Raw genomic sequence first — 57,250 nt, 5'->3', positions numbered from 1 at the left:
GATGGCCGGGGCCGCCGTCGCGGTCGGCGCGCTCACCCACCCGGACCCCGAGTGCGCCGACGCCTGCGTCCTGTGGTGCTCCGGCATCCGCACCGCCGTGCTGCACGGGACCTTCGACGGGGTGCGCGAGGGACTCGGACTCCTCCCGGCGGGACGGCGGGACGTGTGGGCGAAGCGGCTGGACGAGGCCGAGGCCGAGCCGCCCCGGCACTTCGCCGCCAACGGCTGGGTCGTCGGGGCGCTGCAGGCGGCCTGGTCGGCGATCACCCGTACCGCCGTCCCCGAACTCGACCCCGCCCGGGGCCGCTTCCCCGCCGGGCACCTGCGGCTCGCGCTGGAGGCGGCGGTGCGGGCCGGACACGACACCGACACGGTCGCCGCGATCGCCGGCGCCCTCCTCGGCGCGCGCTGGGGCTGCTCCGCCGTCCCGCAGGACTGGCAGCGTGCCGTGCACGGCTGGCCGGGGCTGACCGGGCCGGACCTGGTACGGCTGGCGGTCCGCACCGCGCGGAAGGGGGCCGTGGACGACGGTGACGGCCGGCCCCCGGCACCGCCCACACCGGCTCCGCCCGGCTTCCCGGCCGGCCGCACGGTTCCGCATCCGCACGACCCCGGTGTGCTCCTGGGCGGTCCCGGCCCGGGCACCGTCCCCGTCCCGGTCGACGCCGTGGTGTCACTCGGCCGCCCGGGAACCCTGCCGGTGCCGTCGGGTGGCGACGTGGAGCACCTACGGGTGTGGCTCTCCGGCGACCCTGCGGACGACGGCAACCTCGCCTATGTGCTGGACCAGGCCGCCCGGCTGGTGCTGCGGCTGCGCGGGGACGGCAGGAGGGTGCTGCTCCACTCGGCGGCCGCGTGGCCCCCGCTCTCCGCCGTCGCCGCGGTCTACGGCCATCTCACCGGCGGCGGGACGGACGGGTGGTGGCCCCCCGCGCCGGCCCACCCCGGACTGCGCGACGCCGTACGGGCCCTGACCGCGGCGCCGGCCCCGGCCGACGCGTACGGCACGGATGCCGCCGCAACTCCCGTGGCCGCAAGGAACGTCCCCGCCCCGGAGGCGGAGGACGGGACCGCCGACGACGGCGACACCGACCCGGAGCCGGAGTCCGGGAGGGAGCGTCCGCGACTACGGGAGGACGCGTTGCCCCGGGTGCGCGGGCTGCTGCTCGGCCTGGCCCTCGGCGAGACGCTGGGCGCCGCCCGCGGGACGCTCCCGGACCGCGGCCCGCTGCGGGCGGAGGCCGGCACCCGCCTGGCCCGTGCCACCGTCGAGAACTTCGTGCGCGCCCCCGGTGACCTCCCGTCGGCCGTACGGCTCGCCCACGGAGAAGGGGCAGCCCCGCACGGCGAGGAGCCGGGCCTGCTCGCCGCCGTGCTCCCGGTCGCCGTGATCGCGGCCGCCCACGGTGCGGCCCCGGCGGCCGCCGCGGCCGCCCACGGTGCGGCCCCGGCGGCCGCCGGGGAATCCGCCACCCATCCCGCGGGGGCGCACGCGACCGTCCTGCTCCACCACTGCCTGACCGGCACCGCGGAACTCCAGGAACCCCTGTTCGCCGAGCAGTCGCAGCTGCACATCGCCCTGCGGGCCGGGCTGGACGCCCTCGGCGACGCCGACGGGACCGGCCACCTCCGCACCGCGTACCGGCAGGCCGCCGGCGATCCGGCCGACCCACGACGGCTCGCGGCACTCGCCCCCGACGCCACCGCCCCCTCGGCGCTGCGCGGCGCGCTGTACTGCGCCGCCTCCTTCCCCCACCGTCACCAGGTCCGCGAGGCACTGCACTTCGCCGCCGCGGCACCGGACGGCGCCTCCGTCGCGTGCGTCACCGGCGCCTTCCTCGGCGCCGCGCACGGGGCCGGGGCCCTGCCCGCCGAGCTGCTCGGCCGCCACGAACTCGCCCCGGCCCTGGCCGCCCTCGCGCACGACCTCGTCGCGCCGTACCGCCGCCTCCACGAACCGGAGATCTCGTCGCCCGCGGCGAACGGCCGGCGAAGAGAACCGGCGACGTGAGATCCGAGGCGGCCTCACTCCCACCGAGGTGCGGAGCAAGCACAGGCAGGGCGGCGGCTGAGCTGCAGATACTGTGAAGCGGCACGCAGAGCTGCACCAGTAGCGTCCTCGTCGTGAACCTTCACCTCTTCGATGACGTGCCCGCCGGGCTGACGCTGAGAGCTCGGTCGTATCTCAGCGCCCACGGCGTCAAGGTCGACACCAGCCGGGTCGAACAGCACAGGCAATCGTGGCTAGACCAGGAAGTCCCTGCTGCGGGCGGCGCGACGGGCCCCCACCGCGAGATGCGGTGAGGGCCCGCGTGGCGCTCGGGCGGTCGTGCCGGGTCAGAGCTCCTTGACGCGGATGTCGCGGTAGGAGATCACGTCCGTCGTGCTGTGGACCTGGAGGCCGATGTAGCCGGTGGCGTAGCGCCGGCCGTCGGTGCCCGGGTCGCCGGCGCGCGGCGGGGCGAAGACCTGGCCGCCGACGTTGTCGAACTCGTTGATGACGACGCCGTTGCGCAGGATGGTGAAGTGCTGGCCCTCGGCGCGGATCTCGTAGTCGTTCCAGGTGCCCTTGGGGGTGACGCCGGCGCCGCCGAGGCCCACGCGGTCGAAGCCGTAGACGGAGCCGGTCTTGTACATGTCGCCGTCGGGGCGGTCGAGGATCTGGATCTCGTGCCCGTAGTTGATGGCGACCCACTCGGGGCGGGACTCCTCGGGGTGGTCGTGGACGTCCGGGAAGCGGATGAAGACCCCGCCGTTGGCGTTGCCCGTGCCGGGGGCGTCGTCGCGGAACTGGAGCTTGAGCGAGAAGTCGCCGTACTTGCGCTCCGGGAACCACAGCATGCCCATGCCGGGGACGGTCGTGCTGCTGGTGATGGCGCCGTCGCCGGAGAGGGTGAAGCGGCCGCCGCCGACCTGCTCCCACTGCGCGAGGGAGGCCTCGGTGCCGTCGAACAGGTCGCGGTAGCCCTTCGTCTGGCCGGGCCTGCCGATCTTCGACTGCTTGGCCGCCTTGGTGATCCTGTTGAACTCGCGCTGGTCGATGACGTTGTCGGCGAGCAGCCGGTCGAGCACGCCGTCGACGTGCTTGAGGAACAGGGCGTGCGAGGACCAGTCCTTCTCGTCCTCGATCAGCTCGTTGATGGTGCAGCGGTCGCGGGTGAGCCGGTTCGGCACGCCCGAGTCCACGGTGCCGACGATGACGGTCAGCCGCTCGTCGTACTCCGGGCAGTTGGGCGGCGGGACGCCGCCGCCCTGCGCGACGGTGAACGTCACCTCCCGGGCCGCCGCGGTGTTGCCCGCCTTGTCCGTGGCGCGGTAGGCGAGCGTGTGGGAGCCGATCCGGTCGACGATGACGGGGGCGGAGTACGCGAGGTACGGGCCGCCGTCGAGGGAGTACTCGACGCGGTCCACCCCGGAGCCCGCGTCGGTCGCGGTGACGGTGACCTTGGCGCTGGTGATGTACGCGCCGCCCGAGTTCTTGGTGCCGGTCACGGTCGCCGAGGTCTCCGGCGCGGTGGTGTCCTGGGCGGGCGGTGCCACGACGGTGAAGGCGACGGACTTCTCGGCGGCCGCGTTGCCCGCCTTGTCGGTGGCGCGGTAGCGGACGGTGTGGGAGCCGACCTGGTGCACCATCACCGGCGCGGTGTACGGCTGCCAGGCGCCGGCGGCCCCGATCGCGTACTCGATGGTGTTGACGCCGGACCCGGTGTCCGACGCGGTGACGGTGACCGTGGCCATCGTCAGGTAGTTGCCGTCGGCGTCCTTCTCCCCGCTGACGGTCGCGGAGGTCTCCGGCGCGGTGGTGTCGTCGGTGGGCGGCGCGACCACGTCGAAGGCGACGGACTTCTCGGCCGCGACGTTGCCCGCCTGGTCGGCGGCACGGTAGCGGACGGTGTGGGAGCCGACCTGGTCCACGACGACGGGCGTGGTGTAGGGCTGCCACGGGCCGTCCTCGCCGACCGCGTACTCCACCGTCTGCACGCCGGACGCGTCGTCGGTCGCGGTGACGGTGACCGTGGCGGAGCCCACGTAGGCGCCGTCAGCGTTCTTCTGGCCCGTGACCTCGGCCGCCGTGGCCGGCGCGGTGGTGTCCTCACCGCCGGCCTCGGTCACCGTCAGGATGCCCTGCATCTGGCCGTGGCCGGGGATGCTGCAGAAGAAGCGGTAGCGGCCGGGGGTGAGGACGACCTCGGCGGTGTGCCTGCCGCCGGTGTCGTCGTTCGGGTTGGCCAGGATGTTGAGCGGGACGTCGTGGTTGTACTCGGGGTCCGACACGTCGAAGGTGAGCGTGTGCGGCATGCCGATGTCGTTGCCGGTCGCCGCGCTGTTCTCGAAGACGAGCGTCGCCGGGCCTGCCACCGCCGTCGTGGGGAAGCTCGCGTACCGGTCGGTGCGCGAACTGGCCGTCCAGGTGAGCACCTGCGCGGCGGCCGTGGTCCCGCCGGCCGCACGGTCGTCGGTGCGCCCGTACGCGACGGTCGAGGTGAGCCCCAGCACCAACAGCAGCGCGCCCAGCAGGGCCACGAGTGGGCGTAGAGGTCGCTGTCTCACTGTGCCGCCTTCCTGACCAGGTCCTTCGCGGCGGGAGTGGCCGCGCCGCCCTTGTAGATCACGCGCCAGAGCGCGGACTGGGAGTCGGAGGTGAAGAAGCCGCGCCCGTAGTCGAGGACGTAGAGCGAGCCGTCCGGCGCGAACTTCCAGTCCATGAGGTTGCGGATGCCGCCCTGGCCGACCGGGATGATCTTCTTCAGCGACCCGGCGGTGACGGGCAGCCCGCCCTTGCCGACGGTCTTGGGGTCGGTCAGCACGGCGTGGCGCGGGTTGTCGGCGTCGTAGAAGTCGCCGACGAACCACTTGCCGTCCCAGTACCGCGGCCACGCGCCGTCGCCCGCGGTCGCTGCGTCGTAGCGGTAGACCGGGCCGTCCATGGTGGCCTGGCCGCCGCCCTTGAGCCACGGCAGGAGGTAGGTGGCCTCCTCGTTCTTGTAGCTGGGGACCCCGGCGGCGTTCCGGGGGAAGTCGGGGGCGCCGCCCTGCGGGGAGTACCAGATGGTGTTGCCGGTGACGGGCGGCAGGTTCACCAGGCCGTCGTTGTTCGGCGACTCGTTCTTGGGGGCGTCGCAGTCGTACCAGCCGAGCGGCTTGCTCGGGTCGGGCAGGTTGCGGTCGCGGTAGGGCTGCTTGTTGCCCATGCAGAACGGCCAGCCGTGGTTCCCGGCCTTGGTGATGGCGGCGAACGTGTCGTACTTCGCCGGTCCCCAGGTCGTGCTCGGCGCGCCCGCGTCGGGGCCGACCCAGCCCGCGTAGAGGATGTCGGTGGCCTTGTCGACGGAGATCCGCGCCGGGTTGCGCACACCCATCACGTAGATCTCGCCGCGAGTCTTGCCGCCGCCCTCGTCCTGCTCCTTGCCGGTGAAGAGGTTGCCCTCGGGCAGGGTGTAGGTGCCGTCCGGCTCCGGGTGGATGCGCAGGATCTTGCCGTTGAGGTTGTTGGTGTTGCCCGCGGTGCGGCGGGCGTCGGCGAAGGACAGGCCCTTGAAGTTGGGCTGCGGGTTGTTGCCGGAGTATCCGTCGCTGAATCCGGACGAGTTGTTGTCGCCGGTCGCGACGTACAGGTTGCCCTTGGAGTCCCAGGCCATGCCGCCGCCCGCGTGGCAGCAGCTGTGGACCTGGACGGGCCACTTGAGCAGGACCTTCTCGGAGGCGAGGTCGAGCTTGTTGCTCGCGAGGTCCAGCGTGAAGCGGGAGACGCGCCGCTCCGCGACGTGCTTGTCGCGGTCGAGGCCGGAGTGCGGGGTGTAGTGGAGGTACACCCAGCCGTTGGTCTCGAAGGCCGGGTCGAGTTCGATGCCGAGCAGCCCTTCCTCGACCTTGGTGAGTTCGTCGCCGCCGCCCTTGTTGCCGAAGACGGTCAGGGCGCCCGCGAGGGTCACCTTCTTCGTCGCCGGGTCGTAGACGTGGACCTGGCCGAGGCCCTTGCCCATGGCGGGGTCGTTCCAGTCGGTCACGACCGGGGAGCCGTTGGCACCGCCGCCGCGGCCGATGTACAGCACCCGCCCGTCGGGGGCGACGACCATGCCGTGCGGCTCGCCGATCTGGTCCTGCTGCCCTGGCTGGTTGGGCTGGGTGACCTTCACCGCGCTGTAGTTGGCGTCGATGGTCGCCTTGCAGTCGGCGCGGGAGAGCCGGGTGGTCCACTGCAGGGCGCCGCGCAGGTGGTCGCGGAAGTCGGTCTCGGCGAACGACTCCGCCGTACCGCCCATCCCGGTGTAGAAGGACCGGCCGCCGTCGTAGTCACGGCACCAGGAGACCGGGTGGTCGACGCCGTTGGCGCCGGTGCCCGGCTTGTAACTGCTCTCCCTGACCTTGGCGACGGTGTGCACCGTGCCGGTCGGGTTGCTCGCCCAGTTGAGCCACTTGTCGGGCCGCTTCCACTCCAGCGGCAGGTCCTTCGTGGCCGGATTGACGCGGTCCGGTGTCTCGACGACGGCGCGCTGGACGGCGGCCGGGCTGGTGGCGGCGGGCCGGGCGCCGATCAGGCCGGCGAACCAGTCGGAGTACGGCTCGGTCCGCGCCGCGTCGTGGATGCCGAGGAAGCCGCCGCCGGCCTCCATGTAGGCCTCCAGGCCGGCTTCCTGCTCGGGGTCGAGGACGTCGCCGCCCCCGGTCAGGAAGACGACCGCGTTGAAGGTGCCCAGGCGCTTGGCGTTGGTGAAGACCGAGGCGTCGTCCGTCGCCACGGTCTTGAAGCGCTGCGCGACCGGCCCGGACAAGCCGATCGCCTCGATCGCCTCGATGCCCGCGTCGACGGTCGGGGACTCCTCGGTGGCCGAGGCGTGGAACAGCAGGACCTTGACGTTCGCGCCGCCCGGTGGGGACGGCAGGGATAACGTTGTCGGCTGAGGCTCCGGATACGGTCTGGCCGTTGCCGCGGTGCCGCCCAGCAGCGACGCCGCCAGGGTCCCCGCCACCAGGACCGCGGCCGTGCCGCGCCGGGATCTCGACCGGTGATGTGGTGCGGTGTGCATGGTTCACCCACCCTCCGTGGTCACAGCAACAGCGCCTGAAGCTAGACGGCTTTTGACGGTCCGCCAACAGCTATGGACGGAATCTCACCAACTTTGTCCCGGGTGTGGATAAACGGAGATCACTGGTCTACCGTGTGGCCGTCCCCGGGGACCCTCGCGCCCCGACCGTCTCCTCACGGCACTGGAGAGACCGGTATGGCTTTGGACAGAAGGAGCTTCAACCGGCGGCTGCTGGCCGGTGGCGTCGTCGCCGCCACCGGGACGGGCACGCTGGCGGTGGCCTCCGCCCCCACGGCTTCCTCCGCGGAGCCCGCACCGCCCACCGCACCGGCCGGCGGCCAGGTGCGCCACCTCAAGCTCTACGCCGAGACGCTGCCGAACGGGCAGATGGGGTACGGCCTGGAGAAGGGCAAGGCCACCGTGCCGGGTCCGCTGATCGAACTGGTCGAGGGCGACACCCTGCACATCGAGTTCGAGAACGCCTCCGACGTGGACGCCAGCCTCCACGTGCACGGCATGGACTACGACATCTCCAGCGACGGCACGCGGATGACCCGCAGTCACGTGGAGCCGGGCGGCACACGGACGTACACCTGGCGCACCCACGCCCCGGGCCGGCGCAAGGACGGCACCTGGCGGCCGGGCAGCGCGGGCTACTGGCACTACCACGACCACGTCGTGGGCACCGACCACGGAACGGGCGGGATCCGCAAGGGCCTGTACGGGCCGGTGGTCGTGCGGCGTAAGGGCGACATCCTGCCGGACAAGCAGTTCACGATCGTCTTCAACGACATGACCATCAACAACAGGACCGGTGCCGACACCCCGGACTTCGAGGCCACGGTGGGCGACCGCGTCGAGATCATCATGATCACGCACGGCGAGTACTACCACACGTTCCACATGCACGGTCACCGCTGGGCCGACAACAGGACGGGCCTGCTGACCGGCCCGGACGACCCCAGCCGGGTGATCGACAACAAGATCACCGGGCCGGCGGACTCCTTCGGCTTCCAGGTCATCGCCGGTGAACACGTGGGCGCAGGCGCCTGGATGTACCACTGCCACGTCCAGAGCCACTCCGACATGGGGATGGCCGGGCTGTTCCTGGTCGCCAAGCCCGACGGCACGATCCCCGGCTACGAACCGCACCACCCGGACCACGCCGCGGGCGCGGCGAAGTCCGGGAAGAGTGGCGCGAAGACGCCCTCCGGCGGGGAGCACGAGCACCACCACACGGGGTGACGCGCGTCCCGCGGCAGGGTGGTCGGTCCTCCGGTCCGGTCGGCGGTGGGCATCCGCCAATGTGCGGCAGCACACTGGCGGCCGACGGTCCGAAACGGGCAGGCACGTCGGCCGCCGCGTGGTGTCGGTGACCGCCGAGGACGGTACACCGGCAGGGACACCACGATCGCCGGATCAGCTTCCACCCCCCGCAGAGTGGCTGCGGCGGCCAACTCGACCGAGCCCTCCGACAGGCAGACCGCGTCAACGAACGGGCGTCCGGGGGCACCGCGCACGAGGTGCCTGAAGGCCCCGCCACCAGCCAGAACGCTGGATGCGGGGTCTTCGCGCGCGTGCGGACGTAAGTGACGCCCTACAACGACATTCCCGACGTCCGGCCTGCCGGCCGTCCGATCACGAACGGGCCCTGGCGCAGGGACTGTTGCCTACCGTCGATGAAGCCGTACCACATCAGGGCGGACCGGCCCGGGGTGGCCTCCGGCCCGGATCGCCGTCCGGGTCACCGATCCGGTCGGCCAGGGAATGCAACGCCGCGGAAGACGGTGAGCCGGGTGGGGCCGTACAGATGTACAGCCACTGGTCAGGGTCACCGGGAAATACGAGGGTCTCGTAGTCGAGCACGACTTCCCCGAGCAGCGGGTGCCGGTAACGCCTAGTGCCGTGCGAGAACTCCTCCACATCGTGTGCGGACCACCATCGGTCGAAGTCCGCGTCCGTAGCCGACAGGTGGCCGATCAGCTCGTTCAGACGCGGATCATCCGGATTCCGACCCGCGTACAGGTGCAACCCCGCGACGACCATGCGGGCAGCCATTTCCCAGTCGATGAACAACTCACGCGCCGCAGGGTCGAGAAATACAAACATTGCCAAATTGCGTTCGCGGACCGGAATGGCTTCGAAATCGACGAACATGGCCCGTGCCATCCGGTTGAGGGCAAGGACGTCCATGCGGCCGTCAAGGATCATGGCGGGGGTGTCCGCGAGAACCTCGAGCAGAGCGTGTGCACCCGGACGCACTCTCCGCGGAACCTCCGGCCGGCTGGCTCTGACGACGGACCCCGGCCTGGCCAGGTGGAACAGATGCGCGCGCTCCGTGTCGTCCAGGCGCAGAGCCCGGGCCACGGCCTCCAGTACCGCTTCCGAGGCGTTGCCGACCCGCCCGCGTTCCAGGCGAATGTAGTAGTCCACGCTCAACCCGGCCGAGAAGGCGACCTCCTCACGCCGAAGTCCCGGGACACGGCGGCTCGCCCCAGGTACGACCCCGGCCTGCTCGGGAGCCACCCGGGCACGCCGGGACCGCAGAAAATCGCTCAGCTCCTTGTTGTCGCTCGAACTGGACGCTTCCTTGCCCATGTTTCAAGGCTAACGCCCTACCGCCAGCCGGCGAAAGGAAAGCCATCGAAGGAAGTCCCCGAAAGAGCCTCCATTCAACCGGAACCAGCACCCCGGACATTCCCGCCGGCGCCGGCGACAGGGCGGCCACCGCCCGAAGGTCGATCCGCTTGATCCCCGGACATCCCTCGGGGATCTGTCGGCGCGGGACAGGGGGCCTGCCAGTACCCGGACCGGCAGGCCATGTCCGAGCGGGGCCTGCTTGACCCTCCTCGGACACCCCTCCGGCTGGTTCGCTGGAATCGCACGAAGACCGGCTATTCCCCGCGTCGCACGCCTGAAGGGATAAACCGCGATGATAACCACTGAAAAGGCCGAACTCATTGAGCCCCCGAAGCCCCGGGAGATATCCGACTCCGCAATAGCGATGATCGACAGGCGAGGGGCGGTGGTCGCGTGGACGCAAGCGGCTGAGCGGCTTGTCGGCCACCGGGCTGAAGACGTGCTGGGCCAGTCCGCCGCATTCGTGCTGCCGTCCTTCGAGGAGGTCCTGGGAGACTCGGCGTTCGCCGAGCAGTGCCGTGCTCGGGGCGGCTGGTCCGGTACCGCAACGGTCCGCCACCGAGACGGCCACACCCTCAACCTGAGCCTGCGCATCTCCCTGCTCCGGGGGCAGGGCGCCACCCTGCGATGGCTGGTGTCCCTGACCGACATAGACGCACTCTCCTCGGGGACGATCAACGGATCAGTACGACAGTCGCTCCTCATCCGCGCACCCATCGGCATCGTCGTTCACAGCCCGCAACTCCTGTGCACCTGGGTGAACGACGTCATGGAACGTCACGACGGCATTCCCCGCGACCGCCGGTTCGGACGTCGGCTCACCGAATCGATGCCCGGCTTCGACGCCGAACGGCTCGAAGCCGTCATGCGGCAGGTACTGGAGAGCGGCAGCACCGCGGTCCACGAGTACCAGGCGTGGCCGGCGGGCGGTCCGCGCCGCGAGCACGCGTTCTCGGCGTCCTTCTTCTGCCTTCAGGACGCGAAGGGCCGGCCACAGGGAGTCTGCGCGGTGATCGTCGACGTCACCGGAAGCCAGGGCGTCTGTGAGCGCCGTGCGGTTCTCAACGAGGCCAGCACGCGCATCGGCAACTCGCTGGACGTCGTGCAGACCGGGCAGGAACTGGCCGACGTCGCGGTGCCGCTGCTGGCCGACTACGCGATCGTCGACCTCGCGGATTCGGTTCCGTTCGGCGAGGAGCCCTCGGCGCGTTCCGACACCACGAGCGGTCTCCCCCGCGCCTGCCGCCGTGTCGGCCTGGCCTCGATCCACCCGGGAGTCCCGGAGTCGTGGTGGGCGCGCGGCGAGCCCGTTCCGGTTTCACCGGCCTCGCCGTTCGCCGGGGTCCTGCTCACAGGGCGGTCTCACCTTGAAGCCGTGCTGGACACCTCTGCCGGAACATGGATCGACCGTGATCCGTGCCGGGCGGAGAAGATCCGTGAGAACGGGGTGCACTCCCTCATGGTCGTGCCCATTCGCGCGCGACGCTCCATGCTGGGCATGGCCGTCTTCGCACGCACGGAGAACCCGGTGCCGTTCCGGGAGGACGACCTGCTGCTGGCCGAGGAGTTGGTCAGCCGGGCAGCCCTCTCTTTGGACAACGCCCGCCAGTACGCGCGTGAACGCAGCGCGGCCCTGGCGCTCCAACGCAACCTGCTCCCCCGCCGCTTGAGGGGCGGCGCAGCGGTGGAGGCGGCCTCGCGTTACCTCCCAGCCGACATCGATGCCGGCGTCGGGGGTGACTGGTTCGACGTGATCCCGCTCTCCGGCGCCCGAGTGGCCCTCGTCGTCGGCGACGTGGTCGGCCACGGCATCAACGCCGCGGCAACCATGGGCCGGCTCCGTACCGCCGTACACACCCTGGCCGACCTGGAGCTGCCCCCGGACGAGCTGCTGGCCCACCTCGACGACACCGTCCGACGGCTGACCGAGGAGGACGCCGACGCCTCCGACCAGCCTCCCGCGGTCGTCGGCGCCACCTGTCTGTACGCCGTCTACGACCCGGTCACCCGTAAGTGCACCATGGCACGGGCCGGGCACCTGCCGCCCGCGATCATCGACCCGCGGGGCCGGGTCGCCTTCCCCGACCTGCCCACCGGCGCCCCGCTCGGCCTCGGCCTCGGCCTGGTTCCCTTCGGCTCCGTGGAAGTGGAGCTCCCCGAGGGAAGTCTGCTCGCGTTCTACACCGACGGCCTGGTCGAGTCCCGGGACGACGACATCGAGGCGGGAATGCGCCGCCTGGGCTCCGTCCTCTCGCGGTCCGGTCAGTCCCTGGAGGACCTGTGCTCCTCGGTGATCGAGACCTTGCCGACCCAGGCGCCGTCGGACGACGTCACCTTGCTCCTCGTCCGGACCCGCACGCTCAACGCCGCCCAGATCGCCTCCTGGGACCTCCCGGCTGACCCGACGGTCGTCCGGACGGCACGGCACAAGGCCGCCCGGCAACTCAGGGACTGGGGGCTGGACCACCTCGTGCCCAACACGGAACTCATCGTCAGTGAACTGGTCACCAACGCCATCCGCCACGGCGCCGGCCCCATCCGTCTCAGGCTCATCCAGCACGAAGTCCTGACCTGTGAAGTCTTCGACAGCGGCAGTTGCCACCCCCGCCTGCGCCACGCTCGCTTCGTCGACGAGAGCGGCCGTGGCCTGTTCATGATCGCTCAGCTGTCCCACAGGTGGGGCTTTCGGTCCGCGACGGGCGGCAAGCTCGTCTGGGTCGATCAAGACCTGCCCTGCGCGCCCTCGCACGCAGATGATCTGCGTCCACCCCAGGCCGCCGGCGATCACCGAGGTTGCGTCGTGCACGCGGATCACCGACCGCCGGTCGCCCAACCGCGTTAGGACAGCGCTTCGCGCCCCCGTCGCCGTCGCCTCCTACCGACGGCAACGGGGTGTCCCACGGTGCGGTGCCGCTATACGCGCCTGATGACGAGGACGGCCACATCGTCGAGGTGGTCCACCGCGACCGCGGCGTCGAGGATCTGGTCGGCGATCGCATCGGCGTTCAATCCGTCGTGGAGGGCGTGGGCAGCCAGCATCCCGGCCTGCTCCAGGCCGGCGTCCAGCGTCAGGCCCGGCCCTTCGACCACTCCGTCGGTGACCATGACCAGTGCGGTGCCCTCGTCGAGCATGAAGGTCTCCTCGCGGTAGTCCGTTCCCGGCAGGACTCCCAGCACCGGACCGCCCGGCAGCTCGCGGATGGTGCTGCTGCCGTCGTCGCGTACGCACAGCAAGGGCACATGGCCTGCGCTGGCGCCGGTGACCTGCCCTTCTCCTGGACCGATGTACAGCATGGTGCAGCTGGCGAATCGTGCCGCGTTCATGGTGACCAGCAGTTCGTTGGTGCGCGTCAGCACGGTCGCCGGGTCCGGTTCGTGTGAGGCGATCGCGCGGATGGAAGTGCGCACCTGCCCCATGAAGGCGGCGGCATCGACGTCATGCCCTTGGCTGTCGCCGATTTCCAGGGCCACCGCACCGTCGGGCGTCACGAAGGCGTCGTACCAGTCCCCGCCGATGTCGAGCCCGTCCCGGCTCGGCTGGTACCGAGCGGCGACCTCCAAGCCCGGGAGACACTCGGGCAGGGTGGGCAGCATGCTCTGCTGGAGAGCCGCGGCCAACTCGACGCGGGCCTGCTGCAATCGGATGCGTCTGAGTGCCTGCCCCGCCAGGTCCGCCAGAGTGCTCATGAGGGCACGCTCGTCGGGGGGTGAGTGGTGCTCCCTGTCGTAGATCACCGCCCAGGCCCCGAGCGGTTGGTCGCCGACCGGACTGAGGGGAGCGATCGATATCCCGACGAAGGAGTCCAGCCACGGGATGGTGGCGCTCTGCGGCCAGTCGCGAATGAGCTCTTCATGGTTGGGGATGAAATACGGCACGCCGGTTCGGATCGCACAGGTCAGCGGTTGCGGTTGCTCGAGGGACATGCCGTCCATGGCCTCCATCTGCTGCGGATCGACCCTGGCGTCGGAGGAGGCGTGAAGAAGCCCTGTCTCCTGGTCCAGGAGCGTGAGCACGGCTCCCGTGCCCCCGAAGGTGGCGGCGACCCGCGTCAGGACGACCTGCTGCAGTTCCTGCTCGGTGGCTGCGGTGATCAGAGCGGCGGAGAACGCGGCGATCTCGTCGGCACGCTGACGCTCCGCGGACAGCGTGGCCGCCGCTCTCTGCCGACCGGCCTCCAACTTGGTGTCGTCCCGGATCACTCCGAAGATCTGTTCGGGGCCGCCGTAGCCCAACTGGATCCGCCGGATCTGGCAGGCCAGATGCTGCCATCCGTCGCTCCCGGAACGGAACTGCAGGCTGATCCAGGGAGACTGGGTGGCAGTCGACCGTACGAGCCGTCTCAGGACCTCCCGGTCGTCCGGGTGGCACCCCCTGACCACCCTGGACAAGGACGCCTTGGCTTGCGGGAACAGCAGGGCCAGCGCGGGTGCGCCACCCAACCACTCGAGCTCGTTCTCCCGCGGTGAGTACATCCACAGGCCGAGGTCCGCAGCCGCGGCCGCCAGCCTGAACGGGATCAGCAGGCCGCCCGGGTCGTTTCGCGCGTCCACCGAGTGCAACCAGACCAGCCGCTCAGGACCCGCGGGATCGGTCACTGGGCGGGCTTCGATAAGGCTCACCACGGATGCTCTCTCCGGCGCGGAGAACTCCAGCACACGCATCGCGACTGTCTTCGTCGTGGCCCCGATCGTCAGCAGGTTCTCAGCAGACGCCCTCTGGCTCTCGGGCAGCAGATCGGAGAAGTCCCGGCCCACGCACTGCTCGACGGGCGTGCCCAGCGTCGCGGCCATCGGTGCGTTGAGGGAGCGGATGGTGCCGTCCACGGCCAGAAGAGCCGACGGGGTAGCCCATCGAAGGAGGTCGTCCGAGGCGTCCATCAGCGCTCCCTGTCAATCATCGAGCGATGACCCCAATGATCACGATCCATTCTATTCCGCACTTTCATGCCCCATCCGGCGGTACGCCCGTCATGCGCACGGCCGGATCGCCTACGCCTCCCAGGCCTTCGACCGCGTGGCGCAGCGTGTCCCAACCGGCACACAGGGGAGTGAAGCTGCGCCCCGCGGCGCGATCGGCCACCGGACGCGATGCCGTACTGATGGAACGCCGGAAATCACAGGTCACAGCGCCCGCAGTCAGGGAGGCGCAGAGTGATGCGGGCACCGGTGCTCATCGGTGTGCGGGTCCGTCGAGGAGACCTCCCGCTCCGGCAAGGGCCCGACTGCACGAACACCAGGTCAGACGCTGAGCCTCCTGCCACCGCCGGGGCACCCTCGGATGGTCGCCCACGCCGAGAACGCGCCCACCACCGGGAGCCGGGCGCGAACCACACCTGCACCGCGACGGGAATCCCGGACGTCACTTTGTCGATATATGCTCCGCGCGGCCCCACCCGCCAGGGGTCGTGTTCCGGCCCGCGGGCGACGTGCACCAGAGAAGAGAGCCAGGCCTCACATGAACGCAGTGGTCCCCCCGGCGGTCGCGGAGCGGTCCGAGGCCGAGGCGTTGTACCGGTTCGAGACGGAGGTGCCCGGCTCCGTCCGGGCGGCGCTCGGGATGAACGCCGCGCGGATCGGCGGCGGCGTCGTGCTGTCGATGCGCAACGACCCCACCCAGTACTGGAGCAAGGCGCTGGGGTTCGGTGTCTCCGCACCGGTCACGGCCGAGGTGATCCACGAGGTGTGCGACTTCTACCGCGCCGAGGGGACGGCTCAGGCCGTCCTCCAGATCGCGCCCGCCTTCCTCCCGGAGGACTGGGACGACATCTGCGCCCGCGAGGGCATCACGGCGGGCTCGTCCTGGGTGAAGCTGGTCTGCCCCGTCGAGGAGGCCGTGGCCCGCGCGCAGGCGCTGGAGCCGCCCGCCGGGATCCGGGTCGCCCCGGTGGAGGCGGACCGGGCCCAGGAGTGGGGCGCGGTGGTGACCCGTGCGTTCGGCATGCCCGAGGAGCACTACGCCCAGATGACCGCCGCCTCGGCGGGACGGCTCGGGTGGCATCCGTTCGCGGCCCTGCTGGACGGGGAGATCGTCGGCACGGGCACGATGCACGCCAGTGGTGACGCGGCCCAGTTCTTCGCCGGCGCGGTGCTGCCGCACGCCCGCAAGCGCGGCGGGCAGACCGCCCTGCTGGCCGCCCGGGCCCTGAAGGCCCGGGACCTCGGCTGCCGTGTGCTGGTCGCAGAGACCGGAGCCGAGGCACCCGGCACCCACAACTCCTCGCTGCACAACATGCTCCGGCTCGGCTTCCAGGTGGCCTACGAGCGCCGCAACTGGGTCTGGCGGTCATCGACCGGGGCGTGACACGGCGCGGACGGTCGCGACGCGTCCGCCGTCCCTGCGGCGCAGCGGTCCCCCGGGCACGACGATGGGAGGACCGGGTCCGTCGAGGGGACGGATCCGGCCTCTCCACGGAAGGCCCCCCATGCCTCATGCCCAGGCAGACCGCACCCCCGCCGCACTGATCACCGGCGCGTCCTCGGGGATCGGGCGCTGCTACGCCGAGCAGCTGGCCCGGCGCGGCTACGCGCCGGTCCTGGTCGCCCGCCGCGCCGACCGGCTGGCCGCGCTCGCCGCGTCCGTCCACCGGGAGACCGGCCTCGAGGCGACCGTCCTCGCCGCCGACCTCGCCGACCCGGACGGCCTCGCGCGGGTGGAGCGGGCGGTCCTCGACCACGAGCACCTCGCCGTCGTCGTCAACGCGGCCGGCCTCGGGGCCCTCGGGCCGCTGCGCGAGGCGGCGCCCGCGGACCTGGACCGGCTCGTGGCGGTGAACGTGCTCGCGCTGACCCGGCTGTCCCGGGCGGCGCTGCTCTCCTTCGGCCGGCACGGCTCGGGAACGTTGATCAACCTGTCGTCGATCGGCGCGTTCCACGCGCCGCCCGGGGGCACCGCTTACGCCGCGAGCAAGGCCTACGACCTGCATTTCTCGCGGGCCCTGCAAAGAGAGGTGGAGGGCAGCGGCATCCGTGTGCAGGTCGTCCTGCCGGGTCCGGTGCGCACCGAGTTCTTCGAGGCCTCCGGCGTGGACTCCGCGATGTTCCCGCAGGAGTCGTTCGTCGACGCCGACGACTTCGTCCGCGCCGCGCTGGTGGGCCTGGACATGGGCGAACTCGTCTGCATCCCCACCCTGCCCGACATGACCCCCTGGGAGGACGAGGCGGCGCGCGGGCAGGCCCTGCGGAACGCCGCCGGCCTGCGCGGCGTGATCAGCGACCGTTACACCCGGCCCTGACCCGCGGGCCCGCCCGCCCGGACGTCACGGGGCGCCGGACGCCGCGTCCAGCCGGGCGCGCAGGGCCTCGGCGATCTCTCCCGCGGCGGCCGTCTGCTCCGGCGTGAGGGCGTCGACAAACATCTCCCGGACGGCGCCGAGGTGCGGCAGCGTGGCGTGCCGGAAGGCCCGGGCGCCGTCGTCGGTGCGGACGGCCTCGGCGCCGCGGTTGTCCGTGGTGCACTCCACCCGCCGGATCAGCCCGCGGCGTTCCATGCGGCCGAGGTGGTGCGACAGGCGGCTGCGTTCCCAGCCGATCGCCGCCGCCAGCTCGGAGGAGCGCAGGCGGTGCCCCTCGGCCTCGTGCAGCGCGAGCAGGACCGCGTAGTCCCCGGGGGACAGCGCGGAGTCGGCCTGCAGGCGCGACGCCAGGTGGGCGCGGAGCCGTTCGGTGGTCTCGATGAAGTCGCGCCAGATCCGGAGTTCTTCGGTGGTGGGCAAAGGCCCGTGTCCGCGTCCCATGAGCACCCCTCTGTTTGACATGTCAATCATATCGATGCATGCTTGACGTGTCAATCACTTGGCCGCCGGACGCGGAACCGTTCCGGAGGCGGGAGGAGGGGACCATGCAGCCCACTGCCTTCGAACTGGGTCTGAACTCGTTCGGAGAGATCGCGACCGACGACGGCCGCGTCCTGAGCGACGCCGAGACCGTCCGGCTGCTCGTCGAGGAGGCCGCGCTCGCCGACGCCGCGGGGGTCGACGTCTTCAGCGTCGGCGAGCACTACCGGCCCGGACACATGGACACCGCCACCCCCGTCCTCCTGTCGGCGATGGCCACCGCCACCGAGCGCATCAGGCTCGGCACCTCGGTCACCGTGCTCAGCACCAACGACCCCGTGCGGCTGTACCACGCGTTCTCCACCCTGGACGCCGTGTCGGGCGGCCGCGCCCAGCTCGTCCTCGGACGGGCCTCGGTCACCGAGTCGTTCGCCCTGTTCGGCCACGACGTCTCCGACTACGACCGGCTCTTCGACGAGAAGCTCGAACTGTTCATGCGCCTGCAGCGGGAGGAGGAGGTCACCTGGTCCGGGACCGTCCGGACCCCGCTGGCCGGCCAGCTCCTGCGGCCGCGCATGCGCGAGGGCGGCATCCCCACCTGGATCGGCGTCGGCGGCAGCCCCAACTCCACCCTCCGCGCGGCCCGTTACGGCCTGCCGCTGATGCTGGCGATCATCGGCGGCCGCCCGCAGCGGTTCGCCGGACACGTGGACCTCTTCCACCGCGGCCTCCAGCAGGCCGGGCACCCCGCCCAGCCCGTCGGCCAGCACTCCCTGGGCCTCGTCGCGGACACCGACGAGGAGGCCGTCGAGACCTGGTGGCGGTACTGGCAGCCGGTCATGACCGCGCTCTCCGAGGAACGCGGCTTCTACGCGCCCACGTACGAGCGCTACCTGGCGGAGGTCGCCGACGGCGCGCTCTTCGTCGGCTCCCCCGCCACCGTGGCGCACAAGATCGCCCGGGTCGCCCGCGACCTCCACCTGAACCGCTTCGACCTGAAGTACGACATCATGCACCTGCCCCGCCAGGCCCGCGCCCGCACGATCGAACTGCTGGGCCGGGAAGTGGCGCCGATGGTGCGCGAACTGCTCACGAAGGAACCCGCTGATGTCTGACCTCGTCTTCGGCCTCGACACGTTCGGCGACGTACCGGTGGACGACACCGGCGCCCCCGTCTCCCACGCGGCCGCCATCCGGCAGGTACTCGACGAGGCCGTGTTGGCCGACCGGATCGGCGTCGACGCCATCGCGCTCGGCGAGCACCACCGCCCCGAGTACTCGGTGTCGACCCCGGAGACCGTGCTCGCCGGGATCGCCACCCGCACCGAGCGGATCAAGCTCGGCTCCGGGGTGACCGTCCTCAGCTCCGACGACCCCGTCCGCGTCTTCCAGCGCTTCTCGACCGTCGACGCCCTCTCCAACGGGCGGGCCGAGGTGATCCTGGGCCGCGGCTCCTTCACCGAGTCCTTCCCGCTGTTCGGTTACGACCTCAGCGACTACGACGTGCTCTTCGAGGAGAAGATCGAGCTCTTCGCGAAGCTCCTCGACGAGGAGCCGGTGACCTGGAGCGGCACCACACGGGCGCCGCTGAAGGACGCCGACGTCTTCCCGAAGACCGAGTCGGGCCGACTCACGACCTGGGTCGGCGTGGGCGGCTCGCCGCAGTCGGTCGTCCGCACCGCGCGCTACGGCTTCCCGCTGATGCTCGCCATCATCGGCGGCGCCCCCACGCGCTTCGCGCCGTACATCGACCTGTACCGGCGGGCGGCGGAGCAGTTCGGCACGACCGCCCACCCGGTGGGCATGCACTCCCCCGGCTTCGTCGCGGACACCGACGAGGAGGCCCGGGAGGGGTTCTGGCCCGGCTACAAGGTGATGCGCGACCGCATCGGCAAGCTGCGCGGCTGGCCGCCGGTCCGCCGCGAGGAGTTCGACGCCGAGATCGAGCACGGCTCCATGTACGTCGGGTCGCCCGAGACCGTGGCCCGCAAGATCGCGGCGGCCGTCGGGGACCTCGGGGTCGGCCGGTTCGACCTGATCTACACCGTGGGCCCCCAGCCGGTCGGACCCCGCATGCGCGCCGTGGAGCTCTACGGCACGAAGGTCATCCCCATGGTCCGCGACATCCTCGCGGGCTGACCCCGACGCCCACACCCACGCAGGAACGGAACGGAGACGACATGGACACCGAGGGCGTGCGCACGATCGGCATCCTGGGCGCGGGCAAGGTCGGGACCGTGCTGGCCCGGCTGGCCCTGGCCGCGGGCCACCGCGTGCTGGTCGCGGGCTCGGGCGACCCCGCGGCCATCGCGCTCACGGTGGAGGTCCTCACCCCGGGCGCGGTCGCGGTGACCGCCGCCGAGGCCGCGGAACGGGCGGACATCGCGGTCCTCGCCCTCCCCCTGGGCAAGTACCGCGGCATCCCGGCCGAGCCGCTGCGCGGCAAGCTCGTGATCGACGCGATGAACTACTGGTGGGAGGTCGACGGCATACGCGACGACCTCACCGACCCGCGCACGTCGTCGAGCGAGACCGTGCAGGCCTTCCTGCCGGGGTCGCGCGTGGTGAAGGCCTTCAACCACATGGGCTACCACGACCTGGAGGACGGCGCCCGGCCCGCCGGGACGCCCGGGCGCAAGGCGATCGCCATCGCCGGCGACGATCCCGGCGACCTCGCCGAGGTGGCCCGCCTCGTGGACGCGCTCGGCTTCGACCCCGTCGTCGCCGGCCCCCTCGCCGAGGGCGTCCGTCTGGAACCGGGCACCGAGCCCTTCGGCGCCAACGTCGACGGCACCGAACTGCGTGCCATGCTCGACCGCTTCCCGCAGACCGATCGCGGACGGACCGTGGCCGAGGCGCGCGTGTAGCGGCCGGGGACGGGCGGGCCCGGGCAGGAGGTCGTGTTCCCCCGCCTGGGCCCGCCGTTGTCGGACCCGCGTGACAGGATCCCGGCCATGGACCACGACACCGTCTTCGCCGGCCTGGACCGGATCGCCTGGCCGGAGCTGCACCACGCCTTCGGCCCCGCCGAAGACGTCCCCGGCCTGCTGCGGGCGTTGACGTCCGCGGACCAGGAGACCGCGGACGAGGCCGCGGAGGAGCTGTGGGACAGCCTCGTGCACCAGGGCACGGTGTACCGGGCGACGGTGCCGGCCGTGCCCTTCCTGGTGCGTCTCGCCGTGGCGGGTGTGCGGCGCGCGGAGTTGCTGTGCATGGTGGGCGCGGTGGCCGAGAGCGCGGACGAGTACGATCCGGAACGGCCCGGCGCCGCGCATGCCGCCGTCGTCGAGCAACTTCCTCTGCTGCTCCCCCTGTTGTCGGACGACGACGCCGAGAGCCGGCGGTGGGCGGCGTGGGTGGTCGCCCGGTGCGGGCCGGAGGCCGCGGCGCATCGTGGGAGCGGGCGTCCAGGTCGACATGATCCGTGACGACGAGGAGTTCCGCGCCGCCGCCCGCGCCCCCCTGGCGGTTCTGACGGCCTGACGCCGGGGTTCACAGGAACAACGACATCGGCAGGAGCAGCAGGAGGGCGACGACCGACGCGACGGAGACGCCGAGCGTGCAGTTCTTGAGCGTGCCGCGGGTGGTCTGGCCCATCAGGGACTGGAGCAGCCAGAAGGTGTTGCTCGTGACGTGCACCGCTAACAGCGACCCCGCGCCGATGGCCAGCGCGACCAGCACCGGTTCGATGCCGAGGCCGTGGGCGACGGGGGCGAGGACGCCGGCCGTGGTGATGGCGGAGATGGTCACCGAGCCGACGGCGAGGTGGAGCGCGGCGGCGACGGCCCAGACCAGCAGCAGCGGTGCGATGTGACCGCCGGTGGTGAAGGAGCCGCGCAGGATGCCGCCGAGGCCGGACGCGGCCACGACGGCGGCGAGCGAGCCGCCCACCGCGGTCAGGACGAGGATCTGGCCGCTGTCCTTGAAGCCGCGGACGAGGGCGCGTTCCACGCGTTCGCGGCCGACGGTGAACCGTGCGACGAGCAGCGTTCCGGCGAGCCCGGTGAGCAGCGCCACCACCGGGCTGGAGACGAAGGTCAGCACCGGGCTGCGGGTGTGGGTGGCCTGGGCGACCGCGCCGCCGCCGATCAGCAGCAGGGCGGTCACGAGCGGGGCGAACCGTACGAGCAGGCTCGACTCCCTCCCTGCGCCGGCCGGGGGCGGGCCGGCCACGGGTGCCGTCCGCGGCCCCGGGGCGGGACGGTGCCTCAGGAGGCGGCCGGTCCCGGGGCGCGCTCGTGCTGGGGCGGGGGCACCGGCCACGGCGACGACCGGGACGGGGCGGACCCGCGCCGCTTCAGCCGGACGCGCCGTCCCCGGCTCCGGCTCGGACTCCGGCTCCGGCTCGTTCGCCGGCCGCGCGGTCTCCGTCCCGGCACCCGTCCCCGTACCGGCGCCGACGGCGGCGTCCTCGTCGGTGGCGCTGTTCCAGAGCCCCCGCCGGAACAGGAAGGACATGATCGTCACCGACACGAGGACGGTGGGGACGATCAGCACCAGCCCCCACAGCAGCATCGTGCCCAGGGGTACGTGCAGCAGCGCCGCCAGGGCCAGCGCGCCGACACCGGGCACCATGAGGACGATGCCGCTCTCGAGGCCGATCGCCAGGGCGGCTCCCATGCGGGCGGAACCGAGCGGACCGAGCCTGCGGGAGGCGGTACGGGCCAGCGGCGCGCAGATGACCAGGAGCACGTCCAGGTAGATGGCCTGCAGCAGGGTGCCGATGGTGAGCGCCATGGAGTGCGGGAAGCGCCGTGGGCCGAAGACGCGCAGAAGGCGGTCGACGAGCTGCTCGACGGCGCCCATCTCCTGGAGGACCGCGCCCATGAGGACGCCGAAGGCGATCAGCAGACCGACCTCCGCCATGATGTCGCCGAAGCCGGTGGTGATGGTCCTGATCGTCCGGGTCACCCCGAGGCCGGTCGCGAGGCCGAGGTAGAGCGACCCCACCACCAGGGAGATCACCGGGTTCACACGGAAGCGGACGATCAGCGCGACGATGCCGACGATCGCCACGGCGGTGTTGGCCAGTACGGGGACTTCGGACATCCGCGCTCCCTTGCACACACGGCGCCGGGAGGCGAGTACGGGCAGGCGCCCCATCGCGGTGCGGAAGCGGGCTCGTCCAGGACCGGCTCTGAGTGAGACGGCAACTCATCATGAGGGTACTCCGCCGCTCCGGCACCTGCACACGCATGCGACACCCGCACTCACCACGCGGGTAAAAGAGCACGTCTCACCTATCGAGAGGAACATATAGGACTTATTGACGCAGTCCCGCTTGCCCCACATCATGGAATGAGACATCACGATATGGGTCAGCGAGGTGATGGCAGATGCCCGAACCCTTCGCGCCGGACAGCCGAGCGCCGTCCGGTCCTCTCACCGGGTTGCGAGTCCTGGAGCTGGGCAATTTCATCGCCGCTCCCTCCGCCGGCCGCCTCATGGCGGACTTCGGCGCCGACGTCGTCAAGGTCGAACGGCCGCGCGTCGGGGACGAACTGCGCCGCTGGCGGCTGCACGGGGGCGACACCTCCCTGCTCTTCCGCGCGATGAACCGCAACAAGCGCTCCCTCACGCTGGACCTGCGGCGCCCGGAGGGCCGGGACCTGGCCCTGGCCTTGATCCGGCGCACCGACGTGGTGCTGGAGAACTTCCGGCCGGGCACCCTGGAGCGCTGGGGCCTCGGCCCGGAACGCATGCGCGAGGTCAACCCCTCGGTGGTCCTCGTGCGGATCTCCGGCTACGGGCAGACCGGGCCCTACCGCGACCGGCCGGGCTTCGGCGGCGTGGCCGAGGCCGTCGGCGGACTGCGCCACCTCACCGGCGACCCCGACCGTCCCCCCACCCGGGTGGGCATCAGCCTCGCCGACTCGGTGGCCGGCCTGTACGCCGTGATCGGCGCCCTCGCCGCGCTCCACCGCCGCGCCGCGACCGGGCGCGGGGAGGTCGTCGACGTGGCCCTGTATGAGGCGGTGTACTCCCTGATGGAGTCCCTGACCCCCGACCACGACGCCTTCGGCGTCGAACGCGAACGCGCCGGCGGCGCCCTGCCCGGCGCCGCGCCGTCCAACACCTACGCGTGCCGGGACGGGGTGTCCGTGGTGATCAGCGGCAACGGCGACGCCGTCTTCAAGCGCCTGGCGGCCGTCATCGGCCGTCCGGAACTGGCCGACGACCCGCGGCTGGCCGACAACGCGGGCCGGGTGCGGCACGCCGCCGAACTGGACGACGCGATAGCGGCGTGGACCAGCGGGCTGCCGTACGAGGAGGTCGTGAAGCTGCTGGAGGAGGGCGAGATCCCGGCCGGCCCGATCTACACCGCGGCCGAGATCGCCGATGACCCGCACTTCGCGGCACGCGGCATGCTCGAACGGCACCGCGTGGCCATCGCCCCGGGGTGGGACCAGGACGTGGCCTTCCCCGGCGTCGTCCCCAAGCTGGCCGAGGCGCCCGGCGGCACGCGCTGGCTCGGCCCGGACCTGGGCGAGCACACCGACGCCGTCCTCGCCGAACTGGGCATCGGGGCGGACCGCCGCGCCGGCCTGCGGGCCCGGGGGGTGGTGTGACGTGACCGCCCTGCCCGACCAGGTGGTGATCACCGACGTCATGCTCCGCGACGGGCTGCAGAACGAGGCCGCCGTGCTGCCCCTCGCGGACAAGCTGCGGCTGGCCTACGGGCTACTGGAAGCGGGGCTGACCTCGCTGGAGATCGGCTCCTTCGTCCACCCGGGGAAGGTCCCGCAACTGGCCGACACCGACCGGCTGGTGGCGCGGCTGCGACCCGGGGAGTCCGCGCTGCTGCACACGCTGGTCTTCAACGAGCGCGGCGCACGCCGGGCGATCGCGGCCGGGGCACGCGACGTACGGCTCACCGTCTCCGCGAGCGACGGCCACAGCCGCGCCAACGCCGGGGTGCCGCGAGACGAGGCACTGGAGCGCCTGCGGCCCGCCGTGGACGTGCTGAAGGCACACCGGGTACGGCTGGAGGCCACCGTCGCGACAGCCTTCGTCTGCCCCTTCGACGGCGAGACGGACCCGGGCACCGTGGTGGAACTCGCCCGGCAGCTCGACGCGTTCGGCATCCGCGTGCTGCACCTCGCCGACACCATCGGCGCCGCCGGCCCCTGCCACGTCCGGCGGACCGTCACCGCCGTCCGCGACGCGCTGCCGGAACTCCCCCTCGGCCTGCACCTGCACAACACCTACGGGATGGCGTCCGCCGACGTCTGGGAGGCGCTGCGACTGGGCGTGCGGCGCTTCGACGCGGCACTCGGCGGGATCGGGGGGTGCCCGTTCGCGCCCGGCGCCGCGGGGAACCTGGGGACGGACGACCTGGTCAACCTCTGCCACCACGCCGGCGTCGCGACCGGCGTCGACGTCCGCCGCCTCACCGCGGTGCGCGAGGAGTTGCGGGTGCTGCTCGGGCACCGGCTGGACTCCGCCCTGTCCGCGGTGCCGGCCGCGCCGGTGCCGCTGCGCACCGCCCTCGCGCCGGCTGACGTACGGTGAGTCCTCGTACGGGACGCCCCCGGCCGGGGATGGGAAGGACGCGGTGGTGCGCATGGGCGAGAAGGCGGGGACCGCGCCGCTGCTGGTGCTGCAGAAGATCCGCCAGATCCTGGAGTGCTTCACCATCGAGCGCCCGGAGCTGAACCTCCAGGAGATCACCCGGGCCACCGGGCTGCCCGCGAGCACCTGCCAGCGCCTGGTGCACAACCTGCTGCGGGAGGGCTTCCTCGACCGCGACGGGGACGTGTACCGCATCGGGCTGCACTTCGTGCAGTGGGCGGCGCCGGGCACCTTCGGCCTGGACATGGTCAGGCTCACCCGTCCCGCACTGCGGCGGCTGCGCGACCGGACCGGGGAGACCGCCTGCCTGTACGTGCGCGACGGCGCCCACCGCACGGTGGTGTCACTGGCGGAGGCCCACCACGTGGTGATGCGGATGTTCGCGGTGGGCATGGTGATGTCCCTGCACGCGGGCTCGGCCGGGAAGGTCTTCATGGCCTTCGACCCCATCGCCCGCCGCGACGCGGTGGGCCACGGCCTGACCCGGCACACCCCGCGGACCGTGGTGGACATCGACCTGCTGGACGACCAGTTGGAGGAGATCCGCCGCAACGGCTACTCCGCCTCCTTCGAGGAACGCGACATCGGCGCGGCCTCCGTCAGCGCCCCCGTGTTCGGCAGCACGGGCGAGCTGGCGGCCGCCATCGGCATCGGCGCGCCGACGCAGCGGCTCACCCCCGCCGAGGTGGGCCGGCTCGCCCCCCTCGTCGTCGAGGCCGCCGAGGACGCGTCCCGCTCCCTCGGCTACCGCCCGGGCATCCGCGCGGACGACACCGCGCACTGACCGCCCGCGGGGGGCAGCTCCGGCGGCGGGCACGGGCGTCACGTGCCCCCCGATGTCGTCGTGGCGGGACACGAAGCGTGCCCGCCCGTCCTCGACCCGGCATCGCCGCGCCGACGCAGCAGCTCACCCCCGCCCCGCACCCGCGCGGACGGCACCGCGCACTGACCGCCCGCCGGGGGGCAGCTCCGGCGGCGGGCACGGGCGTCACGTGCCCCCCGATGTCGTCGTGGCGGGACACGAAGCGTGCCCGCCCGTCCTCGACCCGGCATCGGCGCGCCGACGCAGCTGCTCGCCCCTGCCCCGGCATCCGCGCGGACAGCACCGCGCACTGACCGCCCGCCGGGGGACGGCTCCGAACAACAGGCACGGGCGTCACATGCCCGTGCCGATGTCGTCGTGGCGGGACACGAAGCGCGCCCGCCCGTCCTCGACGTGGAAGAGGAACCATCCGCCGTCCTGGCCGGTCTCCAGGAACTGGGACTGGCTCTCGTAGCTGTACCGGCGGGTGATGCCCTGCCAGGGGGCGCGCAGGAGTTCCGCACGCAGGGACTCGCGGCCCGCGCCGCCGAGCGCGGCGAGGCCGTGCGCGGCGAAGCGTACGGCGTCGTAGGCCTCGGCGGCCCAGGGCCCGGGGGCGGTGCGGTGGCGGGCGGTGTACGCGGTGGCGAACGCCCGGGTCCGGGGGTCGGCGGCGGCGTCGGTGCGGGCGGTGCTGATCCACCAGCCCTCGGCCTCGCGGAGGAAGCCCGCGGACAGCACGTTCTCGTCGGAGGCCCGGACACCGCGGTGACCGGCGGTGCGCAGGGCCTCCGCGCAGGCGGCGGCGCGGGCCGGGGTGACGCCGGCGAAGAGGACGGCGTCGTCGGGGCGGGAGGCGATGGCGTGCGCGGCGGCGTCGAAGTCCTCGTCGGCGGCGACCTCCAGCACGTCGACCTTCCCGTCCAGTTTGCCGTGGACGGTGACGATCTCGACAGTGGGCCGGCCCTCCTCCTCGTCGGCGAGGTCGTGGACGACGACCGTGCGCCGGGGCCGGACGACGCGGTTGAGGTAGCGGTCGACGGCTCCGGGCCCCGCGGTGCGGGTGGGGCGCAGCACGAGTGCCGTCGTCGCGTTGACGGCGTTGAGCCGCTCGGTGTCCGCGCGGGTCACCAGCAGGCAGACGCCGGCCTCGGTGCAGACCGGCACGGCGGCGGGCACGGCCCGGTTGTCGCCCGCCGCGATGACGGCGTGCACGTCGGGGTCGGCGGCCAGCCGGCGGGCGGCCGCCGCGGAGCCCTCCGCGGTGCCGCCGTCGTCGGCGGTGCGCAGCGCGAGGTCGAAGGCCCGGTCGGGACGGGCGTTGTGCTCGGCCACCGCGAGGCCCGCCCCGCGTTCCTGGGCCAGGACGGCCGCGGCCGAGCGGTCGCCGAGGAGGCCGATGACGCGGGTCGGCAGCGACCGCCCGGTGCCGCCCGTCCCGCGGGACCGTCCCCACCGCCACCACGCGGTGCCGCCGCCGACCGCGGCGACGCCGAGCGCGGCGGACGCGGCGAGCAGCCGCCGCCGGGAGACCGGGGGTCCGGTGGGCACAGCGGGCACGGCGGACGGCAGGGGCAGGCCGGCGGCCGACAGCTCGGTCGGTTCGGGCACCGGCAGGTCCAGGACGCGGCCGGCACGGTCGGCGACCACCGCCGGCAGCCCGCCGGGCAGCCACGACCCGGGGTCGAACACACCGAAGAGGCCGCGCAGTTCGGTCACCGTGGGGCGTCCGCCGGCGTCCTTGGCGAGGCAGGCCCGCAGGGGCGCCTCGAGTTCGTGGGGCAGGCCGGTCAGGTCGGGTTCCTCGTGCACGGTCCTGAACAGGACCGCGGCGGCTCCCCCGGTGCCGAACGGGGCCCTGCCGGTGGCGGTGTGGGCGAGCACGCAGCCCAGCGAGAAGACGTCGCTCGCGGTCCCGACGGCCGTGCCGCGGGCCTGCTCCGGGGACAGGTAGCCGGGCGAGCCGATGACGGTGCCGTCCGTGGTGAGCGCGGTCGCGCCGACGGCGCGGGCGATGCCGAAGTCGATCAGCCGCGGCCCGTCGGCGGCGAGCAGCACGTTGGCGGGCTTGACGTCGCGGTGGACGAGGCCGGCGCCGTGCACGTCCTCCAGGGCCGCGGCCAGCGCGGCGGCCAGGGTGCGGACCTGCGCCGGCGGCCACGGCCCGTGCAGGGCGAGGGCCTCGTTGAGGGGCAGCCCGGGGACGTAGGCGGTGGCCAGCCAGGGCGAGCGCGCGTCCGCGTCGGCCGTCAGCACAGGCACGGTCCAGCGGCTCGACAGACGGGTCGCCAGCTCCGTCTCGCGGCGGAACCGGGCCAGGAAGCCCGCGTCCTCGGCGAATTCGGCGCGGATCACCTTCAGCGCGACCCAGGCGCCGTGCGGGGAGCGCGCCAGGTAGACGACGCCCATCCCGCCGGCCCCGAGCCGCGCCACGAGCCGGTGCCCGCCGATCCACGACGGGTCGGCGGGCAGCAACCGGTCCATGGCCCTACTGGTCCCCCTGCTTCGGCACGATCGGCCCGAGCTGCCGGAAGCGTCCGTCGTGCACCTGGTGCACATACGTCTCGCCGCCCAGGGTCTCGTTCGTGATCGCGTACTGGTGGTAGGCGTTGAAAGTGTAGGTGCGCGCGACGCCGTGGTACGTCGCCTTGGCCAGCCGCTGGGCGAGCGCGGGCCGGGCGGGGCGCCCGCCTCCGGAGGGCAGCGTGCGGGCGAACTCCTGCAGCAGCATGCGCGTGCTGTCGTAGGCCTCGGTGGCGTACGGCTCGGGGGTGCCGCCGTACTCCTTCCGCCAGGCGGCGGTGAGGCGGCCGGCCTCCTCGGTCGTGAGCTGGGCCGGGTCGACGGCGGGCGTCACGGCGTACCAGCCCTCGCCCGCCGCGCCGGCCAGGCGCGGGAAGTCCGAGCCGTACAGCAGGTGGGACATCCAGCGCCGCCCCGTGAAGCCCGCCCGGGCCAGCTGCCGGGCCGCCGCGACGGTCGCCTCCAGGGGACCGAGGTACACGAAGGCGTCGAGGTCGCGGGAGAGCAGTTCGCGGACCGCGCCGACGGCGTCGCCGGTGCCCTCCGCGACGACACGGGGCACCACCTCGCCCCCGAGGGTGTCGCGCCACTGGGTCACCAGGACGCCGCCCTGGTCGTGCATGGCGGATCCACCGGAACGGTCGATGACGATGCCGGCACGGCCCAGCCGGCCCGTCACGAGCGCGCTGAAGGCGATGGCGGTGCCCTCGGCCTGGTGGGGTGCGCCGGTCTGGAAGGTGACGTCCGGGGACCACACGAAGTAGTCGTTCTGCCCGGTGGTGCTGGAGACGTGCGTCAGCTTCGCGGCGGCGTAGACGCGCGCGGCGGCCCGCAGGGTCACCTCGCCGGTGGGGCCGAGGACGGCGAACACCTCGCGGTCGGCGGCGAATTCGTGGGCGACCGCGGTGGCCCGGTCGACGGTGCCTCGGTCGTCGAGGACGCGTACCCGGACGGAGAACGCGCGCTTCGGGTCCGCGTTGTGCTGGGCCGCGGCCAGCCGCGCGGCCCGCTCGCAGGCGCCGGCCAGAGCCGCGTCCGGCCCGCCGCGGGTGACCTGCACGCCGAGCACGTACGTGGGCGTGCCGGGCGTGCCGGGCTCGTCCTCCGCGTCGTCGCGTCCCGCGGCCCACAGGGCCGCCCCCGAACCGGCGCCCGCCAGCAGCAGGGCCCCTCCGACGGCCAGCAGCCGGCGCCGGGACGTCGACGGCCGGTGCGGCGCCGGCGGGATGTCACCGGGCTCGTCCACCACAGTGGGTTCGACGGCCGGCAGCGCGAGGCTCTCCGCGGCGCGCGCGGCCACCGTACGGGCCACCGGGTCCGGCAGCCAGGCCGGGGGCGACGCGGCCGCGCCCTCGGGGACGGCGTCCTCGGTGTCGTCCCCGGACAGCCGCCGCAGCTCCTCCGGGGCGGGCCGGTCCTGCGGGTCCTTGGCGAGGCATGTGTCGAGGACCTCGCGCAGCTCACCGGTGACGCCGTCGAGGCCGGGCTCGTCGTGGACGGTCCGGTAGAGCAGGGCGTCGGGGGTGCCGGTGCCGAACGGCGGGCGGCCGGTGGCCGCGTACGCGAGGACGCAGCCGAGGGCGAAGACGTCGCCGGCGGGGCCGGCCTGTTCGCCGCGGGCCTGTTCGGGCGAGAGGAAGCCGGGCGTGCCGATCACCAGGCCCGAGGCGGTGAGCGCGGTGTCGTCCGCGGCGCGGGCGATGCCGAAGTCGATCAGCCGGGGGCCGTTCACGGCCAGCAGGACGTTGCCGGGCTTGACGTCGCGGTGCACCAGCCCGGCCCCGTGCACGGCGCCCAGTGCCTCGGCCAGCAGGGCCCCGAGGACCCGCACGGCCGCCGGCGGCAGAGGACCGTGCTCGGCCACCGCCTCGCCGAGGGAGGGGCCGGGGACGAACGCGGTCGCCAGCCACGGCTCGTGCGCGGTGGCGTCCGCACCGAGCACGGGCACCACCCAGGGGCTCTCCACGCGCGCCGCGAGCTGTGCCTCCCGCGCGAACCGGGCCCGGAACCCGTCGTCCGTGGCGCTCTCGGCCCGGATCACCTTCACGGCGGCCAGCGCGCCCGCCTCGGAACGCCCCAGGTACACCACGCCCATGCCGCCGGCGCCGAGCCGCCGCAGCAGCCGGAAGCCGCCGACGGACGCCGGGTCGGTGGGACGCATCGGCTCACTCATCGCCCGCACCCTCCGTCCCGTCGCCGGACACCCCGGCCTCCTTGGCCTCGACGGCACCGAGCCGGTCGATGTCGGCGGTGATGTTGGTGACCCCCTCCAGCGCGTCCTGCGTGACCTTCGTCTTCTCCGCCTCACTCGCGCCGGCGGCGTGCCGCACGGTCGCGGCCACCGTGACCGGGCCGAGCCGGTGCTTGAACCAGTCGAAGCGGCGCGGCTTCCCGTCGCCTTCCACCACGTACTCGCCGAACTCGGCGAGGTCGTCGTCGGACGTGGCGGTCCGCTGCTCGTCGTACGGGTCTCCCCGCGAGGTCATGCCCTGGACCCACTCGGTCGCGGTCAGCTGCTGCTTCGGACACCGCAGGGGTTCCTCCAGCGACACCGCCATGTCCCGGCGCGCGCCCACCACCGAGGTGTGCACGGTGACCGTCAGGGACACGTACACCGGGCCCTTGCCGTCGGTGTCCGGCCGGACGAAGGAGCGGGTGAGGCTGGCCAGGACGGAGCCGGCGAGCGGATCGCGGCGCCACACGCAGTCCTCGCCCAGCACGGTCCAGGTGGCCGGCCCGGTCTCGTACGGATCGCGCTTGCGGTACCCGGAGCCGAAGTAGTCCGGCCGCACGGTCAGCCCCCGGACGAAGGCGGCCGCCTGGGCCCGGGTCTTGGGCGCCGCGCTCTCGGCCAGGGTGAACGGGTCGTTCACCGCCGACGCCGACGCCGACGGGGCCGGATCCGCGCTGCCGCGCCCGCTCGGGCTCGCGCCCGACGGCGTCGCCGCGCCCTCGCCCGGCGACCCCTCGCTGGTGCACCCCACCAGCAGCAGCGCCCCCGCCGCCGCGAGCAGGACCGGTCTGCGTGCGCTCACTCCCACCCACCCCATTCGTCGCACCGTCTCGTCGAACACCGCCCGCCGCTTGCCGCGTGCACATGCCATGGTGCGCCAACGGGCTTGTCCAGACCATGAGTTGAGTCGAACCGTAACCGGTCGGCCACTGCTCGGTGACACTTGGGAAAGCCCGGTGACCGCTGCTCCGCCGACCGTCGCCGCGCCGCCGCGCCGCCCTACGGGAGCGTGGCGGCCGACTCCCGCAGCGGCCCGTCGGCCCAGCGGGCAGCCTCGGCCCGGCTCCGGATGCGCACGACCGTCAGTTCCGGCCGGTCGTGCAGCAGCCGCCGCACCCGCGCCGCCGACTCGCCGTGGGTGTTCCAGGCCCAGCGCACGATGTGCTCGCGGTCGGTGAACACCGTCCACAGCGGCGGCTCGATGTTGCCGTTCCACAGGGCCTGCCGGCGCAGACGGCGCAGCAGGGTGCGCCGTACGACCTGGCGCATGACGCGATGCCGGGGCAGGTCCAGCCAGAGCAGCAGGTCGGCGCGGGCGGCGAGGTGGGCGCGGACCGAGCCGTACTGCCACTCCGTCACCCAGCCGGGTTCCGCGCTGAAGCGGTGGACGTCGGCCTCGAAGGAGGGACGCCTGGTCCAGCCCGGGCCGTGGAAGAGCGCGTCGATCTCGACGTGCGGCACCCGCAGCGCGGCGGAGACACGCGCGGCGAGCGTCGTCTTGCCCGCCCCGGAGGTGCCTGCGACCAGCACCCGCCGCGGTCGGTGGGGCAGCGGGTCGGCGGATCCCAGAAGCGGCACGCGGCCACGGTAGCAACGCCGTCGGTGCCGACGGCGGCACAGGTCCTCGACCACACGCCGGCCGGGCGACGACCCGCGGGCGTTCGGGCCCTCGGTCGGGCCGCCGCAGCACGGCCGGAGCAGTACGGTGAACTGTGGCCGCGACTGCCGGCCTTGCGGTCGGGCGTCGCCGCGCAGTCGACGTGCGGCAGGACCTCGGTCCCGGCCGCCGGCGGCGGTGCCGCAGGTCCCGACGGAGTCGCGCGCCGGGTTCCGCATCGAGCAGCCGGGGCCGGCGCCGCGACGATGCCGCGGCTGAACGCGTGGCGACCAGGGTGCTTCGCGATCGGGAATCACGGGTGAACCGCCTTTCCAGGATGCCAGGTCAAGGCACATCGCCGACCCGTCCGACATGTGGTGGACACCCTCCCTTCCCGGCGGCGACACCCGTCCGGACGCATGCCTGCTGCACGATCTTCGGACGTGACTACCAGCCCTGCCCTTCGCACCCTCGACCGCCGCCGGTTCCTCGCCCTCGCGGGCGGCGCCTTCGGCGTCCTGGCAGCGGGCCAGTTGACCCAGGCGCTCTCCGCACGCGCCGCGGAACTGGACCCCGCGCCCTTCTCACTCGGCGTCGCCTCCGGTGACCCGGACCACCACAGCGTCGTGCTGTGGACCCGCCTGGTGCCCGACCCGCTCGACGCGGAGACCGGCGGCATGCCCGCGACGCCCGTCGAGGTGCGGTGGGAGGTGGCGAAGGACGAGTCGTTCCGGAAGGTCGTCGCGAGCGGCGCGGTGACGGCGCTGCCGGAGTCCGCGCACACCGTGCACGTCGTCGTGGACGACCTGGCGCCAGACCGCTGGTACTGGTACCGCTTCCAGTACGGCGAGGTCCGCAGCCGCACCGGCCGCACCCGGACCATGCCGCCGCCCGGCGCGAAGGCCGACCGGATGCGGTTCGCGTTCGTGTCGTGTCAATCGTGGACGGGCGGCGCCTACCCGGCCTACCGCGACCTGGCGGAACAGGACCTCGACTTCGTCCTGCACCTCGGCGACTACATCTACGAGACCACGGGCGGCAGCCTCACCGAGTTCCGCCGGCTGCACGCCCTGTACAAGACCTCGCCCGAACTGCGGGCGGCGCACGCCCGGTTCCCCTTCTTCGTCACCTGGGACGACCACGAGGTCCAGAACAACTACGCGGCCGACGTGCCCGGCGGCTCAGGCGACGGCCGGCCCTTCCTGGAGCGCCGAGCCAACGGCTACCAGGCGTACTACGAGCACCTGCCGCTACGCCCCGAGCAGCGTCCCACCGGCCCGGATGCCCTGATGTACCGTCAGGTGCGGTTCGGGAAGCTCGCCGAGTTCAGCGTGCTCGACACCCGCCAGTACCGCACCGACCAGGCGTACGGGGACGGACGCAAGGAGCCGGGACCCGAGGTCTGGAACCCGGAGCGTACGATGACCGGTCCGGAGCAGGAGAAGTGGCTGCTCGGCAATCTGGACCACTCCAAGGCGCGGTGGAACGTCATCGCCCAGCAGACCATCATGGCCGCCTTCGACTACGACCTCGGCCCGGGGAAGATCGTCAATCTCGACCAGTGGGACGGTTACGCCGGTGCCCGTGCCCGCATCCTCGACTTCCTCGCCGGTCACGACGTCGCCAACCCGGTGGTCCTGAGCGGCGACTGGCACACGCACTGGGTCAACGACCTCAAGACCGACTTCGACGACCCCCACTCCCCCGTCGTCGCAACCGAGTTCGTCGGCACGTCGATCTCCTCCGGCGCCGGCTGGGACGCCGACGTCCGTGCGGGTCTCGTCGCCAACCCGCACGTGAAGTTCTACAACGGCACCTACCGCGGCTACGTGATGTGCGACGTGACGCCCGACCGCTGGCGTGCCGACCTGCGCATCGTCCTCAAGGGCGACGACGCGGCCTCCCCCGCCTTCACCATCGCCGCCTTCGAGGTGCGCGACGGGCTCCCCGGGGCCCGGCGGATCGACGCCGGCGACGGCCTGGTGGGCCGCATCACCGACAAGGTGACCGGCAAGCCGCTCGCCAACGTCCAGGTGACGGTCACGGCGGCGGACGGCACCCGGTTCGCGTCCGTCACCACCGACACCACCGGCGAGTACCTGGCCTTCGCGCCGCCCGGACAGTACGGGGTCGCCGTCAACGGCGTCGGCTACGAACCGGCGGCCGCCATGGCCACCGTGCGCGCGGGGGTGCAGACCCGGGGCGACGTGGCCCTGACGCGCGCAGCCGTTCGGGCCGGCGCCGGTCGTCCGGTGCCCGGTCCGCAGTCGCAGGCGGCGGCCACGGACGTCACGCTGTCCAACGGCATGCTGTCACTGGCCGTTTCGGCGGGCTCCCAGGACCCCCAGCTGCCCGCGGTCACCCTGGGCAAGCCGCTGGACCTGGCGGCCGTCGGCCACCTGGACCAGCTGGACTGGATGAACCTGCCGTACGCCTCGACGGCGCGGCCGCGCGGGAGCAACGCCTGGCAGCAACTGACCGTGCGGTCCAGCGCCCTGGAGGTGCTCTCCGCGGGCGGCCCGGTCGCCTCCGCGCGGGCCACCGGCGCCACCACCCAGGTCCCCGATGTCGAGGTGGTCACGACCTTCACGATCGGCGAGGGCGAGCCCTGGGTCACCGCGGAGAGCGTCTTCACCAACCGCGGGACGCAAGGCCGCACCTTCTGGCTGGGCGACGTACTGGACCACGACGGCGCCGGCCAGCGCAGCGGGGTCGCCGGGCACGGCACCGTGACCGCGTCCGCCCCGGCCGACTTCGAGCCGGCGGCGCCGTGGGTGGGCATGACCGGATCCGACGGCCAGACGTACGGGCTGCTCTACGACGAGCCGGGCTTCACCGCGTACGCCTGCGGGATCTGGGTGATGACCCAGCGTCAGGTGACGATCGACCCGGGCGCGGCGTTCACGCTGCGCCGCCGGATCGCGGCCGTCGACAACGGCGGCGCGGCCGACCCGTTCGCGGTGCTCGCCGGGCTCTGACCCGGGCTCCGGGCCGACGCGGCGGCGGTCCCCCGTCACAGGGGGCGCCGCCGCGGCGCACGGCCGGTCAGCGGTTGGTGGACTCCAGCGCCCGCGCGGTGTAGCGCGCGCCGCTCACCTCCCGGGCCGGCACGGCGGCGCCGAGGGCGGCGAGCTCGTCCTGCGACAGCACGAGTCCTGCGGCCGCGGCGTTCTCCTCGAGGTACTTCCGGCGCTTCGTGCCGGGGATGGCGACGGCCCCCTGCGCGTCGACCCAGGCGAGCGCGACCTGCGCCGGCGTCGCGCCGCGCGCCCCGGCGATCTCCCGTACCCGCTCCACCAGGACGAGGTTGGCGGCGATGTTCTCCGCCGAGAAGCGGGGCAGTTCACGCCGCGCGTCGTCCGGCGCCAGGTCGTCGACGCTGCGGATCGCCCCGCTGAGGAAGCCGCGGCCCATGGGCGAGGAGGCGACCAGGCCGATGCCCAGTTCGTCCATCGTCGCCTTGCGGCCGTTGTCCAGCAGGTCCTGGGTGAACAGTGACATCTCCGACTGGACCGCGGTGAGGGGGTGCACGGCGTGGGCCCGGCGGATGGTCTCCGCGGAGACCTCGGACAGCCCGATGTAGCGGACCTTGCCGGCGGCGACCAGCTCCCCCATCGCGCCGACCGTGTCCTCGACGGGCGTGCCGGGATCGATCCGGTGCATGTAGTAGAGGTCGATCACGTCCGTGCCCAGGTGGCGCAGCGAACGCTCGACGGCACGGCGGACGTGCTCCGGCCGCCCGTCCAGGGGGCCGGGCGTGCCGTCGTCGGCGAAGTCGAGACCGAACTTCGTCGCCAGGACGATCTCGTCCCGGCGGTGCCCGAGGGCGCGGGCGATCAGCTTCTCGTTCTCGAAGGGGCCGTAGGACTCGGCCGTGTCGATGAACGTGACGCCCAAGTCCACCGCGCGGTTGAGCGTGCTCACGGATTCCCGCTCGTCGCCCACCCCGTAGTCCACGCTCATCCCCATCGCGCCGAGGCCCTGCACCGGCACGCGCAGTCCCTGACTGCCGAGGTCCACCGTTCGCATCGAGAATCCCTCTCCCAGTTGTCCAGGTCCGTCACATTACGCCCACCGCCACGGCGGCCCGCGGGCGGGTCCGCCCGGTCCGCTGCGGCGTTCCGCCGGGCGGATCACCGGGTTCGGTGATGACGTACGGCGGCACGTGGGCCCGTACCACCAGGACCGGACAGCCGCGGTTTCCGTGACGTCGGCCGCGGAAGGACCCCGGGCAGCCGGGCCCGCTCGGCACGCGGGCCCGGCACCGGGAGGCTCCGGCTACGCGTTGCGGATGGCGTCCACCAGGCCCGCGACGAGCGCCGCCCGTTCGGCCATGGCGTCGACGAGGACGTACTCGTGGTCGGCGTGCGCCCCGCCCCCGACGGCCCCGAGGCCGTCGAGGGTCGGCACGCCCAGCGCGGCGGTGAAGTTGCCGTCGCTGCCGCCGCCCACCGCCCTGCCCTCGATGCCGGGGAGCAACCGCCGCGCCAGGGCGAAGAGTCCGGCGGACGCCGACTCCGGCATCGGGGGCCGCCGTACGCCGCCGCTCACCGAGACCGCCGCGCCCGCGACGTGCGGGGCCAGGGCCGCGAAGCCGGCCTCGACGCGGTCCCTCTCCTCGGCCGTCGCGACCCGTACGTCGGCGACGACGGTCGCCCGGGCGGGCACCACGTTGTCGGCCGTGCCCGCCGACGCCACCGTCGGGGTGACGGTCGTACCGGCCTCCGGCCGGCCGAGCGCCGCGGCGGCGAGCACCTGGTGGGCCGCCTCGACCAGGGCGTTGACCCCTGCCTCGGGCTCCAGCCCGGCGTGCGAGGCGCGGCCCGTGACGGTGACCTCGAATGAGCCGCAGCCCTTTCGGCCGGTCTTGAGGGCCCCGCCGTCGGCGGCTCCCTCGAAAACGAGCACGGCGCCGCACGCGAGGGCCCGCTCCTCGATGAGCGCCCGTGAGTACGGGGAGCCGACCTCCTCGTCGGAGGTCACCAGGATCTCCACGCCCGACCGGTCGTCCAGCAGCGCCAGGCCGTGGACGGCCTGCACCAGCCCGCCCAGCATGTCGAAGACGCCGGGGCCGGTGGCGCGGCCGCCGGCGACGGTGAACGGGCGCCGTGCGAGGGTGCCGAGCGGGAACACCGTGTCGTGGTGCCCCAGGAGCAGGACTCGGGGCTCCCCGCCGCCGGACCAGCGCACGTGCGGCCCGCCGGGACTCTCCACACACACCGCCTCGCCGCCGAGGCGCCGCTCGACGACCCCGGCGACGGCCTTGGCCGACGCCGTCAGGGCGTCGACGTCGCGCGACGGCGACTCGACCTCGACGAGTGTCCTGAGGTCCTCGATCATCGCGTCGGTACTCACCGGGCCGGTCCTGCGTGTCGTCATGCCGTCAGGGTAGTGAGCGGACCGGCCGGTGCGCCCGCGTCAGCGGCCGGCCCCGCCGGACCCTGCGGCCCCGCCCGCCTCGCGTGCGACGCGTTCGAGCCGGCTGCGGTGCTCCTGCCACCAGGCCCGGTCGCCCGGCGGGACGGCGTCGTTGCCCTGGAGGAAGCCGACGCTGCCGTCGAGGAGCTCGCGGAGGATGTCGGCGTGGCCGGCGTGCCGCTGGGTGTCCGCGATCACCCGCACCACGACGTGGTTCAGGGTCACCGCCCGCCGCTCCCGCGGCCACCAGGGGACGTGGCCGACCGCGTCGAGCGGCAGGGCGTCGATCGTCGCGTCCGCGTGCTCCCAGGCGCGGCGGTAGAGCCCGGAGACCTCCTCGCGCGACTCCTCCGCCGTGGCCCACATGTCCGCGTTGGCCTCGGCGTCCTCCCGGTCCCAGGAGGGCCGTTCGTCCCCGAAGAACGGCCGCCCGAAGGTGTCGCCGAGGTACCCCAGCTCGATACCGGCGGCGTGCTTGACCAGTCCCAGGAGGTTGGTCCCCGTCGGGGTCAGGGGGCGGCGCACGTCGTACTCCGAGAGCCCCTCCATCTTCCACAGCAGGGTGTCGCGCGCGTCCTGCAGGTACCGCAGGAGATCCGCCTTGGGATTCGGTCCGTTCATGCCGGGCAGTGTCCCACCCGCCACCGACAACGGGCCCGTGGTCGCGGCGGGCCTCAGAGCTCGGGCAGCCGTACGGTCAGCCCGTACAGGCGGGTGGTCTGCAGGGCGCTCTGGTTGTCGTCGGTGACCATGAGGACCTTCAGACGGCCGTCCGGGGTGGTCCCGGTGATCGTCATGCCCTCGATGTTGCCGAGCAGGGGGTTGGCCTGCGGCTGCTTGTTCGTGGCTCCCAGCGACGGGCAGTGGGCCATGTCGACCAGCAGGGTCTTGCCCATCAGGCGGACGTCCTCCTGGCCGGACAGGTTCTCGACGGCGGTGACGTCGTCCGCCCCGCGCGGGTCGGCGAGGTAGAGCCGGACGATGTTGCCGACGCTCTTGTCGTAGCCCCGCTCCAAAACGAGGAGCCTGCCGTCGCCGGCCGCGCAGATGTCCGACAGCGCCAGGCCCCCGTCGCGCTCGTAGCCCCACTGCACGCCCGTGCGGAACCGGTCGCCGGCCGTTGCGCGTTCCCACGTCTGGAAACGCACGTAGGCCCTCCCGTCACCCCTCAGCGCGCCCTCCATCGAGGCCACCAGGGTGAGGCTGCCGGGCTGCATCGCGAGACCCTCGAAGGTCTCGTTGACCACGGCCCGGCCCGCGGGCCCGACGAGGAGGCCGTCCGGCACCGGCAGCCGTTCGAGGAACTTCCCCTCCGGGGTGAAGCGGCGAACGGCCGGTTCCTCGGACGCGATCAGCAGCGTGCCGTCCGCGTCGAAGACCAGGGCCTCGAAGTCCGTCTCCTTCCCGTCCTCGTCGTACAACGCCACGACGTCGACGGGCTGGTGGGTGACGGCGTCCAGGTGGAAGAGCAAGGAGCGGTCCGCGAGGGCGGCCACGCGTCCCTCGGGGCCGACCGCCAGGGCCGACATGTTGCCGACGAACCTGCCCTCGAAGCGGGTCTTGTCCAGGGCGTCGGAGAACCAGTCGACAACGGCCCACGCCGAGCAGGCGTTCACCTCGGAAGCCTCAGCGGACACGATCACGGCACATCCCTTCCACAAGTCGAACGCGTCACGCCGAACGGACGGCAGCACCGGGCGGAGCGGTCCGGCTCCGCGCACGAGCCCGAGCCGAAAACCTTCCCAGCGGGCGAGTCGGCACGTCATCCGGCCCCATGACGTCCCGGCACGCGCGCGCCACGCGGGACCTGAGGCTCGAGCGGTTCCCCACCCAACCCCCTTGCTCACGGGACGACATGGACGCGACCGTAGTGATCACGGCGTCGGAACCCTACTGGAGGCCCCGGCCGCCACGTCGCCCGGAGTGCCCTTGGGGCACCGGGCCACGCCGCCGGGCCCCGGAACGGGGGCCGGGGGGCGCTCCGCGACGACGGCCGCGGGGGAACGCGTGGCGTCCCGGAGCGGACGCGGCATCGTATGTCGCGTCCGCGGGAGACGATCAAGGATCGCCTACGATCCAGCCATGAGCGCTCTGGCGGGACATCGGGCGATGTGGGCGGATCTGCGGCGGCGGGACCCCGTGCTGCTGGCCCCCGCCGTCCTGACCGCCGTCATCGGGGTCCTGGCGGTCCTCACCCCTCAGGACGTCCCCTTCACCCGCCTGCTCCCGGCGGCGCCCGCGCTCGCCGCCTCGCTCTGGTCCGTACGGGCGACCCTCACCCTGGGGCTGGTCTGCCTGCTGCCGGTCATCGGCTACGCCCTGGCCTTCTCCGACATGTCCGCCCTCTACACCGCGGGCGCGATCGGCGCCGTCAGCCTGGCCGCGGCCTACGCCAGCCATCTGCGCCTGCAGCGCGAGCACACCCTCGCCCAGGTCCGCGCCGTGGCCGACGCGACGCAGGAGGTCCTCCTCCGCCCGGTGCCCGAGCGGATCAGGAACCTGGAGATCGCCACCTTCTACCGCGCGGCGGCGCCCCACGCCCGCATCGGCGGCGACTTCTACGCCGCGGCCGACACCCCCCGCGGCCTGCGCCTCATCCTCGGTGACGTCCGCGGCAAGGGCCTTCCTGCCGTCGGCGTCTCGGCCGCGCTCCTCGGCTCGTTCCACGAAGCGGCCTACGACGCGCCCGACCTGACGCACCTCGCACGCCGCCTGGAGAACTCCATCGCCCGGTACACCGCGGCGGTGCCCGCCGAGGACGACTGCGAACGCTTCGCCACCGCCGTCATCGTGGAGATCCCGCCCGCCGCCGACCACGTCTCCGTGCTCAGTTGCGGCCATCCGCCGGCACTGCTGAAGCACGACGGCCGCACCCGGACGATCGAACCGGCCGCCCCCTCACCACCGGTCAGCCTGGCGGATCTCCTGGGCGCCGAGTACCACGTGGACCGTGTCCCCTTCGCCGTCGGCGACCTGCTGCTCCTCTACACCGACGGGGTCAGCGAGACCCGCGACCCGGGCGGCGACTTCTTCCCGCTCACCGACTGGACGACCCGGCAGCCCGCCGGCACCTCGCCTGCCGGGCTCCTGCGGCTGCTCCACCAGGCCCTCCTCCGGCACGGCAACGGCAGCCTCAACGACGACATCGCCTGCGTCGCCATCCGCAGGACCGCCGCGGGACACCGGGCCCCGACGGGATGACGCGCCCGCGCGGATCTCAGCCCGGGCGGACCACGCGGTACGCGCAGCGCCGCGGCTCGCCGCGTCGCCCAAGGCGGCGCCGGTGAAGACCGAGGCCACCGCCGCACAACTTCCGGGAGGACATCCTCAACGACATGCACCCGTCCGGGCCCGCCGCGTCCGACGCAGGGCCTACGTCCTCTCCGCCGTGCTCCGCGACGGCACGTTCTACGGCACCGGCCGGTCACAGCAGTCGGCGGAGCCTAGGAGGTGCCGCCTCCGCCCTTAAGGTGGGCAGCCACGTCATGGTTGGCAATCCGTCCGGCCAGTGCCCGCGGGCTCACACCATGGGCATTGACGTTGTCGGGGTCTGCGCCGGCTTCCACCAGCAGCCGGATCACCGCCCCTTCGCCCTGCGAACAGAACACCGCCCGCGACAGCGGCGTATTGCCGTGACCGTCCACGGCATCGACCGGCGCACCGGCGGCCAGGAGAACCTCGATGGCCGACGGCGCCTGGGCCTGGGCCGCAAAATGCAGCGGCGTCCAGCCCGCGGCGTCGGCTGCCCCCGGGCCGGCACCCCGAGCCAACAGCCCCCTCAGGCCTTCCGCGTCCCCGTCGGCAGCCGCATAGTGCACCGCCGTCCGCCCCAAGCGATCCCCACCCGTCATGCCGCCATCCTGGCCCACGACCTTGACCAAGGAGCCAGGGGCACCCCCGGACCGACCCGACGTACACCGGTCCCCGCGGGGTCGCTGCCGCCGCTGTGGATCGCTCGCTCGCCGACGTGGTGGGGGCCGAACTGCCGCCGGACGTGCCGGCGCTGACGGAGTTCCCGGGAGGCTGGACGAACCCAGAGCATGCGCCAGCCCGCCGGCGGGCGGCTCGCCGTGACCGGGGAGCGCCGGGCGGCGGCGCGAGGCGCCGTATCGTTGTCGATCTCTTCGACGGGAGCACGGGAGCCGCCATGAGCACGCCGCAGGACCTGATGATCGTCAGCATGGACGTGGCCTCGAGCCCTCCCGTCGAGGCGGGCGACCTGTCACTCGCGCTCGCCGGGGCCGAGGTGATCGGCCTCCTCCGCGCCGGGGCCGTCACCCTGGACGGGCACCGCCTGGTGCCGCGGAGCGCGCCGCCCACCGGTGACCACCTCCTGGACCAGGCGGCGTCCGCGCTCGTCGACCGGGAACCGTACGAGTCGGTGGAGGACTGGCTGTGGCGCAGGGGCCGCAACCTCTCCTCGGTCTACCGCGCCGGGCTGCGGGCGGCCGGCCTCACCGCCGTGAGCACCCCCCGCTGGCGGCCCTGGGCCGCCGGGGAGCCGGTGCTGCTGGACTCCCCCGCCCGCGGGGAGGCGCTGGGCCGCCGGTCGTCCGGGGAGCCGGTCCTGACCGCCCTGGCCGGCGCCGCGGGGATCTCCGGGAACAGCCGGGCCGGCGAGGGCACCGCAGAGTCCGCCGGCGTCACCGACGACGCCGTGGCGACCGTGCTGGCCGCGGTGCACGACGCCGTCGAGGAGCTGCAATCCGTGCGGCAGCGCAAGGACATCGAGAACGCGGCCTTCGACAACATCTGGCGGGCCTGACGGAGCCGGCGCCGGGAACGCAGCGGGGCCACCAAACCGGGCACACTGCGGTCGTCGCGGCGCGACACGTCGACGAGCGCCCCCGCCTTCACCGGGCAGCCCGCGGCGCCGAGGTAGGCGTGACGCCGACGGCGACCGTCCCGTCCGACCGCCCCAGCCGGTGCGGCGCCACGGGCGCGCTCCCTCGACCAGGTCACCGTGCCCCGCGATGACCGCTGCGGCCGCGCCCGCGTCAGCCCGGGGTGCGGGAGGGGGCGGCGTTCCGGTCGTTCAGGGAGTGCGCGATGTCGCCGAGCAGCGGCGGGACGTCGTCGCGGCCGGTGACCGCCTCGATGAGGGCCGGCCGGCCCGGGGTCCTCGCGGCGCGCGCGAGTGCCGCGTCGAGCCCGTCCCCGGTGCGTACGGTGGCGACGAACGCGTCGCGCACGCCGAGCGCGGCCGGGACGGCGGTCCAGTCCCAGGCGGCGATGTCGTTGTAGGCGGCGCGGGCGCCGTGGATGACCCGCTCGACGGTGTAGCCCCGGTTGTTGACCAGGACGACCACGGGCGCGAGGCCGTGCCGCCCGAAGGTGCCCAGTTCCTGCACCGTCATCTGGGCCGAGCCGTCCCCGATGAGCAGGATGCCGCGGCGTGACCGGTCGGCCAGCATGGCACCGAGCAGCGCGGGGAGGGTGTAGCCGATCGAGCCCCACAGGGGCTGCCCGATGAAGCGCGTCCCGGCCGGCAGCCGCCGCGTGGCCATGCCGTAGTACGCGGTGCCCTGGTCCGCCGCGACGACGTCCCCGGGCCGCACCGCGGCGGCCACGGCGTTCCACAGGTGGTCCTGCGTCAGCGGGGCGTCCCCCGGTGTCGCCCCGGCGGTGGAGGCGGTCGAGCGGGGCGGGCGGGGCGCGGGCGGCGCCTCCCGGTCCGCGACGAGCCCGGCGAGCACGGCCAGCCCCGCGCGCAGGGGCACGTCGTGGAAGACCTCGCCGTCGACGGTGGCGCTCGCGGGGCCGAGCGCGATGCCGGCCGAGGTGTCGAAGCCGTGGGTGAATCCGCCGCTGGTGGTGTCGGCGAGGACGACTCCGGCCCTGATCAGCAGGTCGGCGTCGTCCACGAGGTGGCGGACCACTGGGTCGCTGAAGGCTCCGGCGTACACCCCGAGGTGGAAGGGGTGCCCCTCGTCGGCGAGGTCCTTGCCGGAGACGAGGGTGGCGTGCGGCAGGGGCCCGGCGGCCACCAGGCGGGCGAGCTCGGCGCGCGCCCCGAAGCGGTCGACGAGGAAGTCCGCGAGCACGGTGACCGTTCGTGCCCGATCCAGCCGTGCCCGGGCGGCCCGGCGGAACGCCGCCCTGCCGCCGCCGTCGGCCGCGGGCCCGGGTCGCGACGTGCGCTCCGGCGCGGCCGGGACGGCGACCGGGGCGGCCACGACGTCCGACGGCAGCCGCAGGTAGGCGGGGCGGCTGCTGCGGACGGCGGTACCGAGGACGCGGTCGATCGTGGCCGCCGCGGTGCCGGGACGCAGGGTGGCGTGCGCGCAGACGACCTCCGCCTGGGCGCGGGCGAACCGCTCGAAGTCGGCGTCGCCGAAGGTGTGGTGCAGATGGGCGCCGGTGCGTTCCGCGGCCAGCGCGGGACCGCCCGCGATGTGCAGCAGCGGGACGTACTCGGCGTAGCTGCCGGCCACCGCGTTGATCGCGCTGAGCTCGCCCACCCCGTACGTCGTCAGCAGCGCCCCGAATCCGGCGATCCGCGCGTAGCCGTCGGCCGCGTAGGCGGCTCCCAGTTCGTTGGCGGTGCCGACCCAGGTGATGCGGGGATGGGCGAGGACGCGGTCCAGGAAGGCGAGGTTGTAGTCGCCGGGGACTCCGAAGACGTGGGAGACGCCGAGACCGGCGAGCCGGTCCAGCAGGTGGTCGGCCACGGTGGCCGGGGGGTCGTGTGCCATGCGAGTCGCCTCCAAGGTGCCGGGATGCGCCCTTCCAGGCTTCCTCCGCGGAACGTCCACCGAGCCCCCGGAAAGCGAGAATCCCACCGTCGTCACCCTGTGGAATCCGCAAATGCGCAGGTCACGGCCGCGCGTCGGCGGCGTATGGGGCTTATGGTGAAAGGGCGGCCGTACGCACCGGCACCGGCGGTGGCCGAGGCGGACCGGGCACGCGGGAAGGCGGTGGACGCTCATGGCGGCTCCTTCCCCGCCCGCCGGTTCACCGCGTGAGGACTGGCGGGACCTGGCAGCGTTGTGCTCGTCGGTACGGGCGGAGCTGCCCGTGCTGACCGCGGGCATCACCGACCGGATCCGCGAGGAGATCCCCGACTACCACCTCGTACCGCGCGCCGAGCACGAGGCCGGCGTCCTCCAGCAGAGCGAGGGACTGCTCACCGGCCTGCTCACCCGCCGGGGCCCGTCCGCGGAGGAGCGCGAGCGCGTCAGGGCGCTGGGGCGCGAGCGGGCCCGTGAGGGCCTTCCGCTGCATGCCCTGATCGCCGCCTTCCACGTGGGCTACCGGGAGGTCTGGAACCTCCTGCTCTCCCGCGCCGGGACGGACGGCGAGGACGGCACGAGCCGGCAACTGGTACGTCTCGTCGGCACCGTGTGGACCTGGGTCGAGCAGATCACCGGCGCCGCGGCCGAGGCGTACAACGAGGCGCTGCGGGCCCGGGACGCCGTCCAACTGAGCCTGACCTACCGGTTCTTCCAGGGCCTGTACGCCCGCTCGCCGGGGACCGAGCCGGACATGGCGCAGCTGGCGCTCGCGCTGGGCTACGCCCCGGCCGGCACCTTCCAGGCCGTGTGCGCCCCGGCGTCCGCGTGGACCGACGAGCAGCTCACCGAGCTGCGCGGCCGGCTCAACCGCCCTACGGGCACCGCCCGGTGCGCCAACCAGGGCGCCACGACGGTGGCCCTGGTGCAGGGCATGGCCGCCGACGCCGTGACCGGGGCGATGCGCGACCTGGTCCCGCGGCTGCCGATCGGCACCGGGCTGGCGCGCCCGGGGCTGGCCGGCGCGGCCGCCACCGTCGTCGACGCCCAGGCGGCGCTCACCCTGGCCCACGCCGACGGGCCGGCCGTCCCCTTCGACGGCGCGTGGCTGGCGGCGACGCTGTTCCCGCAGGCCGGCAGACTGGCGCCGCTGCTGGAAGCCGCCGCGGGCCCCGTCGCGTCGCATCCCGAACTGGCTGTGACCGTACACGGGTTCGCCGACAACGGCTTCTCCCTCACCGCGACGGGCAGGGCGCTGCACTTGCATCCCAACACGGTGAAGTACCGCCTCAACCGCTGGCGTGAACTCACCGGTTGGGACGTGCACACCTGGCACGGACTGTCCGCGAGCCTGCTGGGACTGGAACTTGCGGAGGCGGGGGCGCTCGACCCGCGCCTCCAAGGTTGACGACGTCCCAACTCGCGGAGAACGGGGCGGTTCCGGACGATGAGGGCGAAGGATGGGTAGCATCCGGCAGCAACATCCGATACACGAGAAAGCGGCTGTCGTGTCCCACAACACAACCATTCAGGACCGGTATGCGACGCGTCTCGCAGAGGACCTGGAGAGCAACACCAAGGAACAGGAAGCGGTCCGGGAGCAGGTCGCGGAGCTCCAGTCGCGGCTGACCCGGCTCGAGGACGAGCGGGCCTGGCTGACGCGGCTGCAGGGCACCGTGACGACCGGCGCACCGGACGCCGAGCCGGCCGGGGAGGTCACCGCGGAGGAGGCCGAGGCCGAGGAACTCCCCGCCGAGGAGGCGCCGGCCCCCGTCGCGGCCGCCGCGCCGCAGACGGGCAAGGCCCGGGCCGTTCCGCGTCCCCGCGCACGGAAGCCGGCCGGCGGGACGAAGGCCAGGAAGACCGGCAAGAAGGCGGCGCCGGCCGCGGACAGGACCAAGGACGAGGACAGGGACAAGGACAAGCCGACCCTGCGCGGTCTCGTCGCCGACGTCCTCGCCGCGGACGACGAACCCCGCATGGTCAGCGAGTTCGTCGACGCGCTGGCCAAGCGGCACCCGGACCGCTCCGCACCGAGCGCCCCCGTCGTGCGCAACGCCCTGGAGGCGCTGGTCGCGAAGGGGCTCGCCGAGCGGTCCCGTCGCCAGGGCAGCGTCTTCTACACCCCGGTCGCCCCGTCGGCCGGAGTCGGCGGCACCGGTGCGGACGCGGCCGCGTCCGAGGCCGGGGAACCGGTCCCCGCGCCGGCCTGACCGGACGCCGTGGCAGGGGCGTGCCTCTGCCACGGCGCAGGGTCGCCCTCGGCGACGGTGTGTGCGCGGGGGCCGCACGGAACGGTCAGGTCGCGACGTTCCTCAGTGCCGCACCGAGCGCCTGGAGGTCCACTCCCTCGAGGTGGTCGAGGAAGTGCCGGCGCACGGACGACAGGTTGGTCCGCCACGCCTCCCGCAGCCGGGCGAGGCCCTCGTCGGTGAGGACCGCGTTCCAGCCGCGCGCGTCCTGGGTGCACTTGACGCGCTGGACCAGTCCGTCGTTCTCCAGCCGGTGGACGACGCGTGTCATCCCGCTCACGGACAGCTCGCAGGCCCCGGCGAGGTCGCTCATGCGCATCTGCCGGTCGCGGGCCTCGGAGAGGTGCACCAGGGCCATGTACTCGATGAGCGGCAGTCGCTGCTCGCGGACCATGTCAGCGTCCAGGGCGCGGGGCAGGGCGTAGATGACACGGCTCAGCGACCGGACGACCGCCTCCTCGTCGGGGGTGAGCGGCACCATCGCTTCAGGGGCCGCTTCCTGCCGCGGCATGACGTCTGACATGCCCCTACTTTACTTGCACAGCGAAGGAAGTGAACGCCCCCTAACAGCGGGGACCCGGAATCTTCATGAACTTGAGATCATCGGGCGTGTCGCCCCCTTTGCCCGCCGTTCGACGGCGCGCTCCGTGTGGGAGCAGCTGCTCGTATCATGGGGTGGACGTCCGGGAGGAAACCATGAGCGCTGCGCCGTCGAAAGCCGACTCGTGCAACAACCTGGCGCTGCGCAAGGCGGCCCGCTACCTCAGCGCGACCTACGACAAGGCCCTCGCCCCGGTCGGCCTCCGCGCGACGCAGTTCAGCATCCTGCAGCACCTCGGCGAGCGCGGGGAGACGACGATCACCGCCCTCGCCGACACGATCGCCATGGACCGCACGACCATGGCCTCCAACCTCAAGCCGCTCGCCCGGGAGGGCCTGGTCACCGTCGAGACGTCGGCGGCCGACCGCCGTGCGCGGATCGTCGCGATCACACCGGACGGCCTCGACCGGATGAAGGCGGCGATCCCCCTGTGGAACGAGGTGCAGTCCCGGTTCGAGGAGCGCTTCGGCCCCGAGGACGCGGCCCGGCTGCGCGGTTTCCTGGTAGCCGTGCTGGACACCGGTTTCGCACCTTGGGCGGAGTGAGCGGCCGGCGCAGCGGCACGTCATGACCTGGTGACGGCCACGCCGTCCGCGGCCTCGGCGGCCTCCACGGCGCCGGGTGCGGTGCCGGGTACGGTGCCGCGCCGGCGCCGCCGCCGGTCGTTGCACCAGGCGACCGCGCACGCGGCCCCGTACAGCAGGCTGATCGGCGCGGCGAGCAGCAGCATGCTGACCGGGTCCGTGCTGGGGGTGGCGATCGCCGCGAAGACGGCTACGCCCATGAGCATGCCGCGCCACCAGCCGGCCATCCGCCGGGCGCTGATCACCCCGCCCAGGTTCAGCAGCACGAGGAGCAGGGGGAGTTCGAAGGAGAGCCCGAAGACGAGGACCATGCGGGTGGCCAGGTCGAGGAAGTCGTCGACGGGCAGGATGTTGGTGGCGTTGTCCGGGGTGAAGGAGATCAGCACCCGGGCGGTCGTCGGCAACGTCCGGTACGCCACCGCGGCACCGGTCAGGAACAGCGGGATCCCCGCCCCCAGGAAGGCCAGGGTGTACCTGCGCTCGCCGCGGTGCAGTCCCGGCGCGACGAAGGCCCACACCTGGTAGAGCCACACCGGGCTCGCGCCGACCACCCCCGCGGTGATCGACACCTTCAGCGCGAGGGTGAACGGCGAGAGCAGGCCGTTGAGGGAGATCACGCCGCAGTGACCCGAGCCGTCCGCCGCGGCGGCGCCGGTCAGACGGCCGGGCGCGCAGCCGGGCAGCGGATCGATGAGGAACCCGATCAACTGCCGGTGGAAGAGGGCCGCGGCGACGGTGACGAGCAGGATCGAGCCGACGGCCTTGAGCAGCCGGTTGCGCAGTTCGCGCAGGTGCTCCCGCAGCGGCATCAGGTCGGGGTCACGCGGGGTGCCGGTGGTCATGGGCGGTCCGTCCCGGGCGCTTCAGCGCCCGTGGGGCACGTCCGCCGCGGTGGCCTCCGGCGCCGCGTGCGGGGTCCCGGCCCCGGGTTCGAGGGCCGCGGTCCGCGCGGTGTCCGCGGCTTCGTCGGTGACGTCCTCCCGCATGGCCTTGGTCTCGCTCCGCAGGATCCGGAGCGACTGCCCGAAGGAACGGGCCATGTCGGGGAGCCGTTTGGCGCCGAAGAGGAGGAGGACGACGACGAGGACGAGGAGGATCTCGGGTGCTCCGAGCCTGCCGAACATGGGTGTTTCCTTTCTGTGGTGCCGAGTTGCTTCGCGGCTGGGGTTCTGGGTTCTGGGGTGCTGAGGTTCTGCGGTCGCGGTGCGCGGTGACGGGGCCGGGGGACGGCCCCGTCACCGCCGCCGGGCTTCGGCGGGCGGATCGCGCGGGTCGAGGTCCGTGAGGTCCAGGTCCCGCAGTTCCTGCGGGAGTTCGTCCCGCAGGCCCGCCCGGGCGCCCTGCGCGAGCTCACGGAGCCCGCGCAGGGCACGCACGGTGTCGGAGACCAGCCCGGGGAGCTTGTCGGGACCGACGAGGACGACCGCCACCACGAGCAGCGTCAGGACTTCCGGCGGGCCGATGTCGGAGAACACCGTGCCTCCCGTCTGTGGGTGGATCCGCCCGGGTCGGCCCCGGCCGAGGGGTTACGGGCTAACGGGCCGGCGCACCGGCGGCGCGGCGGTAGGGGGCGAGGAAGGTGCCGAGTTCCGCCAGCATCTCCTCGGGCGCCTGTTCGGCCACCCAGTGGCCGGCGCCGCGGACGACCACGCCCCGGACGTCCTCCGCCAGGTCCTGCATCGCGCCCCCGACGGCGCCGCCCCAGCTCTCGGATCCGCCGATCGCCAGGACCGGCATCGTCAGCTTCTTCTTCGCGCGTTCCTCGTTCTGCCGGCCGGTGGCGTCCCAGGCCCGGTAGAGGCCGAAGCTGCCGCGCAGGGTCGCGGGGTCGGAGAAGAGGCGGACGTAGTAGTCGCGTGCGTACCGGGGCAGCCGCTCGCCGCCCTGGATGTCGAACTCGTAGCCGTAGAAGTCCGCTTCGCGGCCCCTCACCAGCCTTTCGATCAGCTCGTGGTCGACCCGGTTGAACGGGATGTGCCAGAGCCGTTCGTTGTGCTGCTCGTCCACGAACAGGATCGGCGAGGCGGACGGGCGCGGGGGGCCGGGGACCTCGGCGAGGGCCACGCGGGCGACCCGGTCCGGATGGTCGGCCGCCAGCGCGTAGCTGATGATCATCCCGGTGTCGTGGCCGACGACGGCGAACCGTTCGTGTCCGAGGGCGTCCATCAGGGCGATCAGGTCGCCCGCCAGGGTGCGGGTGTCGTACCCGCTCATGGGCTTGTCGGTGAGCCCCATGCCGCGCTGGTCGACGGCGATGACGGTGTGGTGCCGGGCCAGTTCCGGCATCAGCATCCGCCAGGCGTACCAGTTCTGCGGCCAGCCGTGCACGAGGAGCAGCGGCGGCCCGTCGCCTCCGATGACGACGTGCTGGCCCAGTCCGCCGGCCCGTACGAAGCGGCTGCGGAAGGTCCTGGCGAAGCCGGCCGGCAGCCGGGGCGCCGAGGAGACGGTGCCGGGCCCGTCCGGCGTCCGCGGGGCCCGGGCGGGCGAGGCCGAGGCCGAGGGCAGTCCTCCGGCCCGGGAGAGGCCGGCGACGGTGGCGGCCGAGGCGGCCGCGCCGCCGACGAAGGTGCGTCGTGACAGTCCGCGCGGGGCGCGGTGCGACGCCGGCTCCCGGGCGGGGCCGTCCTGCCCGGACGGCTCGACGGGGGGCATGTTCACGGGGATTCCTTTCACTGTGAACGAGCAGATACTCGTATCGGGGCGGGGTAGGGCCGCGTCGATACGGCTCCGTGCGCCCCGCGGGAGGGAGCCGGCGTCAGCGGCCGGGGAAGCGCTGCGAGATCTCCTGGAGCACCCAGCCGTTGCCGTCCGGGTCGCTGAAGGTGGCGAACGAGCCGTACGAGGCGCGCTCGGGCTGCGGGCCCGCGAGCCGCCCCTGGCCCTCCAGCCCGTGGGTGACGTCGCCGCCCCCGTGGCCGTGGAAGAGCAGCCCGCCCGCGTCGTGGAACACCTCGCTCACCTCGACGCCGCGGGCGAGCAGCTCGGCCCGGGCCTCCTCGATGTCGAGGACGGCCAGGTAGAGGCCCTGGACGGAGCCCGGCTCGGCGGAGGTGAGCCCCGTGCCGAACATCACCGAGCACTCCGAGCCCGGCGGGGTCAGGTGCACCGCGCGCCAGTCGACGCTGGGGGACTTGTCCAGGTCCAGGCGGAAGCCCGCCGCCTCGTAGAACGCCTTGGCCCGGTCGACGTCGGACACGGGCAGCACGACCAGTTCCAGCTTCATGTACATGGGGAGGTCCTTCTTGGTTGACGACGGTGCGCCGCACGCGGGCGGGCCACCGTTCCGGTGGACGAGGACGGCGGTCCCGCGCCGGTGCCGTGATCCGGTCACCGGCCGGGCCGCCGAGGGCCTCGAGTCGCCGTCAGGAGCGGCTCGGCCTGCCTCGTGGTGATGACCGTAGGCGATTCGGCCCTAACGAGCAAAGGCGAACCAGTAGAAATCCGGCGTTCGTGACACAGCTCACCGCCGAGGACGTGAGCGAGGACCGTAACCGTTTCCCCCTTAACGAGAAGCGATCTAGACTGGCCGCGAAGGGAGACCCGTACGATGCCCGCACCCACGACCGAGCGCAGTCCGCTGACCCAGCCCGAGGCCGCCGACGCACTCCTGCGCTTCCTCAACACGCACGCTTCGGGACCCCGGCAGCTCCCCGAGCGCTTCGCCGACGCCGGTTCCCTCCAGGCATGGCTGCGGGAGCACGGTCCGGACACCGGCACCACCCACGTCACCGAGGCCGACGCCGCCGGCGCGCGCGAACTGCGCGACGCGCTGATCACCGTGCTGCTGGCGCACGCGGGCGACGGGAACACCACCCCCGAGGCCCTCGCGGGCGCGGAGGAGCACCTGCGCGGCGTGGCGGCCCGATATCCGCTGACCACGGTCGTCACCGCCGCGGGCGCCACCTTGACCAGCACGCAGACCGGCGTCCCCGGGCTGTTCGGGACCGTACTGGCGAGCGTCACGGCACTCGCCCACGCCGGCGTGTGGGACAGGCTGCGCGCGTGCCGTCACGAGCCCTGCCACTTCTGCTTCTTCGACCGGACGCGCAACAGTTCGGCCGGCTACTGCGGCCCGAGGTGCGCCTCCCGCGCGTCGATGCGCGCCTACCGGCGGCGCAGGAAGGAACAGGCCGCCGGAACGGCGGCGGACTGAGCCGCGCACGCTGTGTCGCGCCGGTGGTGCGTCCGCCGTCCCCCACGCCCGTGATATGAACCTCGCAGGACGGAACTGGCACAAATCGGGCGGGCTCTGGGCCGACGCCCGGACAGCCGACGGGCGGAAGGCGGGTGGGCATGCCGCACTACGATCTTGTGGTCCTCGGGGCGGGAAGCGGCAACATGCTGTTCGGGGAGGGGTTCGCGCACCTGCGCCGTGCGATCGTCGAACCCGGCCGGTTCGGCGGTACGTGCCTGAACCGGGGCTGCATCCCCAGCAAGATGTTCGTCGTCGCCGCCGACGCCGCCGAGAGCGCCCGGGCGGCGGCGCGGCTCGGGGTCCGCGCCACCGTCGAACCGGTGGACTGGAAGACCGTCCGCGACCGGGTGTTCCGCCGTATCGACCCGCTGCACGCCTCCGCCGTGGACTACCGCCGCGACCACGGCATCGACGTCTACACCGACGAGGCGCGCTTCGTCGCCCCGAAGGTGCTGCAGGTGGGCGGGGAGCGGATCACCGCCGACACCTTCGTCGTCGCGGTCGGCTCCCGTCCCGACGTGCCGGACATCCCCGGACTGGACTCCGTGCCGTTCCACACCTCCGACACCATCATGCGGATCGAGGACGCCCCCGCGTCCCTGGCGATCATCGGCGGCGGCTTCATCGCGGCCGAGTTCGGCCACGTCTTCGCCGCGTTCGGTTCGGAGGTGACGATCGTCCAGCGGGGGCCCCGCCTGCTGATGGCGGAGGACGAGCAGGTGTCGGAGCGGTTCACCGAGCTCGCGGCCCGGCGGCACCGCCTCCTGCTCGGCGCCACCGTCGCCTCCGTCGAGCGCAGCCCCGGCGGGGTCGAGGTGAGCGTGACCTGCCCCGACGGCGACCACGTCGTCGAGGCCGAGACGCTGCTGGTGTGCACCGGCCGCCGGCCCAACAGCGACCGGCTGGACGCGACCGCCGGCGGGCTCGAACTCGACGAGCACGGCCACATCGTGACCGACAACAGCTACCGCACGTCCGTGCCAGGGGTGTGGGCGCTGGGCGACGTGGTGAACCACTTCCAGCTCAAGCACATGGCCAACGCCGAGTCCCGGGTCGTGCAGCACAACCTGCTGCACCCCGGCGACCTGCGCACCCTCTCCAACCGGATCGCCCCGCACGCGGTCTTCACCAGCCCGCAGATCGCCGGCTTCGGGCTGACCGAGCAGGAGGCGCGCCGCCGTGGCGTCGAGTACCTGGTGAGCGTCCGCGACTACGCGGACACCGCCTACGGGTGGGCCCTGGAGGACACCACCAGTTTCGTGAAGGTCCTCGCGGACCCCCGCGACCGCAGGATCCTGGGCGCGCACATCATCGGTCCCCAGGCCGCGACGCTCATCCAGCCGCTGATCCAGGCCATGGCGCTGGGGCAGACGGCCGACCAGGTCGGCCGGGACGTGCTGTACATCCACCCGGCGCTCACCGAGGCCGTCGAACAGGCGCTGCTGGAGCTGTAGCCCGAGGCCGGCCCGGAGCGGTCCCGCCCGAGACGGGACCGCTCCGGGTCATGCCGTGGCAGCTCCGCGGGCTACATCTTCATGCCGCTCTGCATGTGCTTCATGTCGTGCGCGTCCATTCCCTGGCCCATGTCCATCAGCATCCGGTGGATGTCGTGGACCGGCGACGGCATGACGACGAAGGGCCGCATCATGCCCTCGTCCTCGTGGTCGAGGAGGTGGCAGTGGTACATCACCTTGCCGGTCTGGTCGGCGAGCCGTCCCGCTACGGTGACCAGGGTGTTGGCGTTGACGGTGATGGTGTCCTTCCAGCCGGACTCCTCGGGGGCGACCGGCACCGGCGCGCCGAGGGTGATGGGCTTCCTGGTCCGCGCGGTGGCGAAGTCCAGCCCGGAGGTGTCGGCGGCGTGCCGGTCGACGCCTGCTGGTCGTTGACATGTGAGTGGTCATCCTGTTCTGGGTGGTACGAGTGCGGGGGGGCCGGGCCGCGAAGGACCGCGCGCGCTCCCCCGGGTCCGGGGAGCGGTGTTCCGCGCGTCCGCGGGCGGCACGGCGGGGCCGAACGGACGACGGGCGCCCTCGGGAGGTGCGGTACGGGGCGGACGCGGTCGGTGCCGCCGGCGGCCCGGCTCCCGTGTCAGGGCGGGCGCGCGGGCCTGCCGGCGGTCCCGGCAGGGTTCCTGCCGGTCCGGCGCCTGATGAGCGCGCATCCTCGCGGTGGGTTCGCCACCTCGGTGCGGCACTCGTACCCGGGCGGTCCCCCGGCCGGCGCCGAGCCCCCCGGGAATTATTTGCTCGGTCAAGCAAGTAGAGCATTCGATCACTTGTACGTGCAAGTAGCTTGATCCGCCATCAAACGGGCCGCGGCCGCGCCGGACGGACGGGGGGCCCGCGCCCTCCGTTCTGGGTCCCGTGGCGGACGCCGGGACGGAGGGCGCAGGCTCAGCCCAGGTAGAAGTCCCGGCGAGCGGTGACGAACTGCTCGACGGTCCGGGGGGGGCACGCCCGTGACGCGCTCGACGTCGTCCGACGCGCGGTCGTAACGGTTCTCCCGGTGCAGTCGTCCCATGGTGGCGATGTGGTCCTCGATGTGCGGCGGCAGTCCGGCCCGGCTGAGCACCTCCGCGCGCCACCGCTCCGGCGGCGCGTCGACGTACGTCACCTCGCGCCCCAGCGCCCGCGAGAACTCGGCGGCCATCTCGGTCATGTCGACGGTGCGCGGCCCGGTCAGCTCGTAGACCCGGCCGACGTGCGGGGCGGGGTCGCGCAGGACCGTGGCGACCACCCGGGCGACGTCCTCCACCGCCACCGGAGAGGTGCGCCCGGCGCCGAACGGCAGGGCGATCGTCCCGTCCTCCCGGATCGACCGCGCCGCCAGCGCGGTGAACAGCGGGTTGTCCAGGAAGGACGTCGGCCGGACGTGGACCACCGGCAGGCCGGACCAGTCGAGCACCCGCTCCGCGAGCCAGTGCAGCCGCTGCTGGTGGGACTCCCCCGCGCTGGTCGCGGTCATCTGCGACACCGTCATCTGCGACATGCCCACCAGCGCGTCCAGCCGGCCGTACTCGCGGGCGACGCTCGCGACCACGGTCGCCGCCAGCAGGTGGTCGGTCGAGACGGGCATGGCGAAGTACATGCGCCCCGTGCCCTCCAGCGCCGCCGCGACGGTCTCGGGCCGGGTCAGGTCGCCGAGGACCACCTCCGCCCCGAGCGCGCGCAGCGCGTCCGCCCGCTTGTCGTCGCGGCGGACCATCGCGCGCACCGGCACGTCCCGCTCACGCAGGAGTTCGAGGACGGTACGGCCCACGCCGCCGACCCCGGTGACGAGGACAAGGTTTCCGGCAGCCATCGGTCGTTCTCCTTCTGGGTTGGCTGAGCCTGCGATGACGGGTGCGGCCGCGGATGCCCCGGCGTCGGGGCACCGGGGGCGGCGCCTCCACCCAACAATACGAGCATATGCTCCTACCTGTCGGTCGGCAAGGCGGCGGCCACCGGTGCGAGCCGCCCCGTACGGGAGGCGGGCGGTGTGCCTCCCAAGGGCGACGGGCCATCCGCGCACCTATACTCGCGAGGAGGGAGCCGTTCGATGACGAGCAACAGCACGCTCGGAGAACACCGCCGCGAGGGCGGGGCCGCACGGACCGGGGGCACGGGTCTCGAAGAGGTCCTGCACGGTGCCGTGCGCGAGACCCTGTTCCGGATGGACGCCGTGTCCGCGGCGGTCTACCTGCTGGGCCGGGAAGCCTCCGAGGTGCGTGCGGCGATGATCGCCGGCAGCCCGCCGTCCTGCTACACGATGCCGTGCCGGATGGCCATGGACATGCCGCGCGCCTCGACCCGGGCCGTCGCCACGGGCAAGGTGGCGGTCCTGCCCGACCCCGACCCGGCCGAACCGGGCGAGAGGTACGCCCTGCCCTACCCCTACGCGGCGATGGCCGCACCGGTCACCGCCGACGGGCGGTGCTTCGGCGCGCTCACCGTGCTGCGCGTGGAGAGCCACGGCGGCTTCGGCCCGGCGGACCGCAGGGTGCTGCAGGAGGTCGCGGACGCGCTGGCCACGGCGCTCGCCGGGCTCGCACGCGCCGGCACCCCCATCATGGCCGGCCCCTCGCCCGCCCTCGTACCGGTGTTCCACTCGAGCATCCGCACCCCGGGCTGGGGGGTGCGCGGTGTCCCCGGCTCGGCCGGCGCCAGCCTGATGTACCCCCTGCGGCACTTCGCCGAACGGCTCAACGAGGCGATGAGCGTGGACCAGCTCATCGCGGCGGCCCGGGACTCCCTCCTGTCGCCGTTCGGCGCCCGGGCCCTGGTGCTGGCCTCGGTGAGCGCGGGCCGGCTGTGGGTGCTGGGGCACAGCGGACCGTCCTCGGCCATGGTCCGCGAGCTCCACGGCGCCCGGCTCGGCGCGCGCGCCCCGGCGGTGGAGGCCGTCCGCGGGCACGCGCTCTTCCTGCCCGAGGGGCCGCCGGCGGAGACGGGCTCGGGCCGGCAGCGTGCCGGGCCGCCCGCCGAGGCCTACCTGCCGCTCGTCGTCGGGGGCAGGTCCTTCGCCGTGGAGTCCGACGCGAACCCGCACGTCGTCGGCGTGTGCTGCCTGGAGTTCGCGGGCCCCCGCGCCTTCCCGCCCGAGGAGCGCACGGTGCTCAGCATGATGGCCGGGATGCTGGGCGCCGCGGTGGAGCGGGTCGAACTGGGCGCCAGGCAGCGCGAGGTCGCGGAACACCTGCAGCGCAGGCTGCTGCCCCCGGTCCTCTCCGAGTTGCCGGGGCTCGCCACCACCGCGCGCTACCGTCCCGCCCTCACCACCGTCCAGGTGGGCGGCGACTGGTACGACGTGATCAAGGTGTCGGACGAGCGGATGGTGCTCGTCGTCGGCGACGTCGAGGGCCACGACCTGGACAGCGCCGCCGTCATGGGCCAGGCGCGCACCGCCCTCACCGCGTACGCCACCGAGGGCCACCCTCCCGCCGTGGTGATCGACCGGACGGGCCGGCTGCTCGCCGAACTCGGCACGGAGCAGCTCGTGACGTGCTGCGTCATCGCCCTGGACACCGGCGACGGCATGGCCGAGGTGGCCCTTGCCGGGCATCCCGCGCCGGTCGTACGGCGGCCCGACGGGAGCGTCGACACCCTGGACGCGCCGGCCAACCTCCCCTTGGGCGTCACCGCCCGTCACCCGTACCGCAGTTGCGAGCACAGGCTGGCGCCCGGGTCGGTGCTGATGCTCTACTCCAACGGCCTGACGGGCTCCGCCACCGGCGATCCCGGCGCGTGCGCCCGGGAACTGCTGCGCACGGGCGGCCGGGAGGCGGGGGCCGACCTGGAGCAGCTGGCCGACCGCCTGG

The 57,250-nt window shown here is 73.3% G+C and carries 46 protein-coding genes (2 of these 46 running past the window's edge); 22 read left to right on the top strand and 24 right to left on the bottom strand.

Going from position 1 to position 57,250, the window contains the following annotated elements:
• A protein-coding gene (locus ACFZAU_RS04580; protein ID WP_500551055.1) for an ADP-ribosylglycohydrolase family protein crosses the window boundary here: on the top strand, positions 1-2,011 show its 3' portion. It extends 488 nt beyond the left edge of the window; only the last 2,011 of its 2,499 coding nucleotides appear in the window; its start codon lies beyond the left edge, outside the window; the stop codon is at positions 2,009-2,011.
• A 113-nt stretch (positions 2,012-2,124) separates the two neighbouring features.
• Positions 2,125-2,304, top strand: a complete 180-nt coding sequence (locus ACFZAU_RS04575) for a hypothetical protein (RefSeq protein ID WP_500551054.1) — start codon at positions 2,125-2,127, stop codon at positions 2,302-2,304.
• A 33-nt stretch (positions 2,305-2,337) separates the two neighbouring features.
• Here ACFZAU_RS04575 and ACFZAU_RS04570 read toward each other — a convergent pair whose 3' ends face one another.
• Both ACFZAU_RS04570 and ACFZAU_RS04565 read right to left on the bottom strand, forming a co-directional pair.
• Positions 2,338-4,551, bottom strand: a complete 2,214-nt coding sequence (locus ACFZAU_RS04570) for an OmpL47-type beta-barrel domain-containing protein (protein WP_500551053.1) — start codon at positions 4,549-4,551, stop codon at positions 2,338-2,340.
• Complete coding sequence (locus ACFZAU_RS04565) at positions 4,548-7,028, bottom strand: ThuA domain-containing protein (protein WP_500551052.1); 2,481 nt, start codon at positions 7,026-7,028, stop codon at positions 4,548-4,550. Before ACFZAU_RS04565 ends, ACFZAU_RS04570 begins: the two co-directional genes overlap by 4 nt.
• 201 nt (positions 7,029-7,229) lie before the next feature.
• Here ACFZAU_RS04565 and ACFZAU_RS04560 point away from each other — a divergent pair, with 201 nt between their 5' ends.
• Positions 7,230-8,273: a multicopper oxidase domain-containing protein gene (locus ACFZAU_RS04560; protein WP_500551124.1), complete on the top strand. Its 1,044-nt coding sequence runs from the start codon at positions 7,230-7,232 to the stop codon at positions 8,271-8,273.
• Between the two features lie 450 nt (positions 8,274-8,723).
• On the opposite strand, the gene ACFZAU_RS04555 is transcribed toward ACFZAU_RS04560, so the two are convergent.
• Complete coding sequence (locus tag ACFZAU_RS04555) at positions 8,724-9,626, bottom strand: helix-turn-helix transcriptional regulator (RefSeq protein WP_500551051.1); 903 nt, start codon at positions 9,624-9,626, stop codon at positions 8,724-8,726.
• A 334-nt stretch (positions 9,627-9,960) separates the two neighbouring features.
• Here ACFZAU_RS04555 and ACFZAU_RS04550 point away from each other — a divergent pair, with 334 nt between their 5' ends.
• Entirely contained in the window at positions 9,961-12,510 is a 2,550-nt protein-coding gene (locus tag ACFZAU_RS04550) for a SpoIIE family protein phosphatase (protein ID WP_500551050.1), read from the top strand.
• A 71-nt stretch (positions 12,511-12,581) separates the two neighbouring features.
• Here the strand turns inward: ACFZAU_RS04550 and ACFZAU_RS04545 are convergent, their stop codons facing one another.
• Positions 12,582-14,546, bottom strand: coding sequence for a SpoIIE family protein phosphatase (locus tag ACFZAU_RS04545; RefSeq protein WP_500551049.1), 1,965 nt, complete (start codon positions 14,544-14,546; stop codon positions 12,582-12,584).
• Between the two features lie 577 nt (positions 14,547-15,123).
• Here ACFZAU_RS04545 and ACFZAU_RS04540 point away from each other — a divergent pair.
• Complete coding sequence (locus ACFZAU_RS04540) at positions 15,124-15,969, top strand: GNAT family N-acetyltransferase (RefSeq protein WP_500551048.1); 846 nt, start codon at positions 15,124-15,126, stop codon at positions 15,967-15,969.
• Between the two features lie 121 nt (positions 15,970-16,090).
• Positions 16,091-16,900 carry an SDR family NAD(P)-dependent oxidoreductase gene (locus ACFZAU_RS04535; protein WP_500551047.1) on the top strand — a complete coding sequence of 270 codons (810 nt, stop codon included), beginning with the start codon at positions 16,091-16,093 and terminating at the stop codon, positions 16,898-16,900.
• 24 nt (positions 16,901-16,924) lie between these two features.
• Here ACFZAU_RS04535 and ACFZAU_RS04530 read toward each other — a convergent pair whose 3' ends face one another.
• Positions 16,925-17,380: a MarR family winged helix-turn-helix transcriptional regulator gene (locus tag ACFZAU_RS04530; protein ID WP_499601147.1), complete on the bottom strand. Its 456-nt coding sequence runs from the start codon at positions 17,378-17,380 to the stop codon at positions 16,925-16,927.
• Between the two features lie 125 nt (positions 17,381-17,505).
• Here ACFZAU_RS04530 and ACFZAU_RS04525 point away from each other — a divergent pair, with 125 nt between their 5' ends.
• From ACFZAU_RS04525 to ACFZAU_RS04510, 4 genes are all read left to right on the top strand, one after another.
• The gene (locus ACFZAU_RS04525) at positions 17,506-18,555 is read left to right on the top strand and encodes an LLM class flavin-dependent oxidoreductase (RefSeq protein ID WP_500551046.1); all 1,050 of its coding nucleotides are present in this window, start codon (positions 17,506-17,508) and stop codon (positions 18,553-18,555) included.
• Positions 18,548-19,579, top strand: coding sequence for an LLM class flavin-dependent oxidoreductase (locus ACFZAU_RS04520; RefSeq protein ID WP_500551045.1), 1,032 nt, complete (start codon positions 18,548-18,550; stop codon positions 19,577-19,579). The genes ACFZAU_RS04525 and ACFZAU_RS04520 overlap by 8 nt, the downstream gene beginning before the upstream one ends.
• Positions 19,580-19,620: 41 nt before the next feature.
• The gene (locus ACFZAU_RS04515; RefSeq protein WP_500551044.1) at positions 19,621-20,307 is read left to right on the top strand and encodes an NADPH-dependent F420 reductase; all 687 of its coding nucleotides are present in this window, start codon (positions 19,621-19,623) and stop codon (positions 20,305-20,307) included.
• Positions 20,308-20,394: 87 nt separating this feature from the next.
• Positions 20,395-20,868 (top strand): hypothetical protein, encoded by a 474-nt coding sequence (locus ACFZAU_RS04510; protein WP_500551043.1) that lies wholly within the window; start codon positions 20,395-20,397, stop codon positions 20,866-20,868.
• Between the two features lie 64 nt (positions 20,869-20,932).
• Here ACFZAU_RS04510 and ACFZAU_RS04505 read toward each other — a convergent pair whose 3' ends face one another.
• A complete protein-coding gene (locus ACFZAU_RS04505; RefSeq protein ID WP_500551042.1) occupies positions 20,933-22,489 on the bottom strand; it encodes a GntP family permease in 1,557 nt (518 codons plus the stop codon).
• Positions 22,490-22,776: 287 nt separating this feature from the next.
• On the opposite strand from ACFZAU_RS04505, the gene ACFZAU_RS04500 reads away from it, so the two are divergent.
• Genes ACFZAU_RS04500 through ACFZAU_RS04490 form a run of 3 tightly spaced genes read left to right on the top strand, consistent with a single transcriptional unit; the run spans position 22,777 to position 25,796 of the window.
• Entirely contained in the window at positions 22,777-24,009 is a 1,233-nt protein-coding gene (locus ACFZAU_RS04500; protein ID WP_500551041.1) for a CaiB/BaiF CoA transferase family protein, read from the top strand.
• 1 nt (position 24,010) lies between these two features.
• Positions 24,011-24,952: a hydroxymethylglutaryl-CoA lyase gene (locus tag ACFZAU_RS04495; protein ID WP_500551040.1), complete on the top strand. Its 942-nt coding sequence runs from the start codon at positions 24,011-24,013 to the stop codon at positions 24,950-24,952.
• A gap of 52 nt (positions 24,953-25,004) precedes the next feature.
• On the top strand, positions 25,005-25,796 hold the full coding sequence (locus ACFZAU_RS04490) for an IclR family transcriptional regulator (protein WP_500551039.1): 792 nt from the start codon (positions 25,005-25,007) through the stop codon (positions 25,794-25,796).
• A 372-nt stretch (positions 25,797-26,168) separates the two neighbouring features.
• Here the strand turns inward: ACFZAU_RS04490 and ACFZAU_RS04485 are convergent, their stop codons facing one another.
• The 4 genes from ACFZAU_RS04485 to ACFZAU_RS04470 all read right to left on the bottom strand — a co-directional run bounded on the left by ACFZAU_RS04485 (position 26,169) and on the right by ACFZAU_RS04470 (position 32,148).
• Positions 26,169-28,298 (bottom strand): protein kinase domain-containing protein, encoded by a 2,130-nt coding sequence (locus tag ACFZAU_RS04485; RefSeq protein WP_500551038.1) that lies wholly within the window; start codon positions 28,296-28,298, stop codon positions 26,169-26,171.
• Positions 28,299-28,302: 4 nt separating this feature from the next.
• Complete coding sequence (locus tag ACFZAU_RS04480) at positions 28,303-30,510, bottom strand: bifunctional serine/threonine-protein kinase/ABC transporter substrate-binding protein (RefSeq protein WP_500551037.1); 2,208 nt, start codon at positions 30,508-30,510, stop codon at positions 28,303-28,305.
• Complete coding sequence (locus ACFZAU_RS04475; RefSeq protein ID WP_500551036.1) at positions 30,503-31,372, bottom strand: hypothetical protein; 870 nt, start codon at positions 31,370-31,372, stop codon at positions 30,503-30,505. The genes ACFZAU_RS04480 and ACFZAU_RS04475 overlap by 8 nt, the downstream gene beginning before the upstream one ends.
• A 197-nt stretch (positions 31,373-31,569) precedes the next feature.
• Positions 31,570-32,148: a P-loop NTPase family protein gene (locus ACFZAU_RS04470; protein WP_500551035.1), complete on the bottom strand. Its 579-nt coding sequence runs from the start codon at positions 32,146-32,148 to the stop codon at positions 31,570-31,572.
• Positions 32,149-32,610: 462 nt separating this feature from the next.
• Between ACFZAU_RS04470 and ACFZAU_RS04465 the strand changes: the two genes are divergently transcribed.
• Positions 32,611-35,145: an alkaline phosphatase D family protein gene (locus ACFZAU_RS04465; protein ID WP_500551034.1), complete on the top strand. Its 2,535-nt coding sequence runs from the start codon at positions 32,611-32,613 to the stop codon at positions 35,143-35,145.
• Between the two features lie 67 nt (positions 35,146-35,212).
• Here ACFZAU_RS04465 and ACFZAU_RS04460 read toward each other — a convergent pair whose 3' ends face one another.
• From ACFZAU_RS04460 to ACFZAU_RS04445, 4 genes are all read right to left on the bottom strand, one after another.
• The gene (locus ACFZAU_RS04460; protein ID WP_500551033.1) at positions 35,213-36,196 is read right to left on the bottom strand and encodes an aldo/keto reductase; all 984 of its coding nucleotides are present in this window, start codon (positions 36,194-36,196) and stop codon (positions 35,213-35,215) included.
• Positions 36,197-36,445: 249 nt separating this feature from the next.
• Positions 36,446-37,546 carry a M20 family metallopeptidase gene (locus tag ACFZAU_RS04455; RefSeq protein ID WP_500551032.1) on the bottom strand — a complete coding sequence of 367 codons (1,101 nt, stop codon included), beginning with the start codon at positions 37,544-37,546 and terminating at the stop codon, positions 36,446-36,448.
• Between the two features lie 39 nt (positions 37,547-37,585).
• Positions 37,586-38,206, bottom strand: a complete 621-nt coding sequence (locus ACFZAU_RS04450) for a DinB family protein (RefSeq protein WP_500551031.1) — start codon at positions 38,204-38,206, stop codon at positions 37,586-37,588.
• 53 nt (positions 38,207-38,259) lie between these two features.
• Positions 38,260-39,222: an esterase-like activity of phytase family protein gene (locus tag ACFZAU_RS04445; RefSeq protein WP_500551030.1), complete on the bottom strand. Its 963-nt coding sequence runs from the start codon at positions 39,220-39,222 to the stop codon at positions 38,260-38,262.
• Positions 39,223-39,667: 445 nt separating this feature from the next.
• Here ACFZAU_RS04445 and ACFZAU_RS04440 point away from each other — a divergent pair, with 445 nt between their 5' ends.
• A complete protein-coding gene (locus tag ACFZAU_RS04440) occupies positions 39,668-40,786 on the top strand; it encodes a PP2C family protein-serine/threonine phosphatase (RefSeq protein ID WP_500551029.1) in 1,119 nt (372 codons plus the stop codon).
• A gap of 242 nt (positions 40,787-41,028) precedes the next feature.
• Here ACFZAU_RS04440 and ACFZAU_RS04435 read toward each other — a convergent pair whose 3' ends face one another.
• Positions 41,029-41,466 carry an ankyrin repeat domain-containing protein gene (locus tag ACFZAU_RS04435; protein ID WP_500551028.1) on the bottom strand — a complete coding sequence of 146 codons (438 nt, stop codon included), beginning with the start codon at positions 41,464-41,466 and terminating at the stop codon, positions 41,029-41,031.
• 266 nt (positions 41,467-41,732) lie between these two features.
• On the opposite strand from ACFZAU_RS04435, the gene ACFZAU_RS04430 reads away from it, so the two are divergent.
• Positions 41,733-42,350 carry a GOLPH3/VPS74 family protein gene (locus ACFZAU_RS04430; RefSeq protein ID WP_500551027.1) on the top strand — a complete coding sequence of 206 codons (618 nt, stop codon included), beginning with the start codon at positions 41,733-41,735 and terminating at the stop codon, positions 42,348-42,350.
• Between the two features lie 232 nt (positions 42,351-42,582).
• On the opposite strand, the gene ACFZAU_RS04425 is transcribed toward ACFZAU_RS04430, so the two are convergent.
• Complete coding sequence (locus ACFZAU_RS04425; RefSeq protein ID WP_500551026.1) at positions 42,583-44,280, bottom strand: alpha-keto acid decarboxylase family protein; 1,698 nt, start codon at positions 44,278-44,280, stop codon at positions 42,583-42,585.
• A 232-nt stretch (positions 44,281-44,512) separates the two neighbouring features.
• Here ACFZAU_RS04425 and ACFZAU_RS04420 point away from each other — a divergent pair, with 232 nt between their 5' ends.
• Entirely contained in the window at positions 44,513-45,724 is a 1,212-nt protein-coding gene (locus ACFZAU_RS04420; RefSeq protein ID WP_500551025.1) for a PucR family transcriptional regulator, read from the top strand.
• A 100-nt stretch (positions 45,725-45,824) separates the two neighbouring features.
• Complete coding sequence (locus ACFZAU_RS04415; RefSeq protein WP_500551024.1) at positions 45,825-46,529, top strand: hypothetical protein; 705 nt, start codon at positions 45,825-45,827, stop codon at positions 46,527-46,529.
• An 85-nt stretch (positions 46,530-46,614) separates the two neighbouring features.
• On the opposite strand, the gene ACFZAU_RS04410 is transcribed toward ACFZAU_RS04415, so the two are convergent.
• Positions 46,615-47,091 (bottom strand): MarR family winged helix-turn-helix transcriptional regulator, encoded by a 477-nt coding sequence (locus ACFZAU_RS04410; RefSeq protein ID WP_500551023.1) that lies wholly within the window; start codon positions 47,089-47,091, stop codon positions 46,615-46,617.
• A 173-nt stretch (positions 47,092-47,264) separates the two neighbouring features.
• On the opposite strand from ACFZAU_RS04410, the gene ACFZAU_RS04405 reads away from it, so the two are divergent.
• A complete protein-coding gene (locus ACFZAU_RS04405; protein ID WP_499601122.1) occupies positions 47,265-47,714 on the top strand; it encodes a MarR family winged helix-turn-helix transcriptional regulator in 450 nt (149 codons plus the stop codon).
• Between the two features lie 20 nt (positions 47,715-47,734).
• Here the strand turns inward: ACFZAU_RS04405 and tatC are convergent, their stop codons facing one another.
• The 5 genes from tatC to ACFZAU_RS04380 form a co-directional block, all read right to left on the bottom strand.
• Positions 47,735-48,595: a twin-arginine translocase subunit TatC gene (tatC, locus tag ACFZAU_RS04400; RefSeq protein ID WP_500551022.1), complete on the bottom strand. Its 861-nt coding sequence runs from the start codon at positions 48,593-48,595 to the stop codon at positions 47,735-47,737.
• Between the two features lie 21 nt (positions 48,596-48,616).
• Complete coding sequence (gene tatA / locus ACFZAU_RS04395; RefSeq protein ID WP_500551021.1) at positions 48,617-48,877, bottom strand: Sec-independent protein translocase subunit TatA; 261 nt, start codon at positions 48,875-48,877, stop codon at positions 48,617-48,619.
• A 111-nt stretch (positions 48,878-48,988) separates the two neighbouring features.
• Positions 48,989-49,228: a twin-arginine translocase TatA/TatE family subunit gene (locus tag ACFZAU_RS04390; protein WP_500551020.1), complete on the bottom strand. Its 240-nt coding sequence runs from the start codon at positions 49,226-49,228 to the stop codon at positions 48,989-48,991.
• A 58-nt stretch (positions 49,229-49,286) separates the two neighbouring features.
• Positions 49,287-50,408 (bottom strand): alpha/beta fold hydrolase, encoded by a 1,122-nt coding sequence (locus tag ACFZAU_RS04385; protein ID WP_500551123.1) that lies wholly within the window; start codon positions 50,406-50,408, stop codon positions 49,287-49,289.
• Positions 50,409-50,511: 103 nt separating this feature from the next.
• On the bottom strand, positions 50,512-50,985 hold the full coding sequence (locus tag ACFZAU_RS04380) for a VOC family protein (RefSeq protein ID WP_500551019.1): 474 nt from the start codon (positions 50,983-50,985) through the stop codon (positions 50,512-50,514).
• A gap of 318 nt (positions 50,986-51,303) precedes the next feature.
• Here ACFZAU_RS04380 and ACFZAU_RS04375 point away from each other — a divergent pair, with 318 nt between their 5' ends.
• Both ACFZAU_RS04375 and ACFZAU_RS04370 read left to right on the top strand, forming a co-directional pair.
• Entirely contained in the window at positions 51,304-51,909 is a 606-nt protein-coding gene (locus ACFZAU_RS04375) for a CGNR zinc finger domain-containing protein (RefSeq protein WP_500551018.1), read from the top strand.
• A 140-nt stretch (positions 51,910-52,049) separates the two neighbouring features.
• Entirely contained in the window at positions 52,050-53,405 is a 1,356-nt protein-coding gene (locus ACFZAU_RS04370) for a mycothione reductase (RefSeq protein ID WP_500551017.1), read from the top strand.
• 71 nt (positions 53,406-53,476) lie between these two features.
• Here ACFZAU_RS04370 and ACFZAU_RS04365 read toward each other — a convergent pair whose 3' ends face one another.
• Positions 53,477-53,743, bottom strand: a complete 267-nt coding sequence (locus ACFZAU_RS04365) for a multicopper oxidase domain-containing protein (protein ID WP_500551016.1) — start codon at positions 53,741-53,743, stop codon at positions 53,477-53,479.
• A 482-nt stretch (positions 53,744-54,225) separates the two neighbouring features.
• Positions 54,226-55,254 carry an NAD(P)H-binding protein gene (locus ACFZAU_RS04360; protein WP_500551015.1) on the bottom strand — a complete coding sequence of 343 codons (1,029 nt, stop codon included), beginning with the start codon at positions 55,252-55,254 and terminating at the stop codon, positions 54,226-54,228.
• A gap of 237 nt (positions 55,255-55,491) precedes the next feature.
• On the opposite strand from ACFZAU_RS04360, the gene ACFZAU_RS04355 reads away from it, so the two are divergent.
• Positions 55,492-57,250 carry the 5' portion of a SpoIIE family protein phosphatase gene (locus ACFZAU_RS04355; protein WP_500551014.1) on the top strand. Its footprint extends 485 nt past the window's final position, so only the first 1,759 of its 2,244 coding nucleotides appear in the window; its start codon is at positions 55,492-55,494; its stop codon lies beyond the right edge, outside the window.

Origin of the sequence: Streptomyces sp. NPDC008238, from assembly GCF_042956445.1 — a bacterium.
Classification (GTDB): domain Bacteria; phylum Actinomycetota; class Actinomycetes; order Streptomycetales; family Streptomycetaceae; genus Actinacidiphila.
Note: the sequence above shows the minus strand (reverse complement) of the source record. Positions and strands in the feature narration are given on the sequence as shown.

What these genes read in the sequence shown, in the direction of transcription:
- ACFZAU_RS04565 (WP_500551052.1), bottom strand. Translation starts at nt 7,028, where the DNA reads ATGCACACCGCACCACATCACCGGTCGAGATCCCGGCGCGGCACGGCC.
- ACFZAU_RS04555 (WP_500551051.1), bottom strand. Translation starts at nt 9,626, where the DNA reads ATGGGCAAGGAAGCGTCCAGTTCGAGCGACAACAAGGAGCTGAGCGAT.
- ACFZAU_RS04550 (WP_500551050.1), top strand. Translation starts at nt 9,961, where the DNA reads ATGATAACCACTGAAAAGGCCGAACTCATTGAGCCCCCGAAGCCCCGG.
- ACFZAU_RS04545 (WP_500551049.1), bottom strand. Translation starts at nt 14,546, where the DNA reads ATGGACGCCTCGGACGACCTCCTTCGATGGGCTACCCCGTCGGCTCTT.
- ACFZAU_RS04540 (WP_500551048.1), top strand. Translation starts at nt 15,124, where the DNA reads ATGAACGCAGTGGTCCCCCCGGCGGTCGCGGAGCGGTCCGAGGCCGAG.
- ACFZAU_RS04535 (WP_500551047.1), top strand. Translation starts at nt 16,091, where the DNA reads ATGCCTCATGCCCAGGCAGACCGCACCCCCGCCGCACTGATCACCGGC.
- ACFZAU_RS04525 (WP_500551046.1), top strand. Translation starts at nt 17,506, where the DNA reads ATGCAGCCCACTGCCTTCGAACTGGGTCTGAACTCGTTCGGAGAGATC.
- ACFZAU_RS04520 (WP_500551045.1), top strand. Translation starts at nt 18,548, where the DNA reads ATGTCTGACCTCGTCTTCGGCCTCGACACGTTCGGCGACGTACCGGTG.
- ACFZAU_RS04515 (WP_500551044.1), top strand. Translation starts at nt 19,621, where the DNA reads ATGGACACCGAGGGCGTGCGCACGATCGGCATCCTGGGCGCGGGCAAG.
- ACFZAU_RS04510 (WP_500551043.1), top strand. Translation starts at nt 20,395, where the DNA reads ATGGACCACGACACCGTCTTCGCCGGCCTGGACCGGATCGCCTGGCCG.
- ACFZAU_RS04505 (WP_500551042.1), bottom strand. Translation starts at nt 22,489, where the DNA reads ATGTCCGAAGTCCCCGTACTGGCCAACACCGCCGTGGCGATCGTCGGC.
- ACFZAU_RS04500 (WP_500551041.1), top strand. Translation starts at nt 22,777, where the DNA reads ATGCCCGAACCCTTCGCGCCGGACAGCCGAGCGCCGTCCGGTCCTCTC.
- ACFZAU_RS04490 (WP_500551039.1), top strand. Translation starts at nt 25,005, where the DNA reads ATGGGCGAGAAGGCGGGGACCGCGCCGCTGCTGGTGCTGCAGAAGATC.
- ACFZAU_RS04485 (WP_500551038.1), bottom strand. Translation starts at nt 28,298, where the DNA reads ATGGACCGGTTGCTGCCCGCCGACCCGTCGTGGATCGGCGGGCACCGG.
- ACFZAU_RS04480 (WP_500551037.1), bottom strand. Translation starts at nt 30,510, where the DNA reads ATGAGTGAGCCGATGCGTCCCACCGACCCGGCGTCCGTCGGCGGCTTC.
- ACFZAU_RS04460 (WP_500551033.1), bottom strand. Translation starts at nt 36,196, where the DNA reads ATGCGAACGGTGGACCTCGGCAGTCAGGGACTGCGCGTGCCGGTGCAG.
- ACFZAU_RS04455 (WP_500551032.1), bottom strand. Translation starts at nt 37,546, where the DNA reads ATGACGACACGCAGGACCGGCCCGGTGAGTACCGACGCGATGATCGAG.
- ACFZAU_RS04450 (WP_500551031.1), bottom strand. Translation starts at nt 38,206, where the DNA reads ATGAACGGACCGAATCCCAAGGCGGATCTCCTGCGGTACCTGCAGGAC.
- ACFZAU_RS04440 (WP_500551029.1), top strand. Translation starts at nt 39,668, where the DNA reads ATGAGCGCTCTGGCGGGACATCGGGCGATGTGGGCGGATCTGCGGCGG.
- ACFZAU_RS04430 (WP_500551027.1), top strand. Translation starts at nt 41,733, where the DNA reads ATGAGCACGCCGCAGGACCTGATGATCGTCAGCATGGACGTGGCCTCG.
- ACFZAU_RS04425 (WP_500551026.1), bottom strand. Translation starts at nt 44,280, where the DNA reads ATGGCACACGACCCCCCGGCCACCGTGGCCGACCACCTGCTGGACCGG.
- ACFZAU_RS04420 (WP_500551025.1), top strand. Translation starts at nt 44,513, where the DNA reads ATGGCGGCTCCTTCCCCGCCCGCCGGTTCACCGCGTGAGGACTGGCGG.
- ACFZAU_RS04410 (WP_500551023.1), bottom strand. Translation starts at nt 47,091, where the DNA reads ATGTCAGACGTCATGCCGCGGCAGGAAGCGGCCCCTGAAGCGATGGTG.
- ACFZAU_RS04405 (WP_499601122.1), top strand. Translation starts at nt 47,265, where the DNA reads ATGAGCGCTGCGCCGTCGAAAGCCGACTCGTGCAACAACCTGGCGCTG.
- tatC (WP_500551022.1), bottom strand. Translation starts at nt 48,595, where the DNA reads ATGACCACCGGCACCCCGCGTGACCCCGACCTGATGCCGCTGCGGGAG.
- tatA (WP_500551021.1), bottom strand. Translation starts at nt 48,877, where the DNA reads ATGTTCGGCAGGCTCGGAGCACCCGAGATCCTCCTCGTCCTCGTCGTC.
- ACFZAU_RS04385 (WP_500551123.1), bottom strand. Translation starts at nt 50,408, where the DNA reads ATGCCCCCCGTCGAGCCGTCCGGGCAGGACGGCCCCGCCCGGGAGCCG.
- ACFZAU_RS04380 (WP_500551019.1), bottom strand. Translation starts at nt 50,985, where the DNA reads ATGTACATGAAGCTGGAACTGGTCGTGCTGCCCGTGTCCGACGTCGAC.
- ACFZAU_RS04375 (WP_500551018.1), top strand. Translation starts at nt 51,304, where the DNA reads ATGCCCGCACCCACGACCGAGCGCAGTCCGCTGACCCAGCCCGAGGCC.
- ACFZAU_RS04370 (WP_500551017.1), top strand. Translation starts at nt 52,050, where the DNA reads ATGCCGCACTACGATCTTGTGGTCCTCGGGGCGGGAAGCGGCAACATG.
- ACFZAU_RS04360 (WP_500551015.1), bottom strand. Translation starts at nt 55,254, where the DNA reads ATGGCTGCCGGAAACCTTGTCCTCGTCACCGGGGTCGGCGGCGTGGGC.